Annotated in this window: 37 protein-coding genes; 9 read left to right on the top strand and 28 right to left on the bottom strand. The window is 45.2% G+C overall.

The window, feature by feature from the left end; genetic code table 11:
• Positions 1-97: 97 nt before the first annotated feature.
• Both G395_RS0123515 and G395_RS0123510 read right to left on the bottom strand, forming a co-directional pair.
• Positions 98-277, bottom strand: a complete 180-nt coding sequence (locus G395_RS0123515; RefSeq protein WP_026632306.1) for a hypothetical protein — start codon at positions 275-277, stop codon at positions 98-100.
• 75 nt (positions 278-352) lie between these two features.
• Complete coding sequence (locus tag G395_RS0123510; protein WP_026632305.1) at positions 353-922, bottom strand: RNA polymerase sigma factor; 570 nt, start codon at positions 920-922, stop codon at positions 353-355.
• A 142-nt stretch (positions 923-1064) separates the two neighbouring features.
• Between G395_RS0123510 and G395_RS30150 the strand changes: the two genes are divergently transcribed.
• The gene (locus G395_RS30150; RefSeq protein ID WP_035361946.1) at positions 1065-2384 is read left to right on the top strand and encodes a hypothetical protein; all 1320 of its coding nucleotides are present in this window, start codon (positions 1065-1067) and stop codon (positions 2382-2384) included.
• 5 nt (positions 2385-2389) lie between these two features.
• Positions 2390-3223, top strand: a complete 834-nt coding sequence (locus tag G395_RS0123500; RefSeq protein WP_229204269.1) for a carbohydrate-binding family 9-like protein — start codon at positions 2390-2392, stop codon at positions 3221-3223.
• Positions 3224-3276: 53 nt separating this feature from the next.
• Here the strand turns inward: G395_RS0123500 and G395_RS0123495 are convergent, their stop codons facing one another.
• The 13 genes from G395_RS0123495 to G395_RS0123435 all read right to left on the bottom strand — a co-directional run bounded on the left by G395_RS0123495 (position 3277) and on the right by G395_RS0123435 (position 29334).
• Positions 3277-4485: a hypothetical protein gene (locus G395_RS0123495; RefSeq protein ID WP_026632303.1), complete on the bottom strand. Its 1209-nt coding sequence runs from the start codon at positions 4483-4485 to the stop codon at positions 3277-3279.
• A gap of 107 nt (positions 4486-4592) precedes the next feature.
• Complete coding sequence (locus tag G395_RS0123490) at positions 4593-4880, bottom strand: hypothetical protein (protein WP_026632302.1); 288 nt, start codon at positions 4878-4880, stop codon at positions 4593-4595.
• Positions 4881-4939: 59 nt separating this feature from the next.
• Positions 4940-7339, bottom strand: a complete 2400-nt coding sequence (locus tag G395_RS0123485) for an ABC transporter permease (RefSeq protein WP_026632301.1) — start codon at positions 7337-7339, stop codon at positions 4940-4942.
• A gap of 148 nt (positions 7340-7487) precedes the next feature.
• A complete protein-coding gene (locus G395_RS0123480; protein ID WP_084439794.1) occupies positions 7488-8990 on the bottom strand; it encodes a capsule assembly Wzi family protein in 1503 nt (500 codons plus the stop codon).
• A 100-nt stretch (positions 8991-9090) separates the two neighbouring features.
• Positions 9091-11508 (bottom strand): ABC transporter permease, encoded by a 2418-nt coding sequence (locus tag G395_RS0123475; RefSeq protein ID WP_026632299.1) that lies wholly within the window; start codon positions 11506-11508, stop codon positions 9091-9093.
• A 33-nt stretch (positions 11509-11541) separates the two neighbouring features.
• Entirely contained in the window at positions 11542-13935 is a 2394-nt protein-coding gene (locus G395_RS0123470) for an ABC transporter permease (protein WP_229204268.1), read from the bottom strand.
• 19 nt (positions 13936-13954) lie between these two features.
• Complete coding sequence (locus G395_RS0123465) at positions 13955-16336, bottom strand: ABC transporter permease (RefSeq protein ID WP_026632297.1); 2382 nt, start codon at positions 16334-16336, stop codon at positions 13955-13957.
• A gap of 174 nt (positions 16337-16510) precedes the next feature.
• Positions 16511-18943 (bottom strand): ABC transporter permease, encoded by a 2433-nt coding sequence (locus tag G395_RS0123460; protein ID WP_026632296.1) that lies wholly within the window; start codon positions 18941-18943, stop codon positions 16511-16513.
• 26 nt (positions 18944-18969) lie between these two features.
• Entirely contained in the window at positions 18970-21345 is a 2376-nt protein-coding gene (locus tag G395_RS0123455; RefSeq protein WP_026632295.1) for an ABC transporter permease, read from the bottom strand.
• A 12-nt stretch (positions 21346-21357) separates the two neighbouring features.
• Positions 21358-23769 (bottom strand): ABC transporter permease, encoded by a 2412-nt coding sequence (locus G395_RS0123450; RefSeq protein ID WP_026632294.1) that lies wholly within the window; start codon positions 23767-23769, stop codon positions 21358-21360.
• 28 nt (positions 23770-23797) lie between these two features.
• Positions 23798-26200 carry an ABC transporter permease gene (locus G395_RS0123445; protein ID WP_026632293.1) on the bottom strand — a complete coding sequence of 801 codons (2403 nt, stop codon included), beginning with the start codon at positions 26198-26200 and terminating at the stop codon, positions 23798-23800.
• Positions 26201-26373: 173 nt separating this feature from the next.
• Positions 26374-28809 (bottom strand): outer membrane beta-barrel protein, encoded by a 2436-nt coding sequence (locus G395_RS0123440; RefSeq protein ID WP_026632292.1) that lies wholly within the window; start codon positions 28807-28809, stop codon positions 26374-26376.
• 198 nt (positions 28810-29007) lie between these two features.
• A complete protein-coding gene (locus G395_RS0123435) occupies positions 29008-29334 on the bottom strand; it encodes a DUF6249 domain-containing protein (protein WP_026632291.1) in 327 nt (108 codons plus the stop codon).
• A gap of 153 nt (positions 29335-29487) precedes the next feature.
• On the opposite strand from G395_RS0123435, the gene G395_RS0123430 reads away from it, so the two are divergent.
• The gene (locus G395_RS0123430) at positions 29488-30039 is read left to right on the top strand and encodes an RNA polymerase sigma factor (protein WP_026632290.1); all 552 of its coding nucleotides are present in this window, start codon (positions 29488-29490) and stop codon (positions 30037-30039) included.
• 13 nt (positions 30040-30052) lie between these two features.
• Entirely contained in the window at positions 30053-30565 is a 513-nt protein-coding gene (locus tag G395_RS0123425) for a hypothetical protein (RefSeq protein WP_157486792.1), read from the top strand.
• A 46-nt stretch (positions 30566-30611) separates the two neighbouring features.
• Here the strand turns inward: G395_RS0123425 and G395_RS0123420 are convergent, their stop codons facing one another.
• From G395_RS0123420 to G395_RS0123395, 6 genes are all read right to left on the bottom strand, one after another.
• Positions 30612-30983, bottom strand: coding sequence for a hypothetical protein (locus G395_RS0123420; RefSeq protein WP_026632288.1), 372 nt, complete (start codon positions 30981-30983; stop codon positions 30612-30614).
• Between the two features lie 303 nt (positions 30984-31286).
• Positions 31287-33665 carry an ABC transporter permease gene (locus tag G395_RS0123415; RefSeq protein WP_026632287.1) on the bottom strand — a complete coding sequence of 793 codons (2379 nt, stop codon included), beginning with the start codon at positions 33663-33665 and terminating at the stop codon, positions 31287-31289.
• A gap of 25 nt (positions 33666-33690) precedes the next feature.
• Entirely contained in the window at positions 33691-36105 is a 2415-nt protein-coding gene (locus tag G395_RS0123410; RefSeq protein ID WP_026632286.1) for an ABC transporter permease, read from the bottom strand.
• 53 nt (positions 36106-36158) lie between these two features.
• A complete protein-coding gene (locus tag G395_RS0123405; RefSeq protein WP_026632285.1) occupies positions 36159-38579 on the bottom strand; it encodes an ABC transporter permease in 2421 nt (806 codons plus the stop codon).
• 23 nt (positions 38580-38602) lie between these two features.
• Positions 38603-41059, bottom strand: a complete 2457-nt coding sequence (locus G395_RS0123400) for an ABC transporter permease (RefSeq protein ID WP_026632284.1) — start codon at positions 41057-41059, stop codon at positions 38603-38605.
• Positions 41060-41289: 230 nt separating this feature from the next.
• Positions 41290-43674 (bottom strand): ABC transporter permease, encoded by a 2385-nt coding sequence (locus G395_RS0123395; RefSeq protein WP_026632283.1) that lies wholly within the window; start codon positions 43672-43674, stop codon positions 41290-41292.
• Positions 43675-43749: 75 nt separating this feature from the next.
• On the opposite strand from G395_RS0123395, the gene G395_RS0123390 reads away from it, so the two are divergent.
• On the top strand, positions 43750-43995 hold the full coding sequence (locus G395_RS0123390) for a hypothetical protein (protein WP_026632282.1): 246 nt from the start codon (positions 43750-43752) through the stop codon (positions 43993-43995).
• Positions 43988-44389 carry a PIN domain-containing protein gene (locus G395_RS0123385; protein WP_035361945.1) on the top strand — a complete coding sequence of 134 codons (402 nt, stop codon included), beginning with the start codon at positions 43988-43990 and terminating at the stop codon, positions 44387-44389. The genes G395_RS0123390 and G395_RS0123385 overlap by 8 nt, the downstream gene beginning before the upstream one ends.
• On the opposite strand, the gene G395_RS0123380 is transcribed toward G395_RS0123385, so the two are convergent.
• The 5 genes from G395_RS0123380 to G395_RS0123360 form a co-directional block, all read right to left on the bottom strand.
• A complete protein-coding gene (locus G395_RS0123380) occupies positions 44386-46749 on the bottom strand; it encodes an ABC transporter permease (protein WP_026632280.1) in 2364 nt (787 codons plus the stop codon). The two genes, G395_RS0123385 and G395_RS0123380, sit on opposite strands and share 4 nt — an antisense overlap.
• A 113-nt stretch (positions 46750-46862) precedes the next feature.
• Positions 46863-49292, bottom strand: a complete 2430-nt coding sequence (locus tag G395_RS0123375) for an ABC transporter permease (RefSeq protein WP_026632279.1) — start codon at positions 49290-49292, stop codon at positions 46863-46865.
• Positions 49293-49302: 10 nt separating this feature from the next.
• Positions 49303-49716 carry a hypothetical protein gene (locus G395_RS30145; protein WP_051350336.1) on the bottom strand — a complete coding sequence of 138 codons (414 nt, stop codon included), beginning with the start codon at positions 49714-49716 and terminating at the stop codon, positions 49303-49305.
• A gap of 10 nt (positions 49717-49726) precedes the next feature.
• Positions 49727-50404 (bottom strand): ABC transporter ATP-binding protein, encoded by a 678-nt coding sequence (locus tag G395_RS0123365; protein ID WP_026632278.1) that lies wholly within the window; start codon positions 50402-50404, stop codon positions 49727-49729.
• An 86-nt stretch (positions 50405-50490) separates the two neighbouring features.
• On the bottom strand, positions 50491-51738 hold the full coding sequence (locus G395_RS0123360) for an efflux RND transporter periplasmic adaptor subunit (protein ID WP_026632277.1): 1248 nt from the start codon (positions 51736-51738) through the stop codon (positions 50491-50493).
• A 361-nt stretch (positions 51739-52099) separates the two neighbouring features.
• Between G395_RS0123360 and G395_RS0123350 the strand changes: the two genes are divergently transcribed.
• Together G395_RS0123350 and G395_RS0123345 are read left to right on the top strand one after the other, a co-directional pair.
• Positions 52100-53467 carry a sigma-54-dependent transcriptional regulator gene (locus G395_RS0123350; RefSeq protein ID WP_026632276.1) on the top strand — a complete coding sequence of 456 codons (1368 nt, stop codon included), beginning with the start codon at positions 52100-52102 and terminating at the stop codon, positions 53465-53467.
• Between the two features lie 63 nt (positions 53468-53530).
• Positions 53531-55480: a glycoside hydrolase family 127 protein gene (locus G395_RS0123345; protein ID WP_026632275.1), complete on the top strand. Its 1950-nt coding sequence runs from the start codon at positions 53531-53533 to the stop codon at positions 55478-55480.
• Positions 55481-55533: 53 nt separating this feature from the next.
• Here the strand turns inward: G395_RS0123345 and G395_RS0123340 are convergent, their stop codons facing one another.
• Complete coding sequence (locus G395_RS0123340; RefSeq protein ID WP_026632274.1) at positions 55534-56457, bottom strand: LEA type 2 family protein; 924 nt, start codon at positions 56455-56457, stop codon at positions 55534-55536.
• 255 nt (positions 56458-56712) lie between these two features.
• Between G395_RS0123340 and G395_RS0123335 the strand changes: the two genes are divergently transcribed.
• Positions 56713-57252 (top strand): YciE/YciF ferroxidase family protein, encoded by a 540-nt coding sequence (locus tag G395_RS0123335; protein WP_026632273.1) that lies wholly within the window; start codon positions 56713-56715, stop codon positions 57250-57252.
• 131 nt (positions 57253-57383) lie between these two features.
• Here the strand turns inward: G395_RS0123335 and G395_RS30140 are convergent.
• A partial coding sequence (locus G395_RS30140; RefSeq protein WP_035361944.1) for a transposase occupies positions 57384-57671 on the bottom strand: 288 nt, incomplete at its 5' end.

Raw genomic sequence — 57671 nt, 5'->3', positions numbered from 1 at the left:
AAACATATTACAAAAGAAAAGCCCTTCACCCGATAATTACGGATGAAGGGCTCTCAAATAATAAGCGGCTGTTACCTCACGATAAGGATTTTGCGCGTCAGGGTTCCATATCAACGGTAACACGCTCATTTTCTATCTCGTTGTTATTTTTATCGTAAAAACGAAAATAGAATCTGTGCGTCTGCCTAACATCGTGCGTACCACCGTACACAGTCATATTGATGGCGCTTCCACCTTGCACAGGCACATTTTGATACACATATGCACAAAATTGCATATTTACCGACCGCGCTCGTGTTCACGAAATTAAAAATATAAAGCAGCGTGATGTAGACATAATGTTAGCTTGATATCAAGCATAGATGGGCCTCGGAGCGCAGACCTCGAAAATCTCACGCAGTTCTCGCAAAGCTTTCCGGATTCGTGACTTTACGGTTCCCAAAGGCAGGCTAAGCCGCTCTGAAACCTCTTCATGCGTATATCCCTGGAAGTACACCATTTCAATAAGCAGTTTACGCTCAGGAAGCAGTCGCTCTACGATTGAGCGAAGATCCATTGTCGCCGGAAGCGGGTTAAAAATCGTGGAGGAAATAAGATCCCCGTCGCGGACAAGTTCCAGCTGGATAACGCGTTCCTTTTTCATTTCTACACGCAGCTTATCAATGGCAGTATTACGCGCGATGTTCAGGATCCAGGTGAAAAGGGTTCCCTTCTCAGAATTGTAGTGGCCGATATTCTTCCAAATTTTCAGAAATGTATCTTGCATAGCATCACAGGCGCGTTCCTCATCTTTCACAATCTTGACAATGATCCCATATAACGCCGAAGAGTAGTTATCATACAAATATTCAAAGGCGCTACGATCGTTGGATTTCAGAAGGGATACAAGTGTTGCTTCTGTGTATGTTTGCTTGGCAGTCATGTAGGTAGCTATTTGTCTGGATTTGCATCCGGCTATATCCGGCATTTTCCGTTTTATTAATATTGTTCCAGTTCCCTTTCCAATCAATGTGTGTAATTTACACCCAATGTGGGATCGGCATCTAACCAAATCATTTATTACAATGACCTTCAAAAGTATTTTAACATCCATTGTTGTATGTACAATACTCTCCTGCTTCAAAGAGCAGTCATCGGATGATGGGGAAAAACTAAAACAGATCGGTCGGGAATATGTCACACTTGGCCTTACAATTGGTCAATATGATGCAGACTTTGTAGATGCATATTACGGGCCGGACTCGTTGCGACCGGCAGCGGCAAAGGACACTGCTAATTTCCCCAAAGACAGTCTGACCCTCAGGATTACAGAGCTTAAAAGGCGGGTTACTGACCTGCTAACCAATACAAAAAACGACACAATTGGCCAGCGCGCTGAGTGGTTAGGGTCACAGCTTACGGCCTTTGAACGCCGGATAAAAATCGTTGCTGGGGACCGTGATGCATTTGATACAGAATCCAGGGATCTGTTTGACGCCGTTGCACCGATTTACAATGAAAAGCATTTTCAGGACCTGATTGCACAAATGGACGCCATCTTACCGGGCAAGGGTGCGCTTCCGGATCGGTTTCAGAAGCTAGCTGCCAGATTTTTAATCCAAAAAGATAAGATTGACACGGTCTTTCAGGTTGCGATTGCGGAAGCGAGGCGACGAACCCTCCAACATTACACATTGCCTGCGGGTGAGAATTTCAAGCTTGAATACGTGACGGACAAGCCGTGGTCGGGATATAACTGGTATAAAGGCAATTACCAAAGCCTGATTCAGATCAATGTCAGTCAGCCTATCTTTATCCAGAGGGCCATTGACCTTGCCTGCCATGAAGGCTATCCGGGGCATCATGTGTTCAATGTGCTTTTGGAGAAAAATGTTTATCACGATCAGGGTTCGCAAGAAATTTCACTGTATCCGCTATTCAGTCCGCAGTCGCTCATTGCCGAGGGAAGTGCGAACTATGGCATCTCCATCGCATTTCCCGGCGACTCTCAAGAGCAATATTGCAAACAAATTCTGATGCCTTTGGCGGGTATCGACACCACCGGCGCGCATCTTTATTTCGAAGCGCTTAAAATAGGATCAGCCCTGAACTATGCCCGGAATGAAGTTGCCAGAGGACTTATCAATAAATCCATGAATGACAAGGACGCATTGCGCTGGCTAACAGACTATTGCCTGCTGACCGAAAAGGGCGCGACGGATTATCTCAGATTCATCAAAAAATACGGAAGCTATGTGATCAACTACAATTACGGACAGGACCTGGTCAAAAACTACATTGAGAAAACGTCCGGCCAGGACCAGGAAAAACGCTGGAAAGCATTTGAGAAGTTATTAAGTAATCCTATGAGAGCCAGTGATCTGGTGGCTACTGACAAACAATAAAGCAAGTGAAATTAAATTACCTGAACCTTACATCATTATTACTTTTCGCCCATTTATTCACATTAACAAGGGGATTTGCCCAAGACGATCTTCCCAAAAAATACATTTGCCAAAAAGCAGCCAGTCCAATCCGGATTGATGGCAAGCTCGACGAGCGAGCCTGGAAAAAAGCACCCTGGACCGCGCGGTTTGTAGACATTGAAGGCGACAAAAAACCCCTTCCCTACCAGCATACACAAGCCAAAATGCTGTGGGACGATCAGTATTTATACGTTGCGGCAGTTATCGAGGAAGAGCATATCTGGGCTTACCAGGATAAAAAGGACCAGATCGTTTATCTAGAAAATGACTTCGAAGTGTTCATTGATCCTGATGGAGACGGCGCAAACTACTATGAGCTGGAAGTCAATGCGATCAACAATACATTTGATCTTTTTTTACCCAAAACTTACAAAAAAGGCGGCCGTGCGCAACTGAAATGGAATATAAAAGACCTCAGATCGGCGGTCAGCATAGAAGGAACGGTTAATGTTGCCACCGATAAGGATAAGCGCTGGACTTTGGAAATCGCTATCCCGTTCGCATCGCTGTCGAATGAGAATGTGCCTGCCGTGATTCCCATTCCTGGCTCAACATGGCGCATTAATTTTTCCCGGGTCAATTGGCAGCACCATGTAGCCGAAGATGGCAAATACGCCCGGAAAAGAAATCCTGAAACGGGCAAAGTCCTGCCTGAATACAATTGGGTATGGTCGCCGCAGGGCATTATTGACATGCATTTCCCTGAATATTGGGGTTTTCTCCAATTTGCAGATGCGAAAGGCAAGGTCAAAAGATGAGATTCTCATTTAAAAACCTTCCGGATCATGACGACCCGAAAGGTTTATCATGGCTAATGACTTTCGTCTGACTCAATGCCCAGGACACTTAAACGATATGGTGTTGCTGAAACTTTGATTTTCTCAACTTTGGAAAAATCTTCGGTGTTGATCCGCAGCAATTCTCCGCTTTTCGGTTGGGTAATGTAGACAAACCGTGTTGTTGCTTCGAGTTGCGGCTTTTGTGTTTCGTCTTTAGCAGTTGCAGGAATGACCGATCCTGTTTTCTTAACTGCATTTGTTTTTAAGTCGAAAATCTGCACTTCGCCGCTGTGCAGCAGGATCACAAGGTTGTTCCCTGCATAATCGACTTTTGCCTGCATAATGTCTGTATTGGCAAGAATGGGCGTTACTGTATTAGCCGTGATATCAATCAGATAAGCGCCTTTCGCGGCAGTGTAACCGATGAATTTTCCGGCTCCCTTCGCTTCCAGTATCGAACCAAACCATGCGTCACCAAAGTCGGCAGGATGTGCAATGAGTCTTTGTTTTCCAGTTGGTTCTACAACCAAAATACCACTCGAAGAGCCAAATAAGGAAACCGAACCGTTTGTGGCGTTGCCATGAATGCCTTTGGTTGCGAGCGTGGAAGCAAAAAGCGTTTTACCGGAAGCGTCGATGATTTTCACACGCTCAGGCAATGTGCCCGCTACCGAGCCGTCTTTCACGGTAATGGCATAAGTGCCGTTATCAAACTTCGTCATTGCGCCGTGGTGGGCAACATTTCCGGCATTGATAACCGTCATTTTAGCACCCGGCGTGTGGAAGTCTGCCTCTTTGGCAATGGCCAGTGTGCCGTCCCCGTCGTTAAAAGTAATGACCTCATCGCTTTTGCTCTTGAAATGCGTCGGCTTGTTCCCTGTTCCGGTCAATGCGCCGAACTTAGGGGTTCCTTTCACATCCACATGGTCGCCGTGGCCTTCAAAACCAGTATCAAAAAACTGGACATAATTATTGGCACCATTAACCAAAGCACCGAAACGACCTGCCTGCGTTCCATACAAGGCCGATTTAGGAAACTGCGCTTCAAATTTTTCGACAGTCAGCTTAACAGGATCTACAAGTGAGATTTCCTTGCTGCTCTCATCATTGACCAGGATCCGGATGAATTTGAATTCGCTTTGCGCAGCAGGAGTAACCGGATTGTCGTCATCCTTGTCGCAGGAAGCGAGTGCGAAAACCAGTCCGATTGTGAAAAGTGTTTTGAATAAATGCTTTTTCATAAAAAAATCTTTAAATGCAACATTGATGCAAATATAGAATCATAGGATTAAATATTGCAACAATGATGCAAATAAAGATTTAAAATATGAATTGCTTAGTTCAAAAGCTATGCAATTGCCTCTCTAAGCAGGTTACGGCTCTCTTTTTTCACGAAAGTAATGGGAACGAAATCATCATTGGGGGCGCCTATATAGTAAACCGTCCAATCCGGATCGTGATGTGACAGCATTTCGCTAATGCAGTCAGCACGATGCGCGACCGGATTTGAGCAGTCTTCCCAATAAAAAAGCTCAACACGGTAAAACAAATTTTGCTTGATACCATTAATTGTTACTTCAACTTTAATCTCCTGCTTTCCTTGAAGCGGCGGGATCGGGATGGCGATATGGCTCATGATTGTTTAAGGTTAGAAATGCAACATAGCTGAGGTGTTTTTAGCAATAAAATTATAGGTTACTCACTTCGTAAAGACTTCACAGGGTTTGTTAATGCCGCCTTAATGCTCTGGAAACTGATCGTCAGCAGCGCAACCACGACTGAAAGCGCACCAGCCAGCGCGAAAATCCACCATTCAATGTCAATCCTATAAGCGAAGTCTTTCAACCAGGTGCTTACGGCCCACCAGGCGATGGGCGAAGCGATCAGAATGGAAGCGATAACGAGTTTTAGAAAATCCTTAGATAGCAGTGCGATGATGCCGACCACCGAAGCGCCCATCACTTTCCGTACGCCGATCTCTTTGAACCGGCGTTCAGCCGAGTAGGACGCAAGCCCGAATAAGCCCAGGCAGGAAACGAAAATAGCCAGGGCAGCCAGTATGCCAACAATTTCACTAACTTGACTATCAGCTTTATATAATGTTGCGAAATGATCGTCAAGGAAAGAATACTTAAATTCCTGCTGCGGCACAATGTTGTTCCAAACACCCTGAATGCCTGCAATAGCACGCTTGGCATCATTGCCTTTTATACGCACCGACATCTCTCCATAACCCCAGTTCTTTTGGTTAAAAAGACAAAGCGTTTCTATCTTATGGTGCAGTGAATTGAAATTAAAATCCTTCGCTACGCCAACGATCACACCAGCCGAATCCATCCCGGAGAAGCCGAAATGCTTCCCTACCAGTGTTTGAAGCGTCAGTTTAGGCTGGTCCTTTAAAAGTTCTTTGGCCAGGGACTCGTTAACAATGTAAGCCTTTGCATTATCGCCCTCATCATCCCGGAAATTCCTGCCGGCAATGATCTTGATTTTATATAAAGACAAATAATCCGGGTCAACGACCACTTGCGAAGATGCGATCTGTTTTTCAGGCCCTTCACCATGAAAAGTTACGCCGGTCTGATGTAAGTTATTGCCCAGGCGCTGCTGCGAACCGGTTACACCTGATACAAATGAGCTGGCTAGCAACTCCTGTTTGAGGGCCTGATACTTTGGCCCCGACTTGGAGTCGAGCGGAATGATCACAACTTGCTCCCTGTCAAACCCCGGGTCTTTCTGCTCCATGTAACGCAGTTGCTTCACGGCGAAGCCGGTGGCAATGATGAGAAAAATGGCACTCGAAAACTGGGCTATGACGAGCAGGTTCCTGAAATTCGCCTTTCCGGTTCTTAATGTGCCTTTCAAAACCGCGATAGGCTGAAACGAAGACAAGAATACGGCGGGATACAAGCCGGAAAATATGCCAATCACAATAGTCCCGAGCAGGATGCTTCCCAGCAATGAAGGATTGGTAAAAAACGCGAAATCAAGATCGCGCTGGCTAAAATTACTTACTACCGGGATCAGCAACTTCACCATCGCAACTGCCAGCACCAAAGCCATAAATGTTAGCAAAATCGACTCTCCGATAAATTGACCGGCAAGCTGAAACCGCTGCGCGCCTATGGATTTCCTGATCCCGACCTCCTTTGCCCGGCCGGTAGAGCGGGCAGTGGACAAGTTCATAAAGTTGACGCAGGCTATCACGAGCACAATGATGCCAATGACAGAAAATATATACGTGTAACTACGGTCAAACTTTTGATAATTGATATAATCGTGGGTGATTTCTGTGGATTTGGCGTGGACATCTGAAAGCGGCTGCAAGAAGAGCTCATAATAGCTGGCGCCTTCTTTGCTCATGTGCCTGCCCAGGTAAGCAGGAAATTTCTTTTCTAATGCTGCTATATCTGCACCAGGAGCCAGTTCTAAATAGGTTACCAGCCAGTTGCCACCCCAATTGTCCATATAATCCGGGCGCGTGATGGTGCTGAACGAAAATAATGCATCGAACTGCAGGTGCGAAGTAGCCGGAACATTTTCCATGATGCCGGTTACTTTGAAGGTCAATGTATCCCCGCCATAATGGATTACCGACTTCCCGATCGGATTTTGTTTTCCAAATAAGCTCGCAGCACTTTTTTCGGAGAGAACCACTGTATTGGGTTCTTTCAACACACTTTGCTTTTGCCCTTCAAGCAGTTTAAAATCAAACATTTCCAGGAAATTCGGATCAACCCACAGCGCTTGGGGAACTTCGGTCTTCTTTTCCTGATACAGCAACGGAACATTGTCGAACTTACTGATGCGGACAAAATCCTTTATCTCGGGATATTCATTTTTGAGTGTGGGGCCCATCGGGAACATCGAAAGCGCCACTTTCTGAGGCGCGACCATGCCTTTGAACTTCTGGACTTCATCGAGCCGGTAAATGTTTTTAGAGTGGATTTTATCAAAACTAAACTCGTAAAACACAAAAACCATGATGAGAATGCAAGCAGCCATCCCAATGGCGAGTCCGACAATGTTGATGCCGGAGAAAACCTTGTTTTTCCATATATTGCGGAAAGCAATTTTCAGGTAGTTTTTGAGCATAGCGAAGATAGGGATAAGATTGAGTCAGCAACAAACTTATGCCAAAACTTAACCAATTAGTTATCAAATTCTTATATACAAAAAGGCGAACAAAGTTGTCCGAAATCGGACAACTTTGTTCGCCTTTGAACAGCCCTTAAAAAACTTCCTACCAGGTTCTTTTAATGCCGAAATAACCGCCCGCAGAATCGACAAACAAACTGCCATTATCAAGCCCGAATTTTGCTGTCAGACTGGTTTTTTTCAAATGTGGAAATGCGTATTCGCCGGCTAAATAAGTGGATAACTGCCCGCGAACCGGCTTGAAATTTTCGCCCGGCATCCCGTAATTTTGGCTATACGAAACCTTCAATGTAAGCGCAAGCACATTCCCCCAGCCTCCCTGCACGCCTGCATACCAAACATTCACACGGTTGCTGGGAAAATAGCGTGTACTCGTCTTCTTTGACTGGTCCATATCCTTACCAGGCACAATAAACGGCGTGCCCACGGTCCGGTCGAAATAAGACCAGCCTTTGGAATATTGAGAGTGGTTGAAATAATTATCCGCGCCCTGATATGTGCTTCCGGGAATGTAAAATGTGGATCCCGACTGGTCTTTTGTGGACAAGAATTCTAATGTAACCCGCGACAGGGCAAAGCCGACATTATTCTGTAATGAATTCATTTTTAGATTAATACCATACAAACCATCCGGCACATTCTTGAAAAGCATACTCGATACATCTTCGAACGGATGCTGATGATACACAAACAGCTGCTTGTCGCCAACCTTAGTTTCAAACGCAAAATCATAGCTTCCCAAATGATTACCTAAACGGTAACTGTCAAAAGAACCGTAACCGTTTTTGGTGAACCAGTTTTTGGGAGTGTAAGCCAGCACCACATTGGGATAGAACTTCCAGGACGATGGCAATTCGCCGTTCACTGCCAGTTCAGGATGCTTTTTGAGCTCCTCGGAATGCCCGGCCCAAAGCACATTATGATTTAAGCCGAAATAAAATTTACTTTTTGACATGGGCTTGCCCAGTCGCAGATACATAAACTTCTGATGAAGTCTCACGCCCTTTATATAATCCGTATCAAACCAGCCATGCGCGAAGCCTGCGTGAACAGCTAGAAAGTTGCGCGTAAATTTTAAGGGAACGAAGCTGATTGTTCCGATCTGGACCTTTGGAATAGGCAGGGCATTGCCCGAGCCTGCATAAAACCCGGATGATAATGTCGTATCGCCCAGTCCCATCATTTCACGCCTTCTTCCTGCATAAATTTCCAGCATTTTGAACCTCGCCTTCACATGCGCTTCCGGCAACAGAACCTTAAACTGATCCTGCTCATTGTAGTTGAGGACAGGATTTAAAGCAAATCCCCAATCTGTTTTTTGCGGACGGTTAGAAAGGCTGTCAAAAAATACATAGTCTTTTCGAATCGTGCCCTGGATTTGTCCCGCAGGGCCGGTGTTAGGCACAATGCCGAACTGGTTGGTACGCAGCCAAAACGGAGTTTTTTCGGGGGAGGAAATGTATGCACCGGCTTCAAGCCCTGCTTTCAAACCAAAGGGCAAAGCATTTCCATTTTGCGCGTTCACCCGCAGACATTGAAATGTGAAAAGGCAGATTGCAATGTAAAAAGTGGCCTTAAACCTAAGCATAACGCAATTATATGAAGGATTACCTTGCAAGATAAAGACGTTTGTACTAAAACTTTCTACCCAAAAATTATTTCAATGTTATTAAACGGTGCTCCCCACCCTACTCATTTTTCAATGTTTGCACAGGATCGAGCAATGCTGCACGAACGGCCTGATAGCTGACGGTTAATAACGTGATTACCAATGCACCTACGCCTGTACCAGCAAATATCCACCACGAAATTTCGGTGCGATAAGCGTATTTCATCAACCATTCGTGCATCGCATACCATGCGACCGGTGTCGCGATTACAACCGCAATGATCACAAGCCTCACAAAATCCTGCGACAACATTTGCCAGAGGTTACGGACGGAAGCGCCCAAAACTTTGCGGATCCCTATTTCTTTCGTCCGTTGCTCGGCCACAAATGATGCCAGCCCGAAGAGCCCGAGGCAGGAGATAAATATTGCAAGCGAAGCAAAGAAACCAGCCAGCTTGCCCATACGCTCTTCGGACCGGAACTTAGCATCATATTCCTGGTCGGCAAATTTGTATTCAAACGGCACAGTAGGCGTCAGCTTCCTGAAAACCGCTTCGATCTTCGGTAACGCAGTGCTGGCGCTGGTCTGATCGTTCAGCCTGATATTGACCCAATTGGGAGATCCAAAAAGGAAAAAGACGCTAGGCGCAACTTTCTGGAACGGGGATTCCATCACCATGTCTTCAACCACACCCAAAATTCTGAAATTCTTTTTAATATTATCGGTCATCCATTGGCTCTGCCAACTTACGGTTTGCCCGACTGGCTGCTTAAAACCCAGCAACCTGGCAGCTGTCTCGTTAATAATGAAACCGGCAGAATCGGAGGCCATATCTTTGGAAAAATTACGGCCTGCAACAAATTTCCAGTTCACAACGTCTGCATACTCATGTGAGACAGTCAACGTACTGAATCCCGGCGGATTTTCCATCGTCATACCTTCCCAGCTGAAACCTCCGTTTGCTGACCAGACGTCGGTAACCGGGCTTTGGGACAAAGCGACTTCCTTCACAACGCCTGTCTTTTTCAATTCGGCGCCGATGAGGGCCGATTTTGCATAAAAATCATCCGACTTCATTTCAATCATCAGCAATCCCTCACGCGCGTAACCCACCGGACGGTTCTTGGCAAACCTTACCTGGCTATAAATAATAATGGTGCAGATCACAAGCGCGATTGAAACTGTAAACTGTATAACAACCAGCACTTTACGAGGCATGTAAGCAAATCGGCCGACGTGGAGAATGCTTCCCTTTAACACTTTCACAGGCTGGAAAGAAGTGAGATAGAATGCGGGATAACTTCCTGCCAAAATGCCTGTTATGAGGATGAATGCAATGCTCGTCAACCAAAAATAGGAGTTGCTAAACGGCAGGGTCATTGCCTTGGCAGACAGATCGTTAAACCACGGCAACGACAAATCCAACATCAGTAGGGCAAACCCAAATGCAAGCATTACAATCAAAAACGACTCCGTGAAAAACTGGCCGATCAATTGCAACCGCAGCGAACCGATTGCCTTGCGAACGCCTACTTCTTTCGCACGCTTTTCTGAGCGGGCCGTGCTCAGATTCATAAAGTTAATGCATGCCAGAAAAAGAACGAAAAAGCCGATTATGCCCACAAGCCATACAAATTGTACCGGACCTGAACTGACTTCACCATTCTTAAAACTGGAATACAAATGCCAGTCTCTCATGGGGTGTATCCACATCTGAGGGTTGGTAGCCACCTCGTTCTTCATGTTATCCATGTTCCGGATGACATTTAACTCCGAATCCCTGATCGCCGCCGAAGCCTTCGCAAAATCGATCCCCCGCTTGATTTGTACATACATGGTCAAAGCATGGTTATCCCACTGCTTTTCACGCATATAACTATTTTTGGCAATAAAGTAATCCCAGCTTCCCAAAAACTGAACATCGTCAAACTGCGAATTACGAGGAAAATCTGCATAGATGCCCGAGACTTTCAAATGCAGGTCAGCATTAACCGTAACCACCTTGTCCAACGGATCTTTCGCCCCGAAAAGCGCTTTTGCCGCCGATGCCGATAACATTACAGACTGCTGATCCTGCAATCCCGCCCGGGTGCCGCTGAGCATATCCAGGGACAACATTTCGGGACCTTCCGCAGCAATGAACTGGCCTTTTCTGTTCAGTTTCTTATCACCTACGGTGAGAATATGCTCACTGGTATGCGTAGATGGCACAATATGCCTGAAACTCTCGCTATGATTGCTCTTCAACTCTGCTACCAACGGGTAAGGCACCGATTTGGACTTTTGCAGTTCACCCCCAAACATTTGATCCACGACAACCATGCCTATGTGGTCATAGTTTTCATGATTTTTATTAAATGATAATTCATCATAAATCCACAGCCCGGCAAGCATGGCAACCGCCATGCCGATAGCTAATCCACCAATGTTAATTACTGAGTAACCTTTGTTTTTCAGCAGATTCCTAAGTGCGATTTTCAGATAGTTTCGGATCATGTCGGACCTGTTTAGTGATGATCACTTCATTTATTATCTCAATGTTTTCACCGGATTCGCAAGCGCGGCTTTGATGGACTGATAGCCGACGGTGAGACAAGCGATGGCTACGGCCAGCAGTGCGGAAACAGCAAAGATCCACCATTCAATGTCGATCCTGAATGCGAAATCCTGCAACCATTTGTTCATAAAATAATAGGAAACCGGGCTCGCTATAATGATTGCTATGCCCACCAGCCGCAAAAAATCTATGGATAACAAGGTGGTTATGCTGGCGACGGATGCGCCCAAAACTTTGCGGATGCCGATTTCTTTGGTGCGCTGTTCAATGGAGAACAGCGCCAGACCGAAAAGTCCGAGGCAGGACAGGAATACAGATAAGAGCGCAAACATGGAGGTAAGATTGGAGGCTAACTCCTCTCTTTTGTAAAATCCTGCTATTTCTTCGTCGTAAAAACTATATTGGAACACATATTCCGGAAAGTGTTTCTGCCAGACTTTCATAATGTCCGGAATCGTCGAAGCACTTAAATTTTGCAGCTTGATCCCGGCGCTGCGGTAATGCTTTTTAGATGCATAAATGACGGTTGGTTCAATGTTGGAATATAGATCTGCATTGTTGAAATCGGACAAAACACCAACGATCACGCCCGTTTTATTATCCATATCACCCACCACCAGACGCTTGTTCAACGCTTCCTCAGGCGATTTCAGCCCCAATGCTCTTACTAACTTATTATTGATCAGCAATTCATGAAGCGTATCCGACTGAATCGGATTGCGACCGGCAACAAGCTTCAACCCGTAAGTTGCCACGTAATGGTTATCCGCGCTTCTGGACCGGGCCACAAACTTTTCCCAATCGCGGTTTTCAAATTTAATGCTGCCGCCATTGCCTGCTTGCGATGAAGGTGGATTCCTAAAAAAGGATATGCTGGCAACTTCTTTGATCCTAGGAATTTCGTTGCTTAGCGCTGCAATTTGAGTAGTTCCTGTATCGGGCAGTCCTACATGCAGGATCAGCTCTTTGTTTAAGCCCAAATCTTTATTTTTCAAATATCTGGATTGCAGAATGACTACCATTGAAACAGCGATCAAAACAAAGGAAATACTGAATTGCACTACTACAAGCGACTTTCTCACGGAAAACGAACCCCGCTCGTTAGCAACCGCCAGACCCTTGATCGCCCGGACCGGATTTAAATTTGAGATAACAAATGCGGGATAAATGCCTGCTATGCACACGACAAAAATCAACAGCGCAAGGCTGAATGCGAGCAGCTGAAAATCGGCAAATACATTGATATCCAAATTGATTTCCAGCCAATTACTGATTGTTGGCATCAGCAACTTGGAAAGCAGAATGGCCAGAATGAATGATATGCCCGTAAACAAAGCGGCTTCATGAATAAAAAGCCAGAACACCTGCCATTGCGAAACGCCAAGCACTTTCCGGATTCCCACTTCCTTGCTTCTCTTTAAAGATTGGGCGGTTGTAATGTTAATAAAGTTGAAACAAGCAATGAGTATCAGCAGCAAACCAACTGTTGCAAGCATTATAATGGTGTAGTATTTAATCTTACCACCATAACTGATGTTGAAATGGACGTCTGCAAGCGGCTGCAAGTGGTAATGGAACACATTGCTGTCCGCACCGTGAATCTTCTTCGCAAATGCGATTAGCTGTTGTTCCAAAGCTTCCTTATCTTCTTCGGAACGCAGGCTCACATACGTTTCCCGGTTGCTATCGATCCAGCCCCAGTCTTCATAACCATATTCGGGAATCAGCTTCTTTAAAGTTTGAAGCGAAACAAAGATGTCTTTTTTGAAATCAGTTTGCTCCGGAAAATCCTTGATAACGCCAGCAACTGTGACATTTTCAGCATTATTGATCCGGATCAGGCGGCCCATCGGATTTGATTTTCCAAAGTATTTTTTTGCGTAACGCTCCGTCAGGACGGCCTGTCCCGGCAGGTTCAAAACTGCTGCATTACCGGCAACAAAATGATAATCAAAGATTTTAAAGAATTCAGAATCTGTGAAAGCAGCTGATGATTTTTCAAAAAATTTCCTGGAATTGTTGGCCTGCTCAATGCTGAGCGTTAATTCACGCTGAGCCAGGTAAGCGGCATGCGAAACATTTGCAAACTCCTTCCTGAGTGTCGTATGCAAAGGAAAAGCCGAGCCCTTCTCATGCTCGACGGAACCATCCTCCAAATGCAGATCAACCACCATACGGAAGATCTTATCCGCCTGCCGATGATGCTTATCAACACCTAAATGATAGGAAACCAGCTGAAAAATAATGATAGCCCCAGCCATACCAATCCCCAGACCGGTCATATTGATAGCCGAGTAGACCTTATTCTTCACCAAATTCCGCCAGGCAATCCTAAAATAATTCCGAAGCATAAAAAATAAATTCACTCATTCACACATTGAATAATCATTCACTCCGAAGACTCTTCACCGGATTCATCAGCGCCGCTCTGATACTCTGAAAACTCACGGTGGCGAATGCGATGGCCGCTGATAAAAAGGCTGCAACTGCGAAGATCCACCAGTAAATGTCAGTCTTATAGGCAAAGTTTTCCAGCCAGCGGTACATTCCGTAATATGCTATTGGTGAGGCGATCACAAATGCAATGAGCACTAATTTCAAAAAATCTTTGGACAGTAATCCCACAATGCTGCCTGTGGAGGCGCCCATTACCTTCCGCACGCCGATTTCCTTTGTGCGCTGCATGGTGCTGTAAGAGGCCAGGCCAAGCAATCCGAGACATGAAATGAAGATAGCGAGGATAGCAAAATTGAAAAAAAGCTTTTCAAAACGCTCTTCACTCCTGTACTGCCGGTCGAAAAATTCATCCATAAAATAATAACTGAATGGCCGGTTTGGCATGACCGTCTTCCATTTTTGCTCCACAGCCGCAACGGTTTCCTTAATGTTGCTTCCATCGATTTTGATGGAAACCAACTCGCTGCCGCGCGGCTCGATGCGCATGGTCAATGGCTTAATCGTTTCCTGCAAAGACCGGAAGTGAAAATCTTTGACAACCCCCACAATCTTGCCCTCACGGCCCCATTGCTTAAACCTGCGGCCAATGGCTTCTTCCGGGGAGCTGTAACCAAACAACTTCACGGCGGCTTCGTTCATCACCATTGCCTGCGTAGTATCGGTTCCAAAATCCCTTGCAAACGGACGTCCGGCAGCCATTTTCAGGCCAAACTGCGGGATATAATCAAAGTCAACGAAATACAGGTCCAGGTTTGCGATCTGCAAATCCCCGCTTTTGTTCTCAATTTCTGAGTATGCGCCCGGATTACCGCTGCCCGGCACGCTGGAAGATGTTGCTGTCGACTTTACGCCAGTCAAGTCCGCCAGGGATTGCTTGAATGCGTCTTTTTTGGGATCGCCCTGCGAGTTCACGATCATCATCTGGTCTTTACTAAACCCAAGATCGCGGTTCCGCATGAAATCCATCTGGATGTAAACCACAATGGTCGCAATGATCAATGCGATCGATATCGCAAATTGAATGGTTACCAATGATTTTCTCAACAAAATCCCCTTCACACTTGTCGTAAAACGACCTTTCAATACAACCACGGGCTCGAATGAAGATAAAACCAAAGCCGGATATATCCCTGCTACAATCCCGATGATCACAGCAGCGACGAACATACCAGCTACAAAAGGCAGGTTATCCAGAATTCCGGTGCTGATGATTTTACCGGAAAGGTTATTGAAAAGCGGGATCAATGCCGTGGAAAGCACAACGGCGAAGACAAATGCGATCAAGCATAAAAGAATGGATTCACTAATAAACTGCCTCGCTACAAGCATCTTAGGCGCGCCCACAACCTTACGTATCCCTACTTCCTTTGCCCGCTCCACCGAACGCGCCGTGGTAAGATTCACAAAATTAATGCAGGCAATCAGCAAAATAAAAATAGCCACAACCGAGAACACGTACACATTATTCATGCTGCCCGACTCTTCGGTGTCCCGGGTCGATTTCAGGTAAACATCGCGAAGCGGCTCCAAGAAAAGCTTGTAATACATTTGTGACTCTTTCATTGTTTTCCCTGCGCGTCTTTCCAAGAATGCAGGAAATTTGCGTTCAAGCGCCGTTTTCGTTGCACCGGGAGTTAATAACAAATAAGTTGTAGCGCCGAAGTTGCCCCATTGATCGTCCAGTCCTTTATTGAAGCGCTGCGTCATGGTTGTCATCGACAGGATCATATCGCCTTTGATCTGGGAATTTTCAGGAATATCCTTCATTACGCCCGTTACCTTAGCTGGTAGGCCCTCGCCCGAAAGCAACAATGTCTGGCCAATGGGATCTGCGTCTCCGAAATATTTCTTAGCCGCTTTTTCTGTAAAAACAATGCTTAATTGTTCCTTCAAAGCGGTTTTAGGATCTCCTTTGATTAGTTTAAAATCAAAAACCCGGAACAGGGTTGAATCTGCAAAAAGCGTTCTTTCCTCCTGGAATTTAATATCCCCTTTTCTTACTAAAAAGCTGCCGCTGCTCACCCGCGTAAAAGCTTCCACTTCGGGAAAATCACTTTTAATGTTCGGTGCAAACGCCCAAGATGTAATACCCGCATTAATAGTCTCCGAAGGCGTTTTGATATCGGTTACCAGCCTGTAAATGCGATCAGACTTGGTATTGAACGCGTCATAACTCAGTTCGAAATTCACATAAAGAAATATCAGGAAACAGGCCGACATCCCGACCGTCAGTCCCATGATATTGATAAAAGAGAACACTTTGTGCTTCCACAAATTCCGAAGGGCAATTTTTAGATAGTTTCTGAGCATGGTTATGAGTCGAAAAAATTATAGAGGAAGCGCTCGCTGAGCGCTCTGAGCACAATCAAAACATATGTGCCAAATTTCAAATAGAAAACAAACGATTGATTATCAAATATTTATAACTAAAAATAAAAAATCAGCTGTCCGAAATCGAACAGCTGATTTTTTATCTGTTTGCATTTATTCGCTCCTCAGCGACTTCACTGGGTTCATCAATGCAGCCTTAATGCTCTGGAAACTGACTGTCGTGAATGCGATCACAATGGCTAATGCGGCGCTGACGGCGAACATCCACCAACTGATGCTGATCTTATATTCAAAGTCTTGCAGCCATTTATCCATAAAATACCAGGCAACCGGCGATGCCAGCAAAATCGCAATGCAAACAAGAACCAGAAAATCGCGGGAAAGCAAGCCTACAATGCTTGAAACCGACGCGCCAAGCACTTTCCTGACGCCTATTTCCTTCATCCGCTGCTGTGCCATGAATGTAGCAAGACCGAATAAGCCCAGGCAGGCGATAAAGATCGAAAGCCCGGCAAAAATCTGGTATAACAGGCTGAGTTGCCGCTCCTGGTTGTAAAACTCTTCAATGCTCTCATCGAAAAATTTCCCTTGTAATGCCACTTCAGGGAATACACGGCCATATATTTTTTCAATCTCCGCCACGGCCTTCGATACATTTTTTGTCTGGATCTTAATGCCTGCCTGCCAGTAATACTGCGGCATCGGCATGATCATGATCGGCTTGGCAGCATCGCGCGCTGAATTGGCTTTGAAATCTTTCACGACACCCACAATAGGCTGCCATTGGCCGCCGCCCATGCGGATATTTTTGCCTATGGCCTGGTTAGGATCCTTAATGCCGAATTTGTGAAGCAGCGTTTCGTTAACTACACATGAACCCGTCGAGTCGCCTTGCCTGTATGAGGCTCCGGCAGCAAATTCGATCCCGTAAGTCTGGAAATAATGATGGTCTGCAAATTTGTTAAAAATCTGAAAATCTTCATCTTTCCCTTTGTTATCAAACGCAAAATTGCCCGACCAGTTGTCGTCTGACGACGGCACGTCCGATGAAAAGCTCACCGAAGAAATGTCAGGGCTTTGCAGGAGTTCATTCCGTAATGTTTCAAAACGGGTTTTATAAGCCTCGTCCAGATTAACCGTGTAAACGCCTTCTTTCACGAAACCGAGATCCAGGTTTCCAATGTATTTCATTTGCGCAATGGTCACAATAGTGCCCACCACCAGGATCTGAGAAATGCCGAACTGGACAATTATAAGCGTTTTTTGCAAAGAAACACCTCCAAAAGACCGGTTCGCGATTCTGCTTTTTATTGCTTCGATAGGCCTGAACCCAGACATGACCACAGCCGGATAAAACCCTGCTACGAAACTCACTACCAGGGCGAGCGCAACAATAAAAAGCCAAAGTTCAGGATTTTGAATAACCGGCAGCTCGGCCGGAACACGTGAAATTTTTCCCAACAGCGGCATACTGATCATTGCAATCATAACGCCCAACACAACCGCGAAACCGACGATCAGCACCGTTTCGCTCAAAAACTGGCGCATTAATTCCGAACGTCCACTGCCCAGCACTTTCCGTACACCCACTTCCCTGGATCGACGCGCAGATTGCACAGTTGCCAGGTTGATGAAGTTGATGCATGCCATGGAAATGATCAGAATTCCGATTACCACTAGCGTCCAAAGCACATTTCTGGCAACGATATGGTCGGAATAATTGACAAAACGGTCGTCATAATGCTGATCTGCGAGCGGGCTGAGGAAGTGCTTTATCTTAAAATTATCCTTCTTGCTATTGTAATGTTTTGAAACAAATTTTACCAAAAGCTTGTCAATGCTGGCTGGCGCGACATTCTCGGGCAGAAGCACAAAAAGCTGATCATTGCTGCTTGTGCCGCCCCAACTTTCGAAACCCCCGAAGCCAAATAACTGAGGCTGCTGCCTTTTGGATTCATAAGAAACCACAATGTCAACGGGGAAATCCGTGTTAATCGGCGGATTGGCCAGGATCCCGCCTACTTTCATCACTGTTTTGTTATTGATCTTTACGAATTGTCCCATGGCTTCCTGCCAGTTGCCAAAATACTTTTCGGCACGCCGCTGAGAAAGCACGATCATATTCGGGTCTTTTAAAACCGTTTTTGAGCCAGCTAAAAATGGAAAATCAAAGACGTCAAAGAACTCAGGAATAGTAAGTAAGCCGTCATCATCCTCGTAATATTTTTTTTCGGAAGTTTGATTATTGGCATCCTTGCCCAGCACCGTGACCTGCGGTTCGAGCGTGCCATAGACAGGCACGAGCTTTTCAAATTGCGGGACATCCACTTTTAATGCTGCGTAAAAGGGCAGCGGGCTTCCAGGCGTATAATCGGTTTGTCCGGTGGCGTAATCCGTTTGCTTTACAATCCGGTAAATGCGGTCGTATTTGCTGTGAAATTTGTCAAATCCTGACTCATAGGAATATACGACGTAAAGCAACAAACAGGCGGCCACGCCAACAGACAGACCCAGGACGTTCAGGATGGTGTAGTTGCGATAACGCAAAATGGTCCGCAATGCAACTTTGAGATGATTTTTAAGCATAGGTTCAGGTTTTTGGCTGGGCCTGTTCACTCATTTTTTAAAGATTCGACCGGGTTCATCAATGCGGCCCGGATACTCTGGAAACTAATGGTAATCAATGCAATGACAATGGCAAGGCTGCCTGCTGAGACAAATATCCAGACAGGCATTTGAATTTTATAAGTAAAATCCTGCAACCATTTATCCATGAAATAATAGGCAACCGGCACGGCCAGTACAATTGCAATCACAACCAGTTTTACAAAATCTTTGGACAGCAATGCGACTATCGCTGAAACGGACGCTCCGAGCACTTTACGAATGCCGATTTCCTTGGTGCGGGTTTCAGCCGTAAAGGTTACCAGACCAAACAGGCCCATACAGGCAATAAAAATTGCCAACCCCGTAAAGACCGAGAACATTGTCGACATCCGGATCTCCGTTTTGAATGTTTCATTGAAAGCTTCATCCAGGAAATAATATTCGAATGGCTTTTCGTGGTCGTATTTTTTAAAAATCTTCCCTATCAATGCTACTTTATCCTGAATGTTCGCAGCCGGGTCCAGGCGGGCATAGAGCACACCGTTCGACCCCGGAAAATTGAGAATGTTCGTGGTGTCGCTCACGACTACTAATTCCATGGCCTTAATGCCGTTTTGCAAGGAAGTGAAATGAAAATCCTGCACAATGCCGGCGATTTCATCCGTTTCACCCAACATTTGACCGATCGGATTCCCCTTGATACCGAGCTCCTTAATAGCCGTTTCGTTCAGCAACACGTGTTTACGGTTTTTCATCACTCCCGCAACCGGTTCTGTTTTCCATTTCAGACCAAGCGTTTTTACAAATTGATTATCAGTGACCATGTTTGCCAGCCCGACATCCATTTTTGTGGTAAAGTTTTTGATAAACCACATATTAAAACCCTTGAAAAGCCCGGCATTGGTTACGGTAACATTCCGGACACCAACCTGTTGTTTTATTTCATCCCGTAGCGGAAAGTAACTTTTTGCAACCGTTGCTGAAAGCGGAATGCTCAGGATCTGATCCTTATATAAGCCTAGCTTTTTGTTTTGCATAAATGTCAGCTGGTTTTTCACGACCAAACTGCAAATGATCAGCGCTATGGAAACCGTGAATTGGAAAACCATAAAAAACTTGCGTAATGTAGCGCCATTGTGATTTCCTCCAAATCTTCCCTTCAACACATCCAAAGGTGCAAACCCAGATAAAATCAACGCGGGATAACTTCCGGCCATTAATGCTGATAACAATAACAGGATCACCAAAAAGCCTAAAAATGACGGAGAAATAAGAAATGAGGCATCTATTTGCAGGTTCAGCAGGTCATAAAAAGGCTGCTGCCACAGATATACAAAGATGAAGGCTAGCAAAAACGCCAGCATACAAACCAGGACCGATTCGGCATAAAACTGACGGACAAGGCCACTTCTACCCGCGCCTATCACCTTGCGAACACCCACTTCTTTTGCGCGCAAAGTGGCACGGGCGGTTGTAAGGCTCATATAGTTAAAAAGCGCCAGTGACAGGATCAGCAAAGCGACGCCTGCAAAAATCGAGATCAGCTTCGAGTTGCCGGATTCATTGAAATTATTTCCTAGATGCGTTGTAGCGAAGCTTTCCAGCACGTAAGTGGCCTCATTGTCAAATGCGCCTGTGCGCATGCCTTCCCGTTTGATATTCTTTTCCACCGCCGCTACCGACTGCTCAGAATCCAGGAGCAGGTAAGTGTTGAATGCACCCGCATTATCCCAGGCATTTTTGTTATGATCACTCAGCGCAGGAAATGTCAGCGACGAGAGTATAAAATCAAAATTGAAAGTGGAGTTGGAAGGCGGATTTTCGGCAACGCCGGTGATACGCAACGGATGTTTTCCTTCGTAGATCAATGCTTTGCCGATCGGGCCTGTTGCTCCGAAATATTTTTCAGCAGCACGCTCCGAGATGACCACGTCGAAGGGATTTTCCAGCACCGCTTTTGGATTTCCTTCTTTCAGTTTGAATGTAAACACCCGCAGAAATGAGGGATCAGCAAACATTACATTCTGCTCAAAAAACACTTGTGACGGCTTTTCAGGATTTTTGATAACCACCTTATCCACTATGGTTTTAACACGTGCATAATCCTTTACTTGTGGATTATACTCCTTTAAAAACGGACCGAGTTTTGTCGAAAATGAATTGAACTGCAGGTCCGTGTCGCCCATTTTCACCCGCGCCAGGACTCGGTAAATGCGGTCGTGGTTTGTATGAAATTTATCAAAACTAAACTCATGCATTACAAACATGAGGATCAGCACGGAAACGGCCATTCCGCCCGCCAGTCCAAAAATGTTGATAAAAGAGTAAGTCTTGTTTCTGGCAAGATTCCTCAGCGCAATTTTGAGATAGTTTTGCAGCATTGGCTTGTTTATTTAGTCACTTTTTAACGATTTTACCGGGTTCATCAAAGCGGCCTTGATGCTTTGGAAACTGGTTGTGAATAAGGCGATTGCTATGGTTGCAAGCCCGACATATACAAATGTGAAAGGACTGATTTTGATCTGGTAAGCGAAGTCGGAGAGCCATTTGTTCATGCCATACCAAGCAGCCGGAACGGCGATTGCGATGGCTATCAGCATCAGTTTCACAAAATCTTTCGAAAGCAACAGGACAATGCTTGCCACCGAAGCTCCCAGCACTTTTCTGACACCGATTTCCTTGGTCCTTTGCTCTGAGATAAAAGCGATTAATGCGAACAGCCCCAGGCATGCTATAAAAATAGTAATACCCGAAAATAATGCGAGAATGGAGGAAATGCGGTTTTCGGCTTTATACATATCGTCAAATTCCTGGTCCAGGAAGTGATATTCAAATGGGCGCATCGGGAAGTTTTCCTTCCAGCTTTTCCTGAGCAGTTCTACGGCTTGCGTCGATTCGTTACCCGCAATTTTCACCATTATTTTTCCAAAATAATTGTATTCCGGAATGATGGCGATGGGACCTATTTTTTCGTGCAATGATCTGAAATGAAAGTCTTTGGCAACTGCTTTTACTGCTCCCTCCCTGCCATTCATACTGACCAATTTGCCTATGGCTGTTTCCGCCGTCCAGCCCAGCGCCTTTACTGCAGACTCATTGAGTATGAATGCAAACTTTCTTAACGCCGCCGAATCCGCTGTTGCCTGTAAAATATCAGTGTCGTTAAAATTCTGTCCGGCAACGAGCTGCATTCCTAGTGTCGGCACAAAATCTTTTTCCACTGGAATGGCAGTAATGTTCAACTGGAAATTCTGCGGTTTGTCGCTGGCCGTGATGGTATAGCCGCCCTGCACATTCAGCGGCGAATCATAAGAGGCGGTGACCGACTTAACAATGGGATTATTGAGCAATTCGTTTTTGATCGTCGTCAATTTCCCGGTGGAAATGCCGGTGCCCATGTCTACAACAATGATCTGCGAAGGATTCAGACCCAGATTTTTGTTCTGAATGAAATGAAGCTGCTGGTTGGCGATGATCGTCCCGATGATGAAAAGGATCGAAACGGTGAACTGAAAAACAACGAGCGAGCTGCGCAAGCCGGAGCCACTATTGGTTGCCAGGATTTTTCCTTTCAGCACCTTAATAGGCTCAAACCCGGAAAGCACCGCGGCCGGATAAAGTCCCGACAACAATGTCACAACAACAGCCAAGCCGATCATCAGCAGGATGACGGAATAAGCCGGCCAGATGCCCAACCCTAACGCGCTTTCTGTGAGGTTGCTAAGAATTGGAAAACCCAGAAAGGAAATAAGCAGCCCTGTCACAATCGCAAGGATCGTAATGAGGCCGCATTCAAATAAATATTGACGAAAAACCTGCATTCTGTCTGCCCCCATCACTTTTCGAACGCCTACTTCCCGTGCGCGAACGACAGACCTGGCTGTGACGAGATTGATAAAATTAATGCAAGCAATGAGCAGAATCAGCAGCCCGACGCCGGAGAGAATATAAACGTATTTGTAGTTGCCGGAAGCCTCCAAGCCAGCAGAAACGTTGGAATAGAGGTGAATGCGGTTAAATGCTTCCATTTCAAACCTTAGCTTTGTAGAAGGGTCCTGCGGATTATTGAGGTTTTTGGCAACATACTGATCCACCTTGGCCTGCAATGCACCCATGTTCGCCTGTGGTTGCAGCTGCAAATAAGTGTACTCATTGGCAGCATCAAATGTTTCCGTTTTGGAGCGGGGCAATGTGCTGTAACTGCCTAACCAATTCCATTTGATATGTGAATAAGACGGAATGTCAGCAATCACGCCGGTTACCTGCATGGTCAGATTTTCGTTCATCAACACCGATTTGCCAATCGCGCTTTCGTCACCAAAATATTTCCTGGCAGTGGCTTGGTCTATAACCACCGAATTAGGCTGCGCCAGCGCCGTAGCCTGATCGCCTTCAATAAACTCGGAAGGAAAAATCTTGAAATAGGATGCGTCCGAAAAAAGGACTTTCTTCTCATTGAAGAGCTTATCATTATATTTCACGGCCACTGCTCCCCCACCGCTGTAAGGATAAAGGCGGACCGATTCTTTGATCTCACCGAACTCACGCGCAAAAACAGGAGCCACTGCCGTGGGTGTGACTGCAACATTCACCGGCTCGCTGTCTCCGGATTGATAAAACAAATTCACCCTTACAATATCAGCACTATTGACCTGAAAGCGGTCATAACGGACTTCGTGCAGGACATAGGTGGCCAGCAAAAGGAAACAACCAATCCCCAGTGAAAGCCCTATGATGCTGACAAGAGAGTTGGTTTTGTATTTCCAGAGATTCCGAACGGCAATTTTGAAATAATTCTTAAGCATGTGTTATGTATATGATCAGGTTTAAATTTTACTCACTTTTTAATGACTTAACCGGGTTCATCAACGCGGCCTTTATACTTTGAAAACTGATGGTAAACAGGGCAATAGCCACGGAAATAATGGCTGCAAACGCAAATACGCCCCAATGTATATTTGTATGATAAGCAAAGTCCTGCAACCAGGAATTCATGGCATACCAGGCTATGGGTGAAGCAATTACAATGGCAACCAACACCAATTTTATAAAATCGTTGGATAACAAAATCACAAGACTGGTGACGGATGCACCCAGCACTTTTCTTACACCAATCTCCTTCGTCCGGATCTCCGCCATGAAGATCGACAAACCCAGTAAGCCCATGCAGGAAATGAAAATCGCTATGCCTGAAAATAAGCCGAAAAGCAGCTGCTGGGTTTGCTCTGTGGCGTACAAAACGCGGAATTTCTGATCCAGGAACTCGTATTCAAACGGCCGGTCAGGGAATTGTTTTCGCCAAACGGACTCGATATGCGCCAGCGCATCCTTAATGTTGCTGCCTGAAATGTGCACTGACATCGAACCCAGCCTGTCCGTTTGCGCGAACATGACAATAGGCGCGACTTTCTGGTGCAAAGATTCAAAATGATAGTCCTTGGTCACACCCACGATCTGCCCGCGGATCTCACCGTAGCCGAAACGCGCACCCACTGCATCGGCAGGATTCTTCCAGCCTAATAACTTCACGGCGGTTTCATTCAAAATGAAGCCATTGGTCTTATCCGTTGAAAAAGCACGCGAAAAATTCCGCCCCGCAGCCATTTCAATCTGGTAAGTGGGGATAAAATCCTCGTCCACCGAAAGCGATTTGACCCCGATATCGGCAGGTGCCATGGAATCGCCTTTCATGACATAGGCCTCCCAGGAATCCAGCAAACGGCCCGAAGGAATGCGTGACGATCGTCCCACTTCCACAATGTTACTGTTTGCCTTTAGTTGCTGCTTAATGCTCTCATAGTTAATGACCGAATCACTTCCGGCACGCAGTAGCACCATTTGGTCTTTGGAATAACCCAGTTTGTAATTCTTTACATATTTCATCTGATTATAAACAACCGCCGTACAAATGATCAGCACAACGGCAATCGCAAATTGTGTCACCACAAGGCCCTGACGCAGTTTTCCATTTTTCAATGCAGAAGCGACGCGGCCTTTGAAAACACTTAGCGGCTGAAACGAAGTCATAAAAAATGCCGGATAACTTCCTGCTATCACGCCCGTAAACAATGTGATAGCCAGCACAATGCTCAGGAATACAGGATCCAATAATGCATTGAAAGAAAGTTGTTTTTGCGTGAAATCATTCAAAAACGGGAGACATATGACGACGAGCAGAATGGCAAAAAATAACGACACAACAACCAGCAAAATAGATTCACTCAAAAACTGCCGCACCAGCTGGTGCCTTACCGCGCCAATCACTTTGCGCATCCCCACTTCCTTGGCCCGCGTAGCGGAACGTGCGGTGGCAAGGTTCATATAGTTAATGCAGGCAATGACCAGGATAAAAATCGCGATGGCCGAGAACAGGTAAACATATTGGATATCACCATTGGATTCAATTTCTGAGTCAAGGTGCGAACGCAAATGTATGTCTGTAAGTTTTGTCAGGTTAAGAACCGAGTAAGTGGACGCTTTGGGATCGATATGGCGGTTCTGGAATGCTGGAAAGGCTTTTACCAGCTTTTGGGGATCATAATTTTTAGGTAAAAGCAAAAATGTAGAGAACGAATTATTCCCCCAGTTTGACCTTAAACCCTCAGCTCCATAAACCCGGTCGTCATTCAGTGTAGAAAAGGAAATCAATGCTTCCGGATGAAAGTGCGATTGAGATGGCAAAGACTCAAAAACACCCGTTACCGTGCAGTCAAACTGGTTTTCGAGCTTAACAGTCTTTCCGATGGGGTTTTCTTTGCCAAAATATTTCTCCGCCATTTTTTTGGAAAACATGATGGAAAAGGGGTTTTCAAGCGCTTTGTCGGGGTTACCCTGGATTACATTGAAAGAGAAAAGCTTAAAAATGTTCGCCTCGGCTGCGAAAACGTCGTTTTCATTATAAATATTCTCACCATACTCAACCAGCCCGCCCATTTCAAGCAAACGCACAACCTGCTCAACCTCAGGAAAATCCTGCTTAACCAATGGAGCAAATGGCGGGGCTGTATGTCCCAAACGAAGCGATTCGGTGCCGTCTTTGGAAAGGAACGTCCGGTTCAAACGATAAATGCGCTCGGCATTTGCATGAAAACGGTCGTAGCTCAGCTCGTCTTTTACATAAAGAGATAAAAGCAAAAAGCAAGTAAGGCCAATGGCAACTCCGGAAATATTGATGAAGCTGAATGTCTTGTGTTTCAACAAGTTCCGGAGTGCAATTTTAAGATAGTTTTGAAACATGGCTATTGGGCGTTTGACTTTGCACGACAATAAATGTATGCCATCTGCATAAACAATTGACTATCAATAATTTAAAGCAGAAGCAATTGTCCGATAACGGACATGGTTGTTCGCCTGTGCGCCGGGACAGACTCCCTGGCTTAAACCTCGGAACTCAGTCTCAGTCAGCCACATTAATTCTGAACATCGTCGTTTCTGATGCTGCGCTTGTTTTTCTTGATCGCTTCTTTCAACCGGCCAAACTTATAATTAAGGCTCACATTGAAGTAGCGGAAGTAATCTCTCCGGTCGTTGAAGGATGTAAAATTCGGCCCGGATGTTTCTGTATGGTATTTTCTGAATTTTGTAAATGGGTTATTTGCGGCGGCGGAGAACGAGAATTTATCCTTAATAATGTCCTTATTCACACTGAACGACGGGCTGATCATGGAATTGGATGTGCCTTGCAAATTCACGCTTGGCCCCATACTTACCAGATTTGCACTGATACGCCAGTCTTTTTCCAATTTGTAACCCGTTGAAGCCGACAGCTGATACATTACACCACTATTGGTAATTGTCGAGCCGTTCACGATGCCCGTTACTTTTCCGTGCGCAATGCGCAGGTTCGCGCTGAAATTCCATTTTTTGGTGATCGGATAATTCATATTCAGATTTCCATTGATGAGCCTGGCCCTGCCTGTATTTCCGTACGATGTGCGGGTGATTTCGGTCTCCGGATTGTACACGGCAACCGCAAAAATCAGGTCTTTAAATTGTGTAAAACCCACGCCGAAATTGATAGAGCCCTTTTTAGATTTGCTATAACCCAATTGCAGATCATGCACGAACGCAGGCCGGAGGTCCGGATTTCCTGTTCTTTCGAAACTCGGATTGGTACGGTCGACAAATGGATTGAGCTGATAAATTCCCGGGCGCTGAATGCGTTGCGTGTAACCAAAATTCACACCAACATTATCCTTAAATTTCCTGTTGATCGAAACCGAAGGAATTACATTGAAATAATTTTGCTTCACTTCCGAATCGGTCGAAACAAAGTCGGCATCGATGATGGTTTGCTCAATCCTTGCGCCTGCCTTTACGCCCCAGTTTTTGAAACTGTATTGGTACGTGTTATAAGCCCCAAAGACATTCTGCGTGTTATTGAACATATTGCTCATGGCGGTATTCACCACAAACGTCTTACGCTCAGCATCGTAGGTGCTATACTGGAAATCACTCTTGTTATCCCGCATAATGCCTTTCAGGCCAGCTTCAATGTTCAGTTTTTTAATCGGATATACATAATCCACCTGAAATGTCTGCTCTGAGAAGCTCTGATCGTTGACCTGACGGTAATCGGGTGTTTCATAATTAATCCTTTCGGAAATCAGCAGGTTGCTGTTTTGGTTATTATCAAAACCATAGTAACGATAAGACAATGTCAAAAGCCTGTTTTTATCTGCTTTAAAGCCTTTTTGATAATTCAATGCTGCGTCCATTCCCTTTCCATAACCATCATTGTAATTTCTCACGCGGTAACCCTCCACCACTTCCTCATTCACGTTGATCACCGAAGTCTGATTGCCCGAACCATCAGATCTACTCCCATTGAAATTCACCTGGGCACTTAATAAGTTGAGGCTATCTACCTCATAACTAATCTCGTATCCGATATATCCGTTCTTATTTCCTGATCTTGTAAAATTCTCCTGAAACAATTCTGATGGTTCCGTTCCCAATGCGGTCCGTCCCACCTGCGTACGTGTCAGCGGCGTGTCGTAGATGCTGCCGCCGGCCAGGGCTGTCATCCCAAATTTGCCCAGCTTTGCAGAAAATGTCCCGCCGAAACCCGGCCCGCCAACGCGGAAACGTTCGCTTACATTCAATGTGCCATTGTAACCATTATCCACTTTTTTGTTTGTGATAATGTTAATAATCCCTGCCAATCCTTCCGCGTCGTATTTTGCTGGCGGCGTTGTAATCACTTCAATGCGTTCGATGGAAGAAGCTGGCATGCTTCGCAACACTTCTTTATAGCTGCGTTCGACCATACTGGACGGTTTCCCGTTAATCAGAATTTTGAAGTCCGCATTGCCTTTCAGGTAAATGTTCTCATCGCCATCCACTGACAGGAAAGGGACTTTGCGCATCATTTCGAGCACACTGTAAACTTTGCTTTCGGGATCGGCCTGCAAATCGTAAGTAATGCGGTCAATCTCCTGTTTCACAATAGGTTTAAAAGCCGTAACCGTTACTTCTTTCAAGCCAACAGTTGCAGGGCTAATCGCTATCGGTCCTAAGTTGATTGCATTGTTTGAGCTGTCGGAAAGATCGGCGGTAAGGGTTTTTGAATGATAGCCCACGCCTACAAGGACTACTGAATATTTTCCGGGTTTCAGTTTCTCAAAAGCAAAGGACCCGTCGGATTTTGTAAAATCAGCTTTCACCGCGGCACTTCCTTGCATCAGATTAACGGTCACAAAATCAAGCGGCTTTCCGCTTGCAGAGTCGGATACCGCACCGGAAATTTTACCGCCAGGGGGCAAGGACTGACCAAAAGCAGCGGAACCCATGCACACGAGCCCGTAAATGAGGGCTGCAAGAATAGTTGAGAATAAAGTTTTCATGGCTAATTAATTATGGCTAACAGATAAAAAAAGGCATAGGAATTCCGGTAAGAGTTTCCACTCTTTTAAAATTTCCGCTACTAAATGATCTTAGAATTTGCTGCTGACGCTCCAACGCCTAACTCACACCAGGCAACGCAACAAATATATACAAAGGTACTTTGTGATGCAAGGTACTATGCCAAATTATTCTAGATGCTATTTCATCATCTTCCTTTCTATTATGAAGTTAAGGATAAGACTTATGCCTCCTAGCAGAAAGGTCATGGATAAGTATGCGGTGCCCCTATTGAATTCGTAGTAGTTTTCTAGGAAATTGCCTGTCAAAATACCCAGCCCTACTCCAACGAAGAGCATCCCGAATTTCAATGTCGGATAACTGATGAAGCTGTTACTCTCAAAAATGGATGCGTTGGCACCTTTTTCAATTAGTGCTATGCGTTCGCGGTGCCTTGTCACCAAAAAAACATAAATTATTCCGAAAATAGCTGCAAATACGCCGAGGGAAATGATAACTCCGTTCATGATAATGTCTGGTTGAAAAGTTGTACATATTGGACTATACAAGCTCAACAGTGGTTACAGATTTTCGGGAAAATATTTTTAAAAATTAACCCATTCCACTGTAACCATTGCTCCGTAGCAGCAGTCTAATAACCAGATGAGCAAAGAAAATGCATGAAAAACCCGGGAGATCAGATCCATATTGACAATGTAAAACAGGGGGACCTGGCTTCCTTCACTTTTCTTGTTAATAAATACAAAAACATGACCTACACCATTGCCATGAAGATTTTGGGTAATGCGGAGGATGCAGAAGATGCGGCCCAGGAGAGCTTTGTAAGGGCTTATTTGCAGATTGATTCGTTCCAGGGCAATGCAAAATTTTCTACCTGGCTATACACCATTGTTTACCGGACCTCAATTTCTAAATTGCAAAAACACAGAATTCAGCTTTCCTCATTGGACGACGAACTGACTGAGAGCTATGTTTACGACTACGCAACGCCTCAAATTGAGTATATGCAGGCGGCGGAGCGGGAAAAATTTGTTAAAGCAGCAATTGGCAAATTGCCGAAAATAGAGTCGCTGCTGATTACGTTGTATTATATGAATGAAAATTCGATTGAAGAAATTGAAGAAATCACGGGCTTGTCGGCGGCTAACATTAAAGTGAAGTTATTCAGGGCCAGAAAAGTATTAGGAAGAGAATTACAATTCTTGTTATAAGCGGAGCATGGAAATGGAAAACCATAGTGAAGAAGCGTTCAGGAACCTACTTAAAACAGTTGCCCCGGAAAAACCGGATGCAAACTTCACACAGCAGGTTGTAAAACAAGTCACGGCAGAAATACAGCATGCCACTTCCCGCGAGGAGCTTGCATTGAAGAGATTACTGCAAACAACACTTCCTGAACAGCCTTCGGGTTCGTTTACAAGCGACTTATTGCTGAAACTGCAACCTGCCCCAAAAGCAATTGAATACAAGCCCGTTATATCCCGAAATACATGGTTTTGGATCGCCGCATGTATGACATTAGCATTCTTAGCATGCATATTTGTACCCCCAAGTCAAACCAAGCAAACTTCGCAAATCCTGGGCGCTATTGATAAACTGGCACGTCCCACTTATATCGTTTCAGATAAGATTAACCAGCTTCCTGAGATGTATTCTTTCGCTATCATTGGCCTGGCCTCACTACTGCTGTTTGATTATTTACTCCGTCTAAAAACAGGAAGCCTCGCTAAGTCTTGAAGCATATTTTCTCCAAGACCTAGCGAGGCTATTAAATTAGGTTTGATTAACCTCTTCGGTTGTAACGCCCGTTATTGTAGCTGTTTTGGTAAGAAAACAAGCGTTGGCGTTGCACTTTTGTCAGCACTTCCAGAATGTCTTTTTGTTTGGCTCTTTCCAATTTCTGCGCATTCTGATAACTGCTGTATCTTCTGTTAGACATTAGCTGATCATAGTGGTTTTCGATCTTTTTGATCTTATTTTCCTGCTTACGCGTCAGCTTTACAATTTGGTCCAGCTTGTTAATCTTGTATTCTTCCAAAGCATTGTCGCTGCGTGAATTATTCATGGCCGGAACTTCATGTCCGTAACGTTGCGCGAAGCTGTTTCCAATGGTCAATGTTACTATAGTTGCGATTGCTAAGATGGTCTTTCTCATGGTTCTAATATTTAAATTGTTTGTTTTATGTAGGTTAGAGGCCCTTTTTCAACAAACGTTTAACGCACCGGAAAGCCAGTCTGCAAACTGCTACAATTACCAGATGATCTGTCCATTTGCACCGATGAATGGTCCTGTTCCAATTGACAATAGCGAATTTAATTCCTTGCTTTTGTCCCCAGATTGAAACCTGGGGCGTCAATATTGTCCGTGCCTGACGGCACTCATCCTGGTAAGTGCCGTCAGGCACGGACGATGTCCTACCTTCGGGTTTCAACCCGGAGAGATGCAAGCCAGATTCTCCTATTCACTCCTCAAAGACTTCACGGGATTCATTAATGCGGCTTTGATAGCTTGGAAACTTACGGTCATTAATGTGATAAGGATGGCAGTGACGGCTGAGACGGCAAAAACGACCCAGCTTAGCTCAATGTGATATTCATACTTTTTCAGCCAGTCCCTCAGGAAATACAATGCGATGGGTGATGCAATGGCGCAGGAAATGATAACGAGATAGACGAATTCTTTGGAGAGCATTGCCCACATTTGCGCAACGCTGGCGCCTAGCGCCTTTCTGATGCCGATTTCCTTGGTTCTCTGCTCAGCCGTGTAAGCGGCCAGACCGAATAAACCTAAGCAGGATATGAACACCGCTAGCACCGCAAAAACCCTTGCTAACTTCCCGATCCGTTCCTCAGCGCGAAATTTAGCTTCATATTCCTCATCAGCGAACTTGAATTCAAATGGCGAATCCGGATCGTGCTTCCTGAATATGGCTTCCACTTTTTTGAGAGACTTTTCGATGGGAGCGCCAGGCAGTAGCTTAACATTGATCAGGTTAGCCCATTCGTAATCCATTAGAAAGACAGTCGGGACGGCGGGCTCATAGGGAGATTGCATAACCATATCCTTAACAACGCCCACTACTTGTCTCGGTTTTCCATTGAAGCGGATCGTTTTACCAATAATATCCTTTATCCCGGTCAGCTTTACAGCGGATTCATTTAATACAAATGCTGCTGTATCCGTCGAGAATTCCCTCGAAAAATCGCGGCCTTCAATGATTTTCCAGCCAATCGTTTTGCCAAAGTCATGCGTGCAAGCAATAGTCCCGAACAAAGGAACAGAACCTTCTTCCATTCCCTCCCACTCAAAACCGATCTGATTGGAATAAATGCCGGTTGTAGGACTTGAAGATTCGCTCATTTCATATACCACGCCGGATTTCAGCAGATCGTCACGCAATGGATAATATTTCCCAAAAAGATTGGGTGAAATATTGATCTGTAAAAGTCCTTGTCTGTCATAACCGACCGGCCTGTTTTTGGCATGCTGGATTTGCTGGAAAACGATGATCGTCCCAATAATTAATGTAATAGAAACTGTGAACTGCATCACAACCATCACTTTACGTGGCACAGCGGACCATTTACCCACTTTAAATGTGCCTTTTAAAACGGCAAGCGGATTGAACGATGACAAATAAAAGGCCGGATAACTGCCTGATATTAAACCTGTAAATAATGAAAAAATGACCAGCATCAACCAGAACTGTATGTACTGCCATGGAAAGCTGACGTGCTTGCCGGATAAGTCATTGAACGCAGGAAGTGCAACCAAAACGATAAGAATAGCGAGGATTAATGCGAAGGAAACCACCAGAAACGATTCGCTCAGGAATTGGAAGATCAGCTGGCTGCGCAACGATCCGATCGACTTTCTAATGCCCACTTCTTTCGCGCGCTTTTCGGACCGTGCGGTGCTTAGGTTCATAAAATTGATGCAGGCAAGCAGCAGCACAAAGACGCCGATAATGCTGAATAGCCAAACAAACTGGATGCCGCCGCCAACATTTTTGCCATTTTTAAAATCCGAATACAGGTGCCAGCGGCTCATCGGATGCAGAAAATATTGTGGTTTATCCGTTTTCGAAAAAGCATGCGGCAGTTCCACGTCCCGTATTTTTAAGGACACCTTTTCAATATCTGCATGGTCGGCAACCTGCGCATAAAACTGGAAAGAATGGTTTCCCCATTGCGTTTGAGCCTCTTTTACCCAATTCTCGGCAAGCAGATAATCATTCCAGGGCAGCAGCAAGTTGAGCTCATTAAACTCGGAGTTGAAGGGAATGTCTTCATAAACGCCAGTCACTTTTACATCCTTCTTAATGTCCAGTTTAAGCGTTTTGTTCAAAGGATCCTCCTTACCAAAAAGCGCCTTAGCAACCGATTCTGAAACGACAACCGAGCCTGGCTCTTTCAATGCTGTTTTCAAGTCGCCTTTCAGCATTTTCAAAGAAAGCATTTCGGGAAGGGCTGGTTGCGCCCACATGCCTGGTTTGTTGATTTTTTTATCCCCATTGGCCAGCAAATGCCCGAAATTCCACGATGCCATGGAAGTGTGTTTAAAATCTGCGGAGTATTTGTTGGCCATTTCCGCCACCGCCGGAAGCGACACGGCCCTTCCGCTGCCTGTTTGGCCATTAAATGTCTGGCTAATGTACGCTTGCGTGAGCCGGTCGTAGTTTTTGTGATATTTATTAAATGACAGCTCATCCCAAACCCAAAGTCCGATCAGCATGGCGACCGCGATGCCTACGGCCAGCCCGGCAATGTTGATGAATGAATAGATCTTGTTTTTTGAGAGATTCCGGAATGCGATTTTCAAATAGTTCTTGATCATTGCCTGTGCAGTTTTGGGTGAATCGTTACTCGCTTCTTAATGATGTAACTGGGTTCACTAAAGCTGCTTTGATGCTCTGAAAACTTATTGTTACCAATGCAATAATGACCGCCCCGATGCCTGCAACGACATATAACCAGGCACTAATCTCCACTTGATACGTAAAATCTTCCAGCCAACCCTTCATTACATACCAAGCAATAGGAGACGCAATGACCAATGCGATTAAGACCAGTTTGATAAAATCGACCGAAAACAAACTGAAAATATTAAAGGCCGACGCACCTATTGCCTTGCGAATGCCCATTTCCTTCGTGCGTGATTCAGCCATAAAAGCCACGACACCGTATAAGCCCAGACAGCCGATAAAAATGGCGATTCCTGTCAGGATTTTGAACAGGTCAAACAATTTGGACTCCTTTTCGTAAAAACTGTTCAGCGTTTCGTCCAGGAATGTATAGCTGAATAAATAATCCGGGAATGTGGCAGACCAAACTTTTTCAATTCTCTCGATTTGCTTCGCATCCGCATTTTCCGACAGCTTGATGCCTAATGTGCGGTAATTGCCGCGATCGCTGGTAAGCACGCAGGGAATAATTTCACGGTGCAGACTATATGTATTAAAGTTTTTAACCACACCAACAATCGGCAGCTTATGCTCCGATCCACCGATCGTAAGTCGCTTCCCGATCGCGTCAGCCGAATTTTTGAAACCTAATTTTTTTACAAATGCCTCATTCACCACATATTCCCGCATGGTGTCTGCCGGCAAATACATGCGACCGGCAATGAGCTTCAAACCATAAGTTTTCACATAAGCCGTATCAGCAGGCCGCATAACAATCTCGTAATCAAGAAATTCAGCATCATTCTCATATTTAAAGCTCGTTTGCCAATTGCTCCTCGACATGGGGGTAAAGGCACTGAAACTCATGGATCTAATACCCGGTTCATTTGCCAGCTTAGCATACAAACCTTCCAAAACACCCGGATCCTGGCTCGGAATCTGCATACTGATGATTTCGTCTTTCTGGAAACCAAGATCCAGTGTACGGAAGTACTTCATCTGACTGTAAGCAATCAATGTTCCGACGAGCACGATCTGAGAAATTGTAAATTGCAGCACAATAAGTCCCGAACGCAAATTCGCCTGTCCGCTTCCCACCGTCCGCATTTTGCCTTTTAACGCAAGGATAGGCTGGTAACCCGACACCACCATTGCAGGATAGAAACCGGCGAGAATGGTCGTTATGATAGTCAGCACAGCTAGAAATGCCATAACTGAAGCATCTGTCATAAAAATAACGCCTTCTGCTTTGATGTTCAGAATGTTGGCAACACTAGGCAGGACAACTTGCGCCACGATCAGCGCGAGAATAACAGACAGAAAGGTAATGACCGCTGTTTCTGAAAAATATTGCCTTAATAACTGCCCTTTGGTGCTGCCTAACACCTTTCTTACGCCCACCTCTCTGGCACGTCTGAGCGCCTGCGCGGTCGCAAGATTTATAAAGTTTACACAAGCAGTAATTAAAATAAACAACCCTACCAGAACCATTGCCCAGATCATTCCTTTGCTGATCGTTCTGCCGGTATAATTTGAAGTTTTAGTATCAAAATGAATGTCGTTAACAGGTTGCAGGATAAACTCTTCGGTCGCCGCATCCTTTGGCTCTCTGTATTTTTTGACAAATGAAACCAGTTGCTGCTCCATTTTTTCTTCGCTCACATTTTCCGGCAGCATCATATACATTTGCCCACCGCCGTAAGTGCTCTGCCAGTCGTCCCAGTTCGTAAATGAGCCATAATCTTTCAGTGACGCGAACGACAGCATGGTTGTGAAAGGGAAGTTTGTCGTCGCAGGCGGGTTCTGGATAATGCCGGTAACAATAAAATTCTTATGGTTTTCAACCCGGATGGTTTTTCCCATCGGATCCGCATTCCCAAAATACTTTTTCGCCTGGCTCTCGGAAAGCACCACTGTGCCCGGATTGTTCAGCGAAGTGGCAGCAGAACCTTTTAACCACTTGTAATCGAATAGTTTGAAATATTCGGGATCGATAAATGAAACCGCATTATTGTCCTCAGGATACTTTTTCCTGTTTGGCCCCTCGCCAATTGTTACCAGTGCGCCGCGTAAAGCATATGTGCAGGAAACCTGATTTCGGATCTCGGGAAAATCATTCCGTAATGCTGCCAAAGCCGGAAGCGGCATCCCTGTGTTATATCCCTTGTCCACCTCCCCTTTCGTATGTTTCAGGATACGGTAAACGCGGTCAACATTTTTATGATGCCGATCAAAACTAAGCTCATACCGGACCGTAAAAAAAATCAGCAAACAACAAGCCAGCCCTAATGTAAGCCCAATAATGTTGATCAAAGTAAAATTCCAGTTACGCCGTAAATTTCTGAGAGAGGTGATGAGATAGTTCTTGATCATGGCTGTTTTATTGCTTTTTCAATGGAAAATGTTCAAATGCGCTATATCCCGCATCACTCGCTTTTCAGTGACTTCACCGGGTTCATCAATGCGGCTTTGATGCTTTGGAAACCTACTGTTGCTACGGCGACCATTATAGCTGCCAGGCCGACTAAAACGAAGATTAACGGGTTGATTTCGATGCGATAGGCGTAATTATCAAGCCATTTCTGCATGAAGAACCAGGCCAGTGGCGTAGCAATGACGATTGCGATCAAAACCAGCTTGACGAAATCTTTGGACAACACAAAAACCAGACTCGCAATGCTGGCACCCAGCACTTTACGCACACCAATCTCCTTGGTCCGCTGCTCCATCACGATCAATGCGACGGCGAACAGTCCCAGGCAGGAAAGAACTATTGCGATGCCCGATGCCAGGCTGAAAACTTTCGACAAATGTCCTTCCTCGCGATACCAGGAATTGGTGTTTTCGTCCACAAATGTTCCAGTGAATTCTGTTTCGGGTGCGACTTCATTCCAAACACTTTTCAACTTATCCATGGCCATGCGCACACTCTGCGGAGTAATCCTGACCAAAATATAATTCACAGACCCCGAGCCGCCCAAATGCATGGTAATAGGCTTTTTTTCATTCTTGGACGAGTATAGGGTAAAGTCAGGAATCACACCGATGATCTGATATTTGACACCCGCCGTATCGGTCTGGAAATATTTGCCGACCGGATCTTTTTCCTGGATCATTTTGGCCATACTTTCCGTAATAATCACCCTATCCAGCGAGTCGCTTGGAACAGCCGGACTAAATTCCCGCCCTGCCAGCAAATTGATATTTAATACTTTGAGATAATCATAATCAATGGGGAGCCAGTCAGTTGTGACCTCTTTTTCTTTATATGTAAATCCAATGACGCTCCTGGAAGTACTTCTGTCCTTGCCCACACCGAGGTTAACCGCGCTTCCGCTGATAGCAAGCACATTAGGATCTCCTTCGAGCTCATTACGCAACCTCCGCAGGACTTTATTGCCATTGATCTTATTACCAACAGGAATACTGATCACCTGCTCCTTATCAAATCCGAGCGGTTGAGTCCGCAAATGGTTAACCTGCTGAACGGCAATTATTGTGCTGCAAATCAATAAGCTTGATAACGTAAACTGCGCGATAATGAGTGAATTCCGAAGCACACCTGGCTTTTTCAAAGTTACTTTGCCTTTCAGCACTTCCACTGCGTTGAACTTGGACATTTGCCAGGCCGGATAACCGCCTGCGATCAATGTTACCAGAATAAACAGTCCGAAAAGCAGCGCAATTTTGTCAGGTTCCAGCATGTAATCCAGGCTTAGCTTGCTTTGGAAAGTGGCATTGAAGGTTGGTAATAATAAAACAGCGAGTATTACACCGGTTAGGAAGCCAAAAAAGCAGATCACGGCAGCTTCTCCCCAGATCTGGAAAAACAGCTGGTTTTTCAATGCGCCAAGCGATTTGCGGACACCCACTTCCCTCGCCCGGATGAATGACCGGGCGACGTTTAAGTTAATAAAATTGATACAAGCGATTAGAAGAATAAAAAAACCGATTCCCATCAGCGCATATACAAGCGCAATCGGTGCCGCCCCACCGCCTGATATCCTTGAATCGAAACGAAGGTTTTTCAGGCTCTGGATCCTGATTGCAAAAATGTCACCCCTTTCGTCCGGCTTTGCACCCTTTCTTTTTAAACTGGTAATATTATCTGCGAAGTATTTTGCTGCAAATGGTTTCAGCCGCTTTTCAAACGCCGCCTGATCTGCATTAGGGGTCAATTTTAAATACACCCTGTGTGAATGCGCGTCCCACTGCTCCTTCGACTGTTGATATCCCCGGTCGTTTTCTGTTCGCACAAATGCATCATATTTGATCGTCGAGTTTTCAGGAAAATCTTTTAAAACGCCTGTAACCACATATTCTTTACGATTTTCATCCAAACCAACTTGCAACGACTTGCCCATCGGATCTTCTTTTCCAAATATGGCCTTTGCCATGTTTTCGCTGATTACAATGCTGCTCAAATCTTGCAACGCCGTTTCCGTCGTGCCTTTTACAAGTGGGAATGTGAATATTTTCAGGAAATCAGGGTCTGCAAACATTACTTGTTTATCAAAATATTTCCCTTTGTATTCCAGCACATCACTGCCATTCACCACTCGCGTAATGCTTTCTATTTCTGGAAATTCCGCTTTCAATGCGGGCGTCAGCGGAAAAGGCATCGAGCCGGAAGCCTGCGCTTTTTCCGGATCATTGGACATAAAATAGGTTTGATAAATGCGCTCTTTGTCTTTATGAAAATTATCAAATGACAACTGGAAGTAAGCCGTAAGAAACAGGAAAGCGCTGATGCAGAATGCTACGGACAGGCCTACGATATTGATAAACGCGTAGCCCTTGCTTTTCCAAAGGTTACGCAGCGCGATTTTAAGATAGTTTTTGAACATGGGAATGTCAGCTGATCGTTATTTTATTCGCTTTTCAAAGATTTCACCGGATTGGTAAGCGCCGCTTTAATCGCATGCGTGCTCACGGTGATCATGGCAATAACCACGGCCAATGTGCCTGCCGCCACAAACATCCACCACTGAATGCTGATTTTATAAGCGAAATCCTGCAACCATTGATTCATAATATACCAGGTCAAAGGCGTTGCAATCAGCATGGAAATGATCACCAATTTGATAAAATCACTTGAAAGAAGCCCCACAATACTGCCAGTGGAAGCGCCCAAAACCTTCCTTACACCAATTTCCTTGATCCTTTGCTGCGCCGCAAAAGCCGCCAAACCGAACAAGCCCAGGCATGAAATCAGAATAGAAATGATAGTAAACGAATTCACAATTCTTGCCGTGCGTGCATCAGCGGCGTAATTGCTCTGGAAATCCTGGTCGAGAAATGTGTAAGTAAATGGCTCACCCGGCACCAGCGACTTCCACTTAGCCTCCATAAAAGGCAGCACCCGGCTCACATCTTTGGTATTGACGTGGGCAATGATGTAGTTATGATTTGCATTTGCACTGAGAAAAAAGGCATATGGTTCAATGGCTTTGTGCAGATCCTGATAATGGAAATCTTTCACCACACCCACAATTTCCAGCGAACTGATAGCATTATCGCCCGAATTAAAGTCCAGGTGCTGCCCAACTGCCTTTTCCAGGGGGATCGCAAACTTCCGCAATGTTGCTTCATTCACGACAATTTTATAGTTGGTATCGCCTGGAAATGCGGCCGAAAACATCCGGCCTGCCGCCATTTTGAAACCCATAGTCTCCATGAAATCGGGCGCAACCCAGTTTGCCTTCACCAGCCCGTCTTCATTTACACTTTGTCCGGGCAAAAATACCGACATATCACTCGGATTCAGAATTCCCGGATAATAGGCTGTCCCCGACGCGGCGGTGATTTGATTATTTTCCAACATCTCGTTACGGAGGGCAGTATACGCTTTACGCGATTCCTCACTTCTGAACGGAATTACAATTTGTTGTTCTTTGGTAAAACCCAGTGGCTGCTCCTGCATAAAATTAATCTGCCCCTGAATCACCATCGTTGCCACAACCAGACCAATCGAGATCACAAACTGGAACACAACCAGCCCTCTCCGCAATGCCGTAGCAGACACCGAATTGACAAATTTTCCCTTGATAACATCCAGCGGATTGAAAACAGACAGGTAAAAGGCGGGATAACTGCCTGCCAGCAAGCCAGTAATGAATGCCAGAACAACGAATGAGGCAATGATTTCAGGCTTGAACAGTTCCGATAAAGACAATGCTTTATCCGCAAGCTGATTAAAAATGGGAAGGAACAAAACGACGAAAGCGGCCGCAACCAGTAGCGCCAGAAACGTAAGCACCATGGATTCACCCAAAAACTGACCGATCAGACCGCTTTTCCCTGCGCCCATTACCTTTCGCATCCCCACTTCCGCGGCGCGCTTTGCCGAGCGGGCAGTTGCCAGGTTCATAAAATTAATGCAGGCAATCAGCAACGTGAATATGGCTATTGAAGCAAGAACATACAGGTAAGTTGTGCTTGTCGTGCTGGTTACTATTCTGTCAATCTTATTGAAAAGGTGAATGTCTTTGACTGGCAACAAAGCCAGTTTTTTATCGAAACCAGCGATTTTCAGATCCTTACGGGCATATTTCTCGATAAATGAAGGAAGTTTCTGACCAAATTTTTCTGCGCTTGTGCCTGGCTTCAAACGCAGATAATGATAAAACATATTGTTACTTGTAAAATTCAGATCCGACTGCCTCAGATAATCGCCCACCCAGCCAGCATGAATCGAGACAAAATAATTCGCATCAATGTGAGACTTTCCACCCTGATTTTTGAAAATGCCCGTTACCCTGAAATTCTCGTTATTCCCTGTTTTTCCTCCGATCCTGATCGTCTTGTCCAATGCCGGTCCGCCGCCAAAAATCTTTCTAGCAACTGCTTCCGAAAGCACCACCGCGTGCGCGTCGTTCAATGCAGTCTGCGGATTGCCTTCAACAAATTCATACGTAAAGACATCAAAAAACGTCGAATCGACGTGGATTCCATTTGTTTCATAGAATGACTTCTCGCCCTGCCCCTGCCCGTTTACCGTAAAAAGCGACTTGTCTTCCAGGAAGTTCTGCCAGAGCCTGGTTACCTGAACCACTTCCGGAAATTCCATTTTCATGGCCTGTGCGTACGGGGCCGGGCCGCGCGGGTTATCCATTGTCTCACCATTGGACTGGACATTCTCGCTGCGGAGCAGATAAAGGTCGTCGATGTGTTCATGATGTTTGTCAAAAGAGATCTCGCTTTGAATGTATAGCAGCAACAGCATGCAGCAAGTCATCCCAACGGATAGTCCAAACACATTAATGGCGGAAAAGAGCTTACTTTTAAGCACATTCCGCCAGGCAATTTTTAAATAATTTTTGATCATGGCTAATCTTCCTTAATTAATCGTGATACCCGCAAACACGTTGATAACATGAGGTGAAGAGGATATTTTATTTTTCATAGCTAAATAGATATTTTAGTCTATTGAATAATTATACCACACCACGCATATGCATCATATAATACTCATTATCAATCTATTATATCTGATTTAAAACAAAAAAAAGTGTCCGGTTTCGGACACTTTTGTTCGGTAATGGACTGGTTGGCGATTTACTCATTCTTCAAACTCTCAACCGGATTAATCAATGCAGTTCTGATGCTTTGATACCCTACGGTTAACAGGGCTACGGTGATGGCTAATAGGGCGGCGACGGCGAAATACCACCAGGAAATGGCGATGCGGTAAGGAAAATCCTGCAACCAGGTGTCTGCTGCGTAATAGGAAAAGGGCAACGCAACGACTATGGCAACCAGGACAAGTTTGATGAAATCAGAAGATAACAATGCTGCGATGCTGGCGGCGGACGCCCCCAGCACTTTTCTAATGCCGATTTCCTTCACCCGGGTTTCTGCATTGAACGTCGCCAGGCCAAATAGCCCGATGCAGGAAACAAAAATAGACAGCATGGCCGCTAATGTGATCATTTCCTTCCACTTCGCTTCCGATTCGTAGCGTTTCAGGTTTCTTGCATCCTCAAATTGATATTCAAACGGCATAAACGGGACGTATTTGCGGAATATTTTTTCAACCGTTTTTACGGTTTCCACAGTGTTCCCATTGCTCAGTTTGAGAAATAAGGTGCTTAACCCATAATTAGGATCTTGCGTCATCAACAGCGGCTGGATTGTGTCTTTCAGCGAGGCATAGTGATAATTTTTGACTACGCCGATGACCGTCAGTTTTTGATTTTTCCATTCGAAATTAATTTGCTTGCCAACCGGATTCTGCCATCCGGCCTTTTTCACAAATGCTTCATTCACAACCGCAGACTGCACAGGATCAGAAGGAAAGCTTTTCGAGAAATTACGTCCCCTAACGACCGGAATTTCCAACGTTTTAAGAAAATTATCGTCCACGCCGATGTATCCAAAATTCATTTTCCCGGTTTCGATATTGGCCAGTGTTCCGTTATAATTGCCGTTGAATGCTGCAACCTCTTCTATGCCTGCAATGCTCTCAAGTTCTTCTTTCACCACAGCCAGATACTTCTCACCGGATTGGCCCCGACCCAGGCTGAAACTCATCAGATTTTTGTCGTTATAACCTAAATCCTTATTTGTCAAATATTTAAATTGTGAATAAATAACAATCGTCCCGATGACAAGACAAACGGACAATGCAAACTGAAAAACGACCAGACCTTTGGTCAGATAGTTTTTCTGTGTCAGCCTGGTGCGGTTGTATAATGTCTGCGCCGGGCTGAATCCGGAGAGCACTAATGCGGGATAAAAGCCAGCCACTGCCCCTGTTACCAGGAACAATGCAAAATATCCGGAAACCAGCTTGCTATCCAACAAATATGACAACGCCAATTGCTTATTAGCCAGCTCATTGAACGTAGGCAAAACAGCAAGCGTCAGGACAATTGCAAAGACAAATGCCACGAACGAAAGAAAAAATGATTCACCCAGAAACTGATAAATCAATTGCTTCCGCTGACTTCCAACAACCTTCCTAATGCCGATTTCCTTGGCTCTTTTCAGGGAACGGGCAACAGTTAGATTTACAAAATTAATGCATGCGATCAGCAGGATGAAAATGGCTATGCCTGATAAGATATAACTGTAAATAGCGCTGCTGCCGCGTCCGAGGCCATTACGCAAGTCGCTTACTTCGTTGTCGAGATGGATGTCCAGGAACGGTTGCAGACTAAAACTGATCGTTTGATCAAAGTCCTTGATCTTGCTGATTTCCTCGGCTGATTTGCTTTTGAAAACCTGGTCTAACTTCGGAACAACGGCCTGGTAACTGGCTTTATCATGCAGCAAAACGAATGTATTCATATAAAAACCCAGCCAATCTTTGTCCGTCCAGCCTCTCACGACCTGCAACTGAAATGGGATCACAGCACCAAACTGCACCGACGAATTCTGCGGGCACTTTTTGGCCACGCCGGACACAACCAGCTTCTCAAAATTATCGCCGATTTTCAGCTCCATTGTCTTGCCAACCGCATCTGTTGTATTGAAGTATTTCTCAGCTATTTCTTCTGTCAGAACAATGGAATTTATATTGGAGAGTACCATTTTCGGATCGCCTGCAACCAGCGGCATTGAAAACACCGTGAAGAAGTTGTTATCGGCAAACAGCACATCTTCGCTCAGCAGCTCATTGCCTTTCCTCGTCACAAACGTGTTGCTCTGCGCTCTCACAATCTCCTTAATCTCCGGAATCTCCTCTTTGAAGCTCGGCCCGTGAATGGCGTTTGTACTGCCGAGCGTCCGGGTCTCACGGCTGTCCGACATGGTTACCTTAATACGGAAAAGCTGGTCCTTATGTGCCTGAAACTGGTCAAAACTGACTTCATCCTTTGTATATAGCACAATAAGCATGCAGCAGGTAAGCCCGAGCGAAAGCCCGGCAATATTGATAAAGGAGAAAATCTTATTCCTCATCAAACTACGAATGGCAATTTTCAGATAGTTTTTGATCATGGCTTTTGGGTGTGAATGTTGACTTATGATTGTGCTATTTTTTGATTAACTTTGGATAACACTAAATACATAACTATGGAATTGATCAGACAAATAATCGTCCCCACCGGCAACTCCTACACGCTGAACCTGCCCAACGAAATGATTGGAAAACAGGTTGAGGTAATTGCCAAAGAAATTGAAATGCCCGAGCAACTCGACTCCGACATTGAGACCAGAAAACAAAGAATTGAACAAATCCGGGAGATCTTTAAAGATGATCTGGTTGATCTGAGCAATTTTAAATTTGATCGCGACGAAGCCAACAACTACGATGAGTAACATTGCACTGGATACAAACATCCTGGTGTACATATATGACTTCTCGGACGAAAAGAAACGACATATCAGTGAATCTTTGTTAGCCAGCGAGCCGGCCATCAGCTCGCAGGTTATATCCGAATATCTAAACGTTACCAAACGGGTGCATAAGTTGTCAAAGATTGCAGTTTTAGAGAAGTGTATCAGATTGATGACGTTCTGCGAAATCATTTCCATGGATACCGGAATACTAGAGAAAGCCGCAGCCTTGATCCGCCGATACGATTTCCAATTATTCGATGCCATTATTGTAGCATCGGCATTGGAGGCTAATTGCAGCATCCTGTATTCCGAAGATCTACAACATAACCAGGTGATCGAGAATCGCTTGACCATTGTGAATCCGTTTATCTAATCGTTACCGCGCAAGGATTTTACCGGGTTCATTAAAGCTGCTTTTATGGCCTGGAAGCTAACCGTGAAAAGTGCGATCAGGAGGGCTGCTATTCCGGCTGCTACGAAATACCACCATTCCATTTTGATGCGGTAAGCGTATTTTTCGAGCCAGTTTTGGAGGAAGTAACCGGCTATTGGAAAGGCGATTAATGCGGCGATGGCTACCAGTTTTACAAAATCCATAGAAAGCATTCCTACAAGATTGGTAACACTTGCTCCCAACACTTTGCGCACGCCGATTTCCTTGGTCCGTTGCTCCGCAGTAAAAGCCGCCAGCCCAAACAAACCTAAGCACGAAATGAAAATGGCAAGAAAGGCAAAGTAATTGGAGAGCTTGCTAACGACGTTCTCGGCTTTGTAAAGATTGCCAAATTCCTCATCCGCGAAGTGATATTTGAATGGAAATCCTGGATTATACTGTCTGTAAACCTTTTCAACGCTCGCGATGGCCTGCTTGGTTTTTCCGGCTTCGGTCATGATGAGTGCGGCGCCCCAGTTTTCAGTTTTAGGTTGAAGATTTACAATGAGCGGTTCAATGGCAACGTGCAGCGAGCCAATGTGAAAATCTTTCATGAGCCCTATAATCTTGCCCTTTTTACCCCACATGGTTAGCTCTTTCCCCACCGGATCCTTATAGCCGATTTTTCGGGCGGCCGCTTCATTGATCAGATAATTGGATGTATCCGTGCCAAACTGCGGGTTAAAATCTCTGCCGTCCAGCAACTTAACGCCCATCGTTTTTACAAAATCAAATCCAACGGGGTTGACATTGAACAACATCCGTTGCGTGGTATCCTTGCCGGGCCACGTTACGCCCATGGTTGAACTGCCAAAATCCATAGGACTGGCCTGCGATACGGTGACTGCTTTAATGCCGGGTTCATTTTCCAAAACCTGTTTGAATGATGCAAAATTCTTCGGCATCCCTTTTTCTATATCACTGATGTATAACAGATTATCCCTGTTAAACCCTAAATTTTTGTTCTGAATAAATTCAATTTGCCGATAGACAACAATCATGGACAAGATCAGCAAAATCGACAGACCGAACTGGAAAACAACCAGCCCCTGACGAAAATAAGCAGCACTCGGCTTGAATTTCAACGCTCCTTTGAGCACCACGACGGGGTTAAGCGAAGACATGAACAATGCCGGATAACTTCCTGCAAAAACGCCGGTTATAGTTGTCAAAACCAACAGCAAAAGCAGCAAAGTAGGATTGAAGAAGTTCAGCGAAAGCTGCTTTTCGGTGAGCGTGTTGAAAGAAGGCAGCAGAACCCCGACCAGGATCAATGCGAAAGCAAGTGCCAGCAATGTAATGAGAATGGATTCGCCCATAAACTGCCCTACAAGACTGGATTTATAAGCACCGACCACTTTTCGCAAGCCCACCTCCTTAGCCCGTTTCACCGAACGCGCAGTGGCCAGATTCATGAAGTTAATGCAGGCAATAACCAGAATAAAAATCGCTACAATAGTAAACAAACGCACATATTCTATCCTACCGCCATTTTGTTTACCCGAATCCCATTTAGAATAAAGATAAGATTGCCCGTAGTTGATCAGGAACAGATCAATGTTGCTGTCTTTATTTTTGGTTTTGAGATAACCTTTGATCTTGGCGTTCACCTTATCGATATCTGCATTTTTATCCAGCATTACTATGCACCGCGGACCATTATTTCCCCATTCTTTGGCCCAGGACTTGTCTTTGATCCAGCGGTCATAACTCATCAAAAAGTCGAACTTGACGGATGAATAGGATGGGATTTCTTTCAAAACGCCGGTCACGATGACGTCATCTTTGTTGTCAATGCGCATCGTTTTTCCCATCGGGTCCTGGCCTTTGAAGTATTTCTGGGCAAGCTTTTGAGAAATTACAATTCCATCCGGACGTTTCAATGCTGTGTTTGCATCGCCCTGGCTCAGGTCGAAAGAGAATATTCTGAGAAAATCACCTTGCACATAGCGCCCTTTCTCATTATCAAAATTGTTCCCAACTGCAAGCACAGGCGCTTCTTCCCAAAGCCATTGGCTGGCCATTTCAATTTCGGGAATGTCTTTTACAATGTTATCAGCGAGAATTCCAGGCGTCGAAGCGAACGTATTAATCACACCAGAGTAATGCTGATTTTCCATGACGGTGAAAATCCTGGCGTCGTTTTTATGGAACCGATCCATCTTAATTTCATCCTGAACCCACAGCATAATGAGCAAGCTGCAAGCCATTCCTAGCGCCAGACCAAGAATGTTGATGAGGCTGAATGTCTTGTTTTTAAGCAAGTTCCGCCAGGCGATTTTCAGATAGTTTTTGAGCATAGCTAAGGGTTGCCGGCAGTTGGCCGTCAGGTGTATATTTGAAAAATGTTATTTCAAGTCTAATCCCACTTGCAAGCAAAGCTTATCGCTCATACCCGGTTGCCGATAGCCCCCTACTCGCTCCGCAGGCTTCTCACCGGATTCATAAGTGCGGCCTTAATGCTTTGAAAACTGACGGTGAGCAACGCGATGGTGATAGCAATCGCCCCGGCTGCCAGGAACATCCACCAGGCCAGGTCTACGTGATAGGCAAAATCGTTGAGCCATTGGTTCATCCCAAACCAGGCGATAGGAATGCCGATCAGGATGGCGATAATGATGAGCCTTAAAAATTCTTTTGAAAGCAAAGCCACAATGTTGGCAACGCTCGCACCAAGCACCTTTCTCACACCTATTTCCTTGGTGCGCCGCTCAGCCGTGTAAGCTGACAAACCGAACAATCCCAGACAGCCGATAATGATCGAAATCGTTGCGAATGTGATGAAAATCTGCCCTACGCGCTGCTCGCTGCGGTAAACATTGTTAAAATCTTCGTCCATAAACCGGTAACTGAACGGTTGCCCCGGAGCCATTTTTTTCCAGAGCTGCTCCACCTGATCAACGGTTTGGGCCACATCGCTGCCATTCAATTTGAAAACGACTGTTCCGTTGCTGCGCGAAAGCACCAGGCTCAATGCGCCGATATTTTTCTTTAATGATTCAAAGTGAAAGTTTTTTACAACGCCAATGATCGTATAATCAATGCGTTGTTTTAGCTCCTGATCTGCATATCCGAATATCTTCTTTCCAACGGGCTCAGCATACCCGAGCACTTTTGCAGCGGCCTCGTTGATGATAATGCCGGATGAATCCGATGGGAATTCTTCCTGAAACGGTCGACCGTTTGTCATTTGCAATCCCATAGTATTTATAAAATCATAATCAACAGCCCAGTTCTGCATACTAATGCCCTTGTCTTGCTGCATCTGGCCAGCCGGAAAAAATGTATTATCGGTACGTGACGATGGCGTGGGCAGGAAGCTTGTTACCGTGGCATTTTCCACATTCGGAAGGCGCATTACCTGCTCCTTGAATGCCTTAGCCTTATTATCGAGAGCATAAGCGTCGTTCACGATCAACATCTGATCCTTATTAAAGCCCAGCTTTTTAGTTTGTATAAAATCAAGCTGACGATAAATAACACCGGTGCCGACAATAAGCATGACCGAAATCACAAATTGAAAAACAACGAGCGCATTGCGCAGATAGCCTCCCTTTCCTTGCAGCTCTACGCTGTTTTTCAAAACTTTCAGTGGGTTGAAGGCCGAAAGGAAAAATGCAGGATAGCTCCCTGCAAGAACACCCACAGCACCGCCCGTAATCAATAAAGTTATCCAAAATCCAACTTCCCCAATCGGAAATTCGACTTGCTTGCCTGCCAGATTATTGAAAAGCGGAAGAGCGAAATAAGCTAGCGCAACAGCCAACGCCAGTGAAAAAAAGCTAAGCATGACCGATTCCGTGAGAAACTGGTTGACCAGCGAAGATCTCTCCGAACCCAGCGCTTTGCGGACGCCGACTTCTTTTGCCCGGTTCGAAGAGCGGGCCGTTGCCAGGTTCATAAAGTTGACACAGGCAATGGTCAGGAGGAACAAAGCAACAACCGCGAATATATATACGTATTGAATATTGCCATTCACATTGATCTCAGCCGTCCGGTCTGAATGCAAATGGATTTCAGTCAGCGGAATAAGCGAGTAACGCAAGTAGCTGCCCGACTTGCGAATCTCATCCAGCGAGGCACCCATGAAGCTTACCAGCCATTTAGCTGTGTATTTTTGCAAAACAGTTTCGAAGTTCTTTTCGAACTGCCTGGGATCGACACCTTCTTTAAGCAATAAATAAGTGTTAAAATTATGGCTTCCCCAGCCATTCAACCGACTTTCCGGATTAGAGCTCATGGATAGCAGCATATTCATGTCCCGCAAATGTGATTGTGCAGGAATGTCCTGCATCACGCCTGTTACCGTGTACGTCTGGTCATTATCAATTGTTAAGCCCTTACCCATCGGATTTTCCTTCCCGAAATATTTGAGCGCATCATTTTCGGAAATCACCACAGTATAAGGATCTTTTAAGGCCTTTTCCCGATCTCCCATGAGTAATGGAAGAGAAAATACCTTGAAAAATGTTGAATCTGCGAAGCATACCTGATCTTCTTTCAGGTTCTCGGTGCCCTCCGACCGGCGTACAAGCTGACTTCCATTCTCACGAAGCCGCACAACCTGCTCAATTTGTGGATAATCTTTTTTTAATGTAAATGCAAGCGGATCGGGCGCAACGGCAAGCGCCATATCTGCCCCACCGAAACGAATGTCTGCGTTGACCCTGTGAATGCGGTCTGCGTGTTCAAAAGATCTATCAAAACTGAGCTCATCCAATACATAAAGCGTAATCAGCAAACAGCTTGCAAGGCCGAGTGCCAATCCGAAAATGTTCAGGAATGAGTAAAATTTATGCTTACGCAGGTTCCGCCACGCGATCTTGATATAATTTTGCAGCATGTCCGTTGTGTTAAATGCCCCGTCCGGGAAGCTCTATTTCAATCTCGAAGTGGTCAATGATCTCCTGGCGTTCTTCCTCTGATTTCTCGGCCGCATTCACCGTTTTTTCGTAAATAAATTCTTCATTCTGCTTGCTGAATTTGTATTGCAAAAACAGCTCTCCTGATTCCTTATTGAACCTCACTTGTTTGGAATAACCATTGTCGCCAATGATCGTAGCGTGCTGCTGATCTTCATCTTCGGAGATCCAGATTTGTGCTTTGGCATCTGCGGAAGAATAAAGAACCGGCGCGTGAGGTGCAACCGGAGCGGAAGGCGCAACAGGCGCAGGCGGAGCGGGAAGCACGTGGCTATGGCTCATTCTCTTTTGTGCGATCGCCAGCGTACTTACGCCGGCGAGGAGGATTGTAAGGATTCTTTTCATGGCGCCTGATCTAAACGTGCACTTTTTCGGTCACGATCTTGCCGTCGAACAAGTTGACGATACGGTGTGCGAAACCCGCATCATATGGTGAGTGCGTTACCATTAGAATGGTGGTCCCTGCTGCATTCAGTTGGCTCAGCAGGTTCATTACTTCTTCCCCGTTTTTGGAGTCGAGGTTACCCGTAGGCTCATCCGCAAGGATTGTTTTTGGTGTGGCTACAACGGCGCGGGCAATGGCAGTCCGCTGCTGCTGTCCCCCGGAAAGCTGCTGTGGAAAGTGATTGCGGCGGTGCATCATGTTCATGCGGGTTAATGCTGCTTCTACTTTCTCCTTGCGTTCGGCCGGCGGTGTTTTCAGATAAAGCAATGGAAGTTCAACGTTCTCATAAACAGTCAGTTCGTCGATGAGGTTAAAACTCTGGAATACAAATCCAATGTTACCTTTACGGATTTGTGCGCGCTGCCTCTCCGACATCTTGGCTACTTCCGTGCCGTAGAATTCGTAGGAGCCTTCACTCGGATTGTCAAGCAGACCGAGAATGTTCAGCAAGGTAGATTTACCACAACCGGATGGTCCCATGATAGCGACAAACTCGCCGTCTTTTACATCCATGTCAATGCCGTTCAGGGCAGTGGTTTCTACTTCCTCGGTAGAAAAGATCTTATGAAGGTTGCTAATTTTGATCATTGGGTTTTCTTTGGCTATCGGCTTTCAGCTGAGGGCTATGGGCCAGTTTATGATTGATTGAATTAATTACTAATAGAGTCTGATTATTAAAATTCCAGCACTTCATTATCCCCGAAGTTCTCGTATGAGCTCGTGATCACTTTCTCACCTGGCTGCAGACCTTCCAGAACCTCGAAATACTCAGGGTTTTTACGGCCCAATGTGATTTTACGTTTTGAGGCACGCTTGCCGTCCTCACCCACCACATATACCCAGTTTCCACCAGTTTCGGAGAAGAATCCACCCACCGGAAGCAATGTTGCTTGTGAAGGTTGTCCCAATTGCAGACGAATCGGAGCCGATTGGCCTCTCTTGATCAATTCAGGAGCGCCTTTATCAAATTGCATATCCACTTCAAATCTTCCGCTCAGAACCTCCGGATAGATTTTGATGATCTTTAATCCGTAATCTTTTCCGTTGAATTCCATGGAACCCATCAAGCCAGCAAATATCCTCGAAATGTAATGTTCGTCTACACTTACACGCATCTTGAAACCGTTCAGGTCATCAATTTGTCCAATGTTCTGGCCCTGGTTAATGTTCGATCCTACTTCCACATTCATAGAAGAAAGCAAGCCGGAAACTGGTGCCTTAACCGACAGGTTTTCAAGCGTTTGTCTCCAAAGATTTACGTTCTTCTGCGTGCTGGCCAATGTTCCTTCCAGCTGCGCAATCTGCATTTTGGAGTTTTCTTCCTGATATTTCTGTGATTCAACTTCAATCTCGCGCTGCTTGGTCAGGCGGTCAAATTCTCTTTTTGTTTTCAAATAATCCGCATCCGGAATCACTTTATCCTTGTAAAGCTTGGCATTCCGCTCATGTGCATCCTTCGCCTGATCGATCTGGAAATCAAGCTCGCTTAATGTCTTTTGCAGGTTAAATCGGGCAATACGCAAGCTCTGGCGTGTATTTTGAAGATCATTTACCAGTCGGCTCGCCTCCGTTTCCGATTGTAGAAAGCTCAGTTTCAGGTTTTGGTTTTCCAATCTTAAAAGTACATCGCCTTGTTTTACCATGTTACCGCCTTCAATGAGTTTCTCGGTAACATATCCGCCTACAATGGCATCCAATTGAATGGTTTTCAATGGCTGCACAACGCCGGTTACCACAATGAATTCGTCGAATTTACCTTGTTTAACAGTTGAAACTGTCAGTTTATCTTGCTCAACATTCAGCTTGCTGCGTTTATCAGCAAAGAAAAATTGATATACTAAAAAGGCAACCAGCAGCGTGCTGCCTGCGATTATACCAATGCGTTGTGTGTTCCAGAATTTCTTTGGTTTGATTTTGTCCATTGTCGAGCCCCCGGTGAAACCGTTGTTACTGGTGCTGGATGAGTTAGGTGTTTTGACTTCCATTATATTGTTGGTGATTGGATTCGCTGTTAAACTTTGATCTATGTTATCCAATCCCTATGCCAAAGGCGGCGATGCCGTACAAAATACTAAATATCAATGCATTAAGCTTATTTAAAACCAATTTGAATGTCCGATAACGGACAATTTTGTTCGGGTGCGGACAAGCCATTTTTATGCTTATTAGGGTAAAATACTGACTTTTTAACGGGTTATAAAATTAAATTTCAAAATGCTTCTGCTATCTTTCCAAACAATTGCCAATAAAGGGATTTAGCCCTTAGCAACCCCAAAACCAGCCATGCAACTCTCTGAAGCAAAAATCCTGATCATCGATGACGATGTCGACGTATTAAGTGCGGCCAAACTCCTGTTGAAGCGCCATGCCAAAGCGGTGGACATTGAAAAAAATCCGCAGAAACTGCCATTCCTCGTCACCAACGGCGATTATAACCTGATCCTGCTGGACATGAACTTCACCCGCGACGTGAACAGCGGCCGCGAGGGCTTTCATTGGCTGGATCGCATTCTGGACATCAAGCCAGCTTCTAAAGTGATCATGATCACGGCATACGGAGACATTGAAATGGCCATTCGCGCGATTAAGGCAGGTGCCACGGATTTTGTGCTGAAACCCTGGGAAAATGATAAGCTGCTGGCCACCATAAGCGGTGCCATTGAAGGCGGCAATGATAAAATTCAGGTCGTTGCGGAGGAAAAAAGCAAAGACGACGGCAAAAAAAGCAAGTCAACCGGCGAAGCCATAGTAGCATCAAGTGATTCGATGAAACAAGTGCTGGCCACCGCAGAACGCGTGGCCGCCACAGATGCTAATGTCCTGATCCTGGGCGAGAACGGAACCGGTAAAACACAGCTGGCCAAGCATATACATCAGCATTCAAAACGTGCCGACAAGCCGTTCGTGGTTGTGGATTTGGGTGCATTGAGTGAGAGTTTGTTCGAAAGCGAGCTTTTTGGTCATGTTAAGGGTGCGTTTACGGATGCAAAAGAAGACCGCGCTGGAAGATTTGAAGAGGCCAAAGGCGGGACCATCTTTTTGGATGAAATAGGAAACCTTACGCTGGCATTACAAGCGAAACTGCTGACGGTGATCCAGGAAAGACGCGTTACGCGTGTGGGATCCAACAAACCCATTGCTCTGGACGTGAGGTTGTTATGCGCTACGAATATGAACATTGAAAAAATGGTGACTGAAAAAACATTCCGCCAGGATTTGCTTTACAGGATCAACACCATTGAACTGGACCTGCCGCCATTACGCGAGCGTCCGGAAGATATCAGCGCCCTAGCCGAATATTATCTTAAACAATACGGCAAGAAATACAACCGCCCGGTTAACGACATTAGCAGTGCATTGATCAAGAAAATGCAGCAGTACAACTGGCCGGGAAACATCCGCGAATTGCAGCACGCGATTGAACGCGCTGTGATCCTTTCGCAGGAAAAAACTTTACAGCCCGACGACCTTTTCCTGAAAAGCTCCGGCGGCACGCCAACCACCGCCACCGGCTTCGACCTGGAAGATATGGAGAAGACTTTGATCGTGAAAGCCATGAAACGTTTTAACGGAAATATTACAGATGCAGCACGAGAGCTCGGTCTCAGCCGTGCGGCACTTTACCGGAGAATGGAGAAGTACGGCCTTTAATTGGCATGTTTTTTGGGTCATATCGAATAAAGTTTCTCAGGTTACTCTCAATTTATTCATATAATGACCAAATATTTCTGGCTATTCTCCCTGCTGTTTTGCTATCAGTTATCTTTTGCGCAAAACAGCAAAATCAACGCCGTTCCGCTTAAAAATGTAAAAACAAAACAAGGGTTCTGGCACACACGCGTGGAAGCCGCGCGCGAAGTTACTGTTCCGCATGCTTTGCAACAATGTGAAGAATCGGGCCGGATCGACAATTTTGCAGTGGCTGGCGGGCTCAAAAAGGGAAAATTCGAAGGCGTACGCTTTAATGATTCCGATGTTTTTAAGGTTGTGGAAGGCGCGGCTTATGTGCTGCAAAACCAATACGATCCAAAACTGGACCATTATCTGGATAGCCTGATCACGCTTTTTGCAGCCGCGCAGGAGCCGGATGGCTATTTATACACAATCCGGACCATTAACAAAGACACCACCGGTTCTTACGACTGGATTGCCGGCCCTTACCGTTACGGATTTGAAAACGGCAGCCACGAACTCTACAATGTGGGGCACCTTTATGAAGCGGCCATTGCCCATTACGAAGCTACGGGCAAGAAAACATTGCTTGATGTTGCGACCAAAAATGCAGATCATCTTGTCAAGACTTTTGGCACCAAACCGGGCCAGCTGTTAGTCGTTCCTGGACACCAGGAGATTGAAATTGCATTGATCAAACTTTACAGGACTACTGGCAAAAAGGAATATCTGGATCTTTCAAAATTCTTCATTGATATGCGTGGTCGCTCGGATAAGCGCGCTTTGTATCTGGACGAGCACAAACTTGGCCCGGCATATTTTCAGGACCAGGTTCCGTTTGTGAGACAAAAAGAAGCGGTCGGTCATGCGGTTCGTGCGCAATACTTATACACGGCAGTTGCGGACATGCTGACGATCGAGGACAAGCCTGAACACAGCCATGCTATTCATACAATATGGAACGATGCGACGGAGAAAAAGCAGTATGTCACCGGCGGCGTGGGCGCGCGCGAGGATGGCGAGGCTTTTGACAAACCTTACGTCCTCCCGAATGACAACGCATATGCAGAAACCTGCGCGGCGATCGCCAACATGCTTTGGAACCATAAAATGTATCTGTATACGGGTGAATCCAAATACATGGATGTTTTCGAGCGTGTGCTTTATAATGGTTTTTTGGGTGGTATGTCGGTGAAGGGAGATAAGTTTTTTTATGTAAACCCCATGGCTTCCAATGGTGTAAATGATTTTAACAAGGGCTCTGGAGCTGAAAGGCAGGCCTGGTTTGGAACGGCATGCTGCCCTACCAATGTATCCCGGTTCTTGCCATCAATGCCTGCTTACATTTATGCAACAAAAGGCAACGAGCTGATCATCAATCTTTTTGCAGATAACGAAGCAACATTAACAGTAAATAATAATGCTGTTAAACTGGCACAGCAAACCAATTATCCTTGGGACGGGAATGTCAAAATACTGGTTGATCCGGAAAAAGCAGGAAATTTCACATTGTCGGTGCGGATTCCGGGCTGGGCAACGGGTAACGCGATTCCGGGTGACTTGTATGCGTATACCAACAAAGATTCCAAGCCGGTAACATTGCGGGTTAATGGCAAAAACATGCCTGCAACGATTGAAAAAGGTTATATAAAGCTGGCCCGTAATTGGAAAAAAGGGGATCAGGTAGAGCTGGCATTGGATATGCCGGTCAGAAAGATCATTTCCAATGAAAATATTACGGCTAATAAAGATAAAATAGCCATCGAGCGCGGGCCTGTTTTGTATTGCGCAGAAGGCCATGACAACAACGGAAAGGCACTGGATATACCCATTTCCGAAAGCCAGAACTTCGCTGCGAGTTATCAGCAAAGCTTGCTGGGCGGCATTAATCTTCTGAAAGCCGAAGCCGGTAATGTGACGCTCATTCCTTACTACGCCTGGGCTAACCGAGGTCCGAATGAAATGGTGATCTGGTTCAACAAAGCCCGGTAACTACCCATATTTGATAAGCCTTTTACAGTATAGGAAGCCTTTCGAAGTCCAGTTTACTTCGAAAGGTTTTTTTGTACCGTTTCCAGATCCTTTAATGTTCCGTTGACGATAATGTTAACGTCGCTGTTTTTAAAGATATCGTTTTCTGAGACCAGTTTGCTTTTGAAATACAAAACAAAAGGTAACTGTTTCCCTTTTGAAACCAGTTGACCGGCTGCTTTCAGGACTTTGCCCATATCAATGGCAAGCGGGATTTCGTAGATTTCGCTGCTCTTCCCTTTCACCTTGGTAACTCCCGTTACGCTCCCTTCGGCCAGGCGGTTTTGCTTACCCAGGTCAACGACGTAAGCAGGATTTTCAAACTGAACGGGAAACGGATTCTGATTGGAGAATTTTAATTTTAACACAATCTCCGATTTACCCAGACTGAATTTTTTCATCTCATAATCCACAATCTCAACCTTGGGAAGCCTGTAAAGCGGCAGCCTTTTGTCCATATCCAGCACAATGCTGTCTTTACCTAAAATCGGCTTCTTTAAATGAAAATGGCCTTCGAAATGATAATCGGCGCTATCTTCTCCCGCAGCATTTTCCGAATCTCCTTCCTTTTTTAGCTTCGCAATTTTCAACTTCGCAGGAATAGTAACCAATGTGCTGTCGCGCGGGTTAATCGTTAACGGTTTAGCATATTCGTCTTCTACAATGGTCACTCCGTTCATCTGCACAAAATAACTGAAGCGCTCTACGTCCACACCTACGGGCAGGGGATTGTCCACCAAAAGCTTCAGTGATAAATCAATAGTAGTGTCTGTAATGTTGCTGATTTGCCCGATTCCCATTTCTACGCGCGGTTTTAGTCCTGAAACGGGATTGGCGTTTTCATTTTTATATTTTTTGAAAAGGAACCAGCCTATGGCACCGGCTGCAATGAAGACAAAAATAATGAGTACGATTTTGAGCGATCGGTTGGACTGCATAATAAATGAGGGTTCAATTAGATATTGGGATTGCTCAAAAATCATTCCAAAAAATATCCCACACGCACGCAATGCCATAAAAACTTCCCCAAAACTGGATTTTACGCAGCTATATGTGTACTTAAATCTTCATAGAAACCAGGCAACCAGCATTGGGCCACGGGCAAAGCGCTGGTACGGTTTTTAACAATGTGGGGGCAAGGACGATAACATGATCCTTCACAGACAACAATAAACTATTAAAAACTACGAATCATGAAAGCTACTAAAAGTAAAAACGTTAACCAGATTACAGGAACAGACAGCGAAAAGCTAAAAGAACTATTTGTAGATGGTCTTAAAGACATTTACTGGGCAGAAAAACACCTTGCAAAAGCATTGACAAAAATGTCTAAAAATGCTACTTCGGAAGAACTTAAAGCTGCTTTTGAACAACATACAACTGAAACAGAAGAACACGCGGCCAGACTGGAAGAAGTTTTTGGTCTGATAGGCGAGAAAGCACAAGCTAAGAAATGTGCGGCCATGGAAGGACTTATTGAAGAAGCAGAAGAAATTATCAGCAGCACCGATAAAGGAACAATGGTTCGCGATTGCGGATTGATTATGGCTGCTCAGAAAGTTGAGCATTATGAAATCGCATCTTACGGAACATTGAGAAACATTGCCAGAACATTAGGCCACAGCGACGTAGCAGATTTACTGCAACAAACGCTTGACCAGGAAGGCGAAACAGACCATAAATTGACAGAGCTAGCTGAAACGTATGTAAACGAAGAAGCCAGCGCTGAATAAGCTATTACACTTCATCCTCAGATTAAAGAGAAAGGGTTGGCCATATGGTCAACCCTTTTCAGTTATTAGTAAATCGAAAAAGGGACTATCTCATTAACTGTGTAAACTTTTCAATCGGGGTTGGGCAAAGCTTATAGCCTGACCCTATTTTCAAAAATAGTCAAAAATTGATTCAGGATCATGCCCCAGTTTCGGATCGGCATGGTCCATTTTTTTGAAGCCTCCCTTAGGGCCAAATATACCGATTTCATTACTGCTTCATCAGTCGGAAAGGACAGTTTGTTCTTGGTGTACTTTCTTATTTTCCCATTTAGGTTCTCTATGAGATTTGTGGTGTAAATGATATGGCGGATTTCCAATGGAAAGTCAAAGAAGACAGTCAGCTCATCCCAGTTTTCGCGCCAGCTTTTGATGGCATA

This window comes from Dyadobacter alkalitolerans DSM 23607 (assembly GCF_000428845.1).
Taxonomy (GTDB): domain Bacteria; phylum Bacteroidota; class Bacteroidia; order Cytophagales; family Spirosomataceae; genus Dyadobacter; species Dyadobacter alkalitolerans.
The sequence above is the reverse complement of the archived record's forward strand: the minus strand, read 5'-3'. Positions and strand labels throughout refer to the sequence as shown.

Coding starts and splice junctions, on each gene's coding strand:
- G395_RS0123515 (WP_026632306.1), bottom strand. CDS start 277: ATGCAATTTTGTGCATATGTGTATCAAAATGTGCCTGTGCAAGGTGGA.
- G395_RS0123510 (WP_026632305.1), bottom strand. CDS start 922: ATGACTGCCAAGCAAACATACACAGAAGCAACACTTGTATCCCTTCTG.
- G395_RS30150 (WP_035361946.1), top strand. CDS start 1,065: ATGACCTTCAAAAGTATTTTAACATCCATTGTTGTATGTACAATACTC.
- G395_RS0123495 (WP_026632303.1), bottom strand. CDS start 4,485: ATGAAAAAGCATTTATTCAAAACACTTTTCACAATCGGACTGGTTTTC.
- G395_RS0123490 (WP_026632302.1), bottom strand. CDS start 4,880: ATGAGCCATATCGCCATCCCGATCCCGCCGCTTCAAGGAAAGCAGGAG.
- G395_RS0123485 (WP_026632301.1), bottom strand. CDS start 7,339: ATGCTCAAAAACTACCTGAAAATTGCTTTCCGCAATATATGGAAAAAC.
- G395_RS0123480 (WP_084439794.1), bottom strand. CDS start 8,990: ATGCTTAGGTTTAAGGCCACTTTTTACATTGCAATCTGCCTTTTCACA.
- G395_RS0123475 (WP_026632299.1), bottom strand. CDS start 11,508: ATGATCCGAAACTATCTGAAAATCGCACTTAGGAATCTGCTGAAAAAC.
- G395_RS0123465 (WP_026632297.1), bottom strand. CDS start 16,336: ATGCTCAGAAACTATCTAAAAATTGCCCTTCGGAATTTGTGGAAGCAC.
- G395_RS0123460 (WP_026632296.1), bottom strand. CDS start 18,943: ATGCTTAAAAATCATCTCAAAGTTGCATTGCGGACCATTTTGCGTTAT.
- G395_RS0123455 (WP_026632295.1), bottom strand. CDS start 21,345: ATGCTGCAAAACTATCTCAAAATTGCGCTGAGGAATCTTGCCAGAAAC.
- G395_RS0123450 (WP_026632294.1), bottom strand. CDS start 23,769: ATGCTTAAGAATTATTTCAAAATTGCCGTTCGGAATCTCTGGAAATAC.
- G395_RS0123445 (WP_026632293.1), bottom strand. CDS start 26,200: ATGTTTCAAAACTATCTTAAAATTGCACTCCGGAACTTGTTGAAACAC.
- G395_RS0123440 (WP_026632292.1), bottom strand. CDS start 28,809: ATGAAAACTTTATTCTCAACTATTCTTGCAGCCCTCATTTACGGGCTC.
- G395_RS0123435 (WP_026632291.1), bottom strand. CDS start 29,334: ATGAACGGAGTTATCATTTCCCTCGGCGTATTTGCAGCTATTTTCGGA.
- G395_RS0123430 (WP_026632290.1), top strand. CDS start 29,488: ATGAAAAACCCGGGAGATCAGATCCATATTGACAATGTAAAACAGGGG.
- G395_RS0123425 (WP_157486792.1), top strand. CDS start 30,053: ATGGAAAACCATAGTGAAGAAGCGTTCAGGAACCTACTTAAAACAGTT.
- G395_RS0123420 (WP_026632288.1), bottom strand. CDS start 30,983: ATGAGAAAGACCATCTTAGCAATCGCAACTATAGTAACATTGACCATT.
- G395_RS0123415 (WP_026632287.1), bottom strand. CDS start 33,665: ATGATCAAGAACTATTTGAAAATCGCATTCCGGAATCTCTCAAAAAAC.
- G395_RS0123410 (WP_026632286.1), bottom strand. CDS start 36,105: ATGATCAAGAACTATCTCATCACCTCTCTCAGAAATTTACGGCGTAAC.
- G395_RS0123405 (WP_026632285.1), bottom strand. CDS start 38,579: ATGTTCAAAAACTATCTTAAAATCGCGCTGCGTAACCTTTGGAAAAGC.
- G395_RS0123400 (WP_026632284.1), bottom strand. CDS start 41,059: ATGATCAAAAATTATTTAAAAATTGCCTGGCGGAATGTGCTTAAAAGT.
- G395_RS0123395 (WP_026632283.1), bottom strand. CDS start 43,674: ATGATCAAAAACTATCTGAAAATTGCCATTCGTAGTTTGATGAGGAAT.
- G395_RS0123390 (WP_026632282.1), top strand. CDS start 43,750: ATGGAATTGATCAGACAAATAATCGTCCCCACCGGCAACTCCTACACG.
- G395_RS0123385 (WP_035361945.1), top strand. CDS start 43,988: ATGAGTAACATTGCACTGGATACAAACATCCTGGTGTACATATATGAC.
- G395_RS0123380 (WP_026632280.1), bottom strand. CDS start 46,749: ATGCTCAAAAACTATCTGAAAATCGCCTGGCGGAACTTGCTTAAAAAC.
- G395_RS0123375 (WP_026632279.1), bottom strand. CDS start 49,292: ATGCTGCAAAATTATATCAAGATCGCGTGGCGGAACCTGCGTAAGCAT.
- G395_RS30145 (WP_051350336.1), bottom strand. CDS start 49,716: ATGAAAAGAATCCTTACAATCCTCCTCGCCGGCGTAAGTACGCTGGCG.
- G395_RS0123365 (WP_026632278.1), bottom strand. CDS start 50,404: ATGATCAAAATTAGCAACCTTCATAAGATCTTTTCTACCGAGGAAGTA.
- G395_RS0123360 (WP_026632277.1), bottom strand. CDS start 51,738: ATGGACAAAATCAAACCAAAGAAATTCTGGAACACACAACGCATTGGT.
- G395_RS0123350 (WP_026632276.1), top strand. CDS start 52,100: ATGCAACTCTCTGAAGCAAAAATCCTGATCATCGATGACGATGTCGAC.
- G395_RS0123345 (WP_026632275.1), top strand. CDS start 53,531: ATGACCAAATATTTCTGGCTATTCTCCCTGCTGTTTTGCTATCAGTTA.
- G395_RS0123340 (WP_026632274.1), bottom strand. CDS start 56,457: ATGCAGTCCAACCGATCGCTCAAAATCGTACTCATTATTTTTGTCTTC.
- G395_RS0123335 (WP_026632273.1), top strand. CDS start 56,713: ATGAAAGCTACTAAAAGTAAAAACGTTAACCAGATTACAGGAACAGAC.